The organism is Bradyrhizobium sp. UFLA05-89 (genome assembly GCF_059803475.1).
This window is the reverse complement of record NZ_JBANBA010000028.1, coordinates 1-57671: the sequence shown is the minus strand read 5'-3', so window position 1 is coordinate 57671 and position 57671 is coordinate 1. Positions and strand designations below refer to the sequence as shown.

General features: G+C 58.6%; 40 protein-coding genes and 4 pseudogenes (1 of these 44 running past the window's edge). 28 read left to right on the top strand and 16 right to left on the bottom strand.

Annotation, left to right across the window (positions count from 1 at the left end):
• The 7 genes from phnG (SO139_RS17025) to phnL all read left to right on the top strand — a co-directional run.
• Positions 1-47, top strand: partial view of a phosphonate C-P lyase system protein PhnG gene (gene phnG, locus SO139_RS17025; protein ID WP_498540268.1) — the 3' end only. Its footprint begins 412 nt before the window's first position; the window shows 47 of its 459 coding nt (coding positions 413-459); its start codon lies off the left edge, out of view; it ends in the stop codon at positions 45-47.
• Positions 47-649 (top strand): phosphonate C-P lyase system protein PhnH, encoded by a 603-nt coding sequence (gene phnH / locus SO139_RS17020; protein ID WP_498540267.1) that lies wholly within the window; start codon positions 47-49, stop codon positions 647-649. The genes phnG (SO139_RS17025) and phnH overlap by 1 nt, the downstream gene beginning before the upstream one ends.
• A 3-nt stretch (positions 650-652) precedes the next feature.
• Entirely contained in the window at positions 653-1735 is a 1083-nt protein-coding gene (locus SO139_RS17015; RefSeq protein WP_498540266.1) for a carbon-phosphorus lyase complex subunit, read from the top strand.
• A complete protein-coding gene (locus SO139_RS17010; protein ID WP_498540265.1) occupies positions 1732-2658 on the top strand; it encodes an alpha-D-ribose 1-methylphosphonate 5-phosphate C-P-lyase PhnJ in 927 nt (308 codons plus the stop codon). The genes SO139_RS17015 and SO139_RS17010 overlap by 4 nt, the downstream gene beginning before the upstream one ends.
• Positions 2658-3827 carry an alpha-D-ribose 1-methylphosphonate 5-triphosphate diphosphatase gene (locus SO139_RS17005; RefSeq protein WP_498540264.1) on the top strand — a complete coding sequence of 390 codons (1170 nt, stop codon included), beginning with the start codon at positions 2658-2660 and terminating at the stop codon, positions 3825-3827. The genes SO139_RS17010 and SO139_RS17005 overlap by 1 nt, the downstream gene beginning before the upstream one ends.
• 117 nt (positions 3828-3944) lie before the next feature.
• Complete coding sequence (gene phnK, locus SO139_RS17000; RefSeq protein ID WP_498540294.1) at positions 3945-4757, top strand: phosphonate C-P lyase system protein PhnK; 813 nt, start codon at positions 3945-3947, stop codon at positions 4755-4757.
• A gap of 24 nt (positions 4758-4781) precedes the next feature.
• Positions 4782-5525, top strand: a complete 744-nt coding sequence (phnL, locus tag SO139_RS16995; RefSeq protein WP_498540263.1) for a phosphonate C-P lyase system protein PhnL — start codon at positions 4782-4784, stop codon at positions 5523-5525.
• A gap of 277 nt (positions 5526-5802) precedes the next feature.
• Here phnL and SO139_RS16990 read toward each other — a convergent pair.
• The 3 genes and pseudogenes from SO139_RS16990 to phnG (SO139_RS16980) all read right to left on the bottom strand — a co-directional run.
• Positions 5803-6078: pseudogene (locus SO139_RS16990) on the bottom strand (IS21 family transposase); the annotation flags it as partial.
• 240 nt (positions 6079-6318) lie between these two features.
• A complete protein-coding gene (gene phnF / locus SO139_RS16985; protein ID WP_498540293.1) occupies positions 6319-7077 on the bottom strand; it encodes a phosphonate metabolism transcriptional regulator PhnF in 759 nt (252 codons plus the stop codon).
• A gap of 5 nt (positions 7078-7082) precedes the next feature.
• Positions 7083-7643: a phosphonate C-P lyase system protein PhnG gene (gene phnG / locus SO139_RS16980; protein WP_498540262.1), complete on the bottom strand. Its 561-nt coding sequence runs from the start codon at positions 7641-7643 to the stop codon at positions 7083-7085.
• 1153 nt (positions 7644-8796) lie between these two features.
• On the opposite strand from phnG (SO139_RS16980), the pseudogene istA reads away from it, so the two are divergent.
• From istA to SO139_RS16965, 3 genes and pseudogenes are all read left to right on the top strand, one after another.
• Positions 8797-10319 (top strand): annotated as a pseudogene (gene istA / locus SO139_RS16975) (IS21 family transposase).
• Between the two features lie 9 nt (positions 10320-10328).
• Entirely contained in the window at positions 10329-11069 is a 741-nt protein-coding gene (gene istB, locus SO139_RS16970; protein WP_498540261.1) for an IS21-like element helper ATPase IstB, read from the top strand.
• 555 nt (positions 11070-11624) lie between these two features.
• A pseudogene (locus SO139_RS16965) lies at positions 11625-12050 on the top strand (IS3 family transposase); the annotation flags it as partial.
• A 390-nt stretch (positions 12051-12440) separates the two neighbouring features.
• On the opposite strand, the gene SO139_RS16960 reads toward SO139_RS16965, so the two are convergent.
• From SO139_RS16960 to aepX, 5 genes are all read right to left on the bottom strand, one after another.
• Positions 12441-13262, bottom strand: a complete 822-nt coding sequence (locus SO139_RS16960; RefSeq protein ID WP_498540260.1) for a class I SAM-dependent methyltransferase — start codon at positions 13260-13262, stop codon at positions 12441-12443.
• Between the two features lie 29 nt (positions 13263-13291).
• Positions 13292-14419 (bottom strand): aminotransferase-like domain-containing protein, encoded by a 1128-nt coding sequence (locus SO139_RS16955; protein WP_498540259.1) that lies wholly within the window; start codon positions 14417-14419, stop codon positions 13292-13294.
• A gap of 694 nt (positions 14420-15113) precedes the next feature.
• Positions 15114-15923 (bottom strand): phosphocholine cytidylyltransferase family protein, encoded by an 810-nt coding sequence (locus tag SO139_RS16950; RefSeq protein ID WP_498540258.1) that lies wholly within the window; start codon positions 15921-15923, stop codon positions 15114-15116.
• A gap of 39 nt (positions 15924-15962) precedes the next feature.
• Positions 15963-17153: an aminotransferase class I/II-fold pyridoxal phosphate-dependent enzyme gene (locus SO139_RS16945; RefSeq protein ID WP_498540257.1), complete on the bottom strand. Its 1191-nt coding sequence runs from the start codon at positions 17151-17153 to the stop codon at positions 15963-15965.
• Positions 17154-17496: 343 nt separating this feature from the next.
• A complete protein-coding gene (gene aepX / locus SO139_RS16940) occupies positions 17497-18354 on the bottom strand; it encodes a phosphoenolpyruvate mutase (RefSeq protein WP_498540292.1) in 858 nt (285 codons plus the stop codon).
• A gap of 850 nt (positions 18355-19204) precedes the next feature.
• Here aepX and tssA point away from each other — a divergent pair.
• The 18 genes from tssA to SO139_RS16850 all read left to right on the top strand — a co-directional run bounded on the left by tssA (position 19205) and on the right by SO139_RS16850 (position 43590).
• Positions 19205-20809 (top strand): type VI secretion system protein TssA, encoded by a 1605-nt coding sequence (tssA, locus tag SO139_RS16935; protein ID WP_498540256.1) that lies wholly within the window; start codon positions 19205-19207, stop codon positions 20807-20809.
• A gap of 34 nt (positions 20810-20843) precedes the next feature.
• Positions 20844-21335 (top strand): type VI secretion system contractile sheath small subunit, encoded by a 492-nt coding sequence (tssB, locus tag SO139_RS16930; protein ID WP_498540255.1) that lies wholly within the window; start codon positions 20844-20846, stop codon positions 21333-21335.
• Between the two features lie 5 nt (positions 21336-21340).
• Positions 21341-22840, top strand: coding sequence for a type VI secretion system contractile sheath large subunit (tssC, locus tag SO139_RS16925; RefSeq protein ID WP_498540254.1), 1500 nt, complete (start codon positions 21341-21343; stop codon positions 22838-22840).
• Positions 22841-22855: 15 nt separating this feature from the next.
• Complete coding sequence (gene tssE / locus SO139_RS16920; RefSeq protein WP_498540253.1) at positions 22856-23272, top strand: type VI secretion system baseplate subunit TssE; 417 nt, start codon at positions 22856-22858, stop codon at positions 23270-23272.
• A 1-nt stretch (position 23273) separates the two neighbouring features.
• On the top strand, positions 23274-25028 hold the full coding sequence (gene tssF, locus SO139_RS16915) for a type VI secretion system baseplate subunit TssF (protein ID WP_498540252.1): 1755 nt from the start codon (positions 23274-23276) through the stop codon (positions 25026-25028).
• The gene (gene tssG, locus SO139_RS16910; RefSeq protein ID WP_498540251.1) at positions 24992-25975 is read left to right on the top strand and encodes a type VI secretion system baseplate subunit TssG; all 984 of its coding nucleotides are present in this window, start codon (positions 24992-24994) and stop codon (positions 25973-25975) included. Before tssF ends, tssG begins: the two co-directional genes overlap by 37 nt.
• A 659-nt stretch (positions 25976-26634) precedes the next feature.
• A complete protein-coding gene (locus SO139_RS16905) occupies positions 26635-28332 on the top strand; it encodes a type VI secretion system-associated FHA domain protein (protein ID WP_498540250.1) in 1698 nt (565 codons plus the stop codon).
• Positions 28329-28835: a type VI secretion system lipoprotein TssJ gene (tssJ, locus tag SO139_RS16900; RefSeq protein WP_498540249.1), complete on the top strand. Its 507-nt coding sequence runs from the start codon at positions 28329-28331 to the stop codon at positions 28833-28835. The genes SO139_RS16905 and tssJ overlap by 4 nt, the downstream gene beginning before the upstream one ends.
• A gap of 71 nt (positions 28836-28906) precedes the next feature.
• Positions 28907-30271: a type VI secretion system baseplate subunit TssK gene (tssK, locus tag SO139_RS16895; protein ID WP_498540248.1), complete on the top strand. Its 1365-nt coding sequence runs from the start codon at positions 28907-28909 to the stop codon at positions 30269-30271.
• On the top strand, positions 30264-31136 hold the full coding sequence (gene icmH, locus SO139_RS16890; protein WP_498540247.1) for a type IVB secretion system protein IcmH/DotU: 873 nt from the start codon (positions 30264-30266) through the stop codon (positions 31134-31136). The genes tssK and icmH overlap by 8 nt, the downstream gene beginning before the upstream one ends.
• Positions 31137-31146: 10 nt before the next feature.
• A complete protein-coding gene (gene tssM / locus SO139_RS16885) occupies positions 31147-34761 on the top strand; it encodes a type VI secretion system membrane subunit TssM (RefSeq protein WP_498540246.1) in 3615 nt (1204 codons plus the stop codon).
• A gap of 262 nt (positions 34762-35023) precedes the next feature.
• Positions 35024-35938, top strand: a complete 915-nt coding sequence (locus SO139_RS16880; RefSeq protein ID WP_498540245.1) for a serine/threonine-protein kinase — start codon at positions 35024-35026, stop codon at positions 35936-35938.
• A 128-nt stretch (positions 35939-36066) separates the two neighbouring features.
• Entirely contained in the window at positions 36067-37548 is a 1482-nt protein-coding gene (locus SO139_RS16875; protein WP_498540244.1) for a type VI secretion system Vgr family protein, read from the top strand.
• A 572-nt stretch (positions 37549-38120) separates the two neighbouring features.
• Positions 38121-38630 carry an Hcp family type VI secretion system effector gene (locus SO139_RS16870; protein WP_498540243.1) on the top strand — a complete coding sequence of 170 codons (510 nt, stop codon included), beginning with the start codon at positions 38121-38123 and terminating at the stop codon, positions 38628-38630.
• Positions 38631-39449: 819 nt separating this feature from the next.
• Positions 39450-40337 (top strand): hypothetical protein, encoded by an 888-nt coding sequence (locus SO139_RS16865; RefSeq protein ID WP_498540242.1) that lies wholly within the window; start codon positions 39450-39452, stop codon positions 40335-40337.
• A gap of 123 nt (positions 40338-40460) precedes the next feature.
• Positions 40461-40835, top strand: a complete 375-nt coding sequence (locus SO139_RS16860) for a hypothetical protein (RefSeq protein WP_498540241.1) — start codon at positions 40461-40463, stop codon at positions 40833-40835.
• A 633-nt stretch (positions 40836-41468) separates the two neighbouring features.
• Positions 41469-42362 (top strand): type III polyketide synthase, encoded by an 894-nt coding sequence (locus SO139_RS16855; RefSeq protein WP_498540240.1) that lies wholly within the window; start codon positions 41469-41471, stop codon positions 42360-42362.
• 388 nt (positions 42363-42750) lie between these two features.
• Positions 42751-43590, top strand: coding sequence for a radical SAM family protein (locus SO139_RS16850; RefSeq protein WP_498540239.1), 840 nt, complete (start codon positions 42751-42753; stop codon positions 43588-43590).
• A 185-nt stretch (positions 43591-43775) separates the two neighbouring features.
• On the opposite strand, the pseudogene SO139_RS16845 reads toward SO139_RS16850, so the two are convergent.
• The 8 genes and pseudogenes from SO139_RS16845 to SO139_RS16810 all read right to left on the bottom strand — a co-directional run bounded on the left by SO139_RS16845 (position 43776) and on the right by SO139_RS16810 (position 55994).
• Positions 43776-45082: pseudogene (locus SO139_RS16845) on the bottom strand (IS701 family transposase).
• A 709-nt stretch (positions 45083-45791) separates the two neighbouring features.
• Positions 45792-47567 carry a tetratricopeptide repeat protein gene (locus SO139_RS16840; RefSeq protein WP_498540238.1) on the bottom strand — a complete coding sequence of 592 codons (1776 nt, stop codon included), beginning with the start codon at positions 47565-47567 and terminating at the stop codon, positions 45792-45794.
• A gap of 5 nt (positions 47568-47572) precedes the next feature.
• The gene (locus tag SO139_RS16835; RefSeq protein ID WP_498540237.1) at positions 47573-48223 is read right to left on the bottom strand and encodes a DUF3540 domain-containing protein; all 651 of its coding nucleotides are present in this window, start codon (positions 48221-48223) and stop codon (positions 47573-47575) included.
• A gap of 23 nt (positions 48224-48246) precedes the next feature.
• Positions 48247-49191 carry a hypothetical protein gene (locus tag SO139_RS16830; protein WP_498540236.1) on the bottom strand — a complete coding sequence of 315 codons (945 nt, stop codon included), beginning with the start codon at positions 49189-49191 and terminating at the stop codon, positions 48247-48249.
• A gap of 30 nt (positions 49192-49221) precedes the next feature.
• Complete coding sequence (locus SO139_RS16825; protein ID WP_498540235.1) at positions 49222-49629, bottom strand: DUF4150 domain-containing protein; 408 nt, start codon at positions 49627-49629, stop codon at positions 49222-49224.
• Between the two features lie 3 nt (positions 49630-49632).
• Positions 49633-50709, bottom strand: a complete 1077-nt coding sequence (locus SO139_RS16820) for a pentapeptide repeat-containing protein (RefSeq protein ID WP_498540234.1) — start codon at positions 50707-50709, stop codon at positions 49633-49635.
• Entirely contained in the window at positions 50699-53851 is a 3153-nt protein-coding gene (locus SO139_RS16815; RefSeq protein ID WP_498540233.1) for a DUF2169 family type VI secretion system accessory protein, read from the bottom strand. Before SO139_RS16815 ends, SO139_RS16820 begins: the two co-directional genes overlap by 11 nt.
• Positions 53852-54923: 1072 nt before the next feature.
• The gene (locus SO139_RS16810; RefSeq protein ID WP_498540232.1) at positions 54924-55994 is read right to left on the bottom strand and encodes a Gfo/Idh/MocA family protein; all 1071 of its coding nucleotides are present in this window, start codon (positions 55992-55994) and stop codon (positions 54924-54926) included.
• Positions 55995-57671 lie beyond the last annotated feature (1677 nt).

The following is a 57671-nucleotide window of genomic DNA, read 5'->3' as shown; positions in this document are numbered from 1 at the left end:
ACGCCAGTTCTGTCAATTTCTTCATGCAGCTGCAGGAGCAGCCATAATGGGCTTCAGGTCAGTCCCTGCAATTGCTGAAACTAACGCGTCTTCAGCTACCCATACTGAGGCGCAGGCCTTTCGCCGCATCCTGCGGGTCATGAGCAGGCCAGGAAGCATCACAGCCGTGGATGATGCAACAAGTGATCAAGCTACGCTTCCTCCCGCCATCGCATCGGTGGCGCGCTGCCTGTTCGACATTCAAACGCCGATATGGCTCGATGCGGCATTCAACACCGAATCGGTTCGGCGATTTTTTGAACTTCACAGCGGCGCGCCGATCGTGAGTGAGACCGAACGGTCATACTTTGCGCTAATAGGAGCGGCTACAATCATGCCGCCGCTAGAAGCGTTTCGTCGTGGTGAGCAGGATTATCCCGATCGTTCGACGACGCTTCTAGTTCAGCTTCCAAGTCTCACCAGCGGGCCGCCGATTCTTGTCGCCGGTCCCGGAATCGAATTCCGGACGATACTCAAGCCGAATGGCTTGCCGTCCTGGTTCTGGTCTTCATGGGATGCGAACGTCGAGCGCTACCCGCTCGGAATCGATATCATGTTCACGGATGGGCGCCATCTCGTCGGTTTACCACGCACCACAAAGCGGGTCTGAGGAATGTACTTCAAGATTCGTGGAGGCGAGAGAGCCATTGCGGCTTCTCACAAGCTGCTTGCGGTAAAACGCAGGGGCGACCCGGCAGTACCAGAGCTCTCGATAGACCAAATCATTGAACAGATGGCTCTTGCCGTTGACCGCGTCATGATGGAGGGGGCGCTTTACGACCGCACGCTCGCCGCTTTGGCAATCAAGCAGGCGCAAGGAGATCTTGTGGAAGCCTGCTTTCTCGTGCGTGCGGCTCGCGCAACTCTGGAACGATTCGCGGTAAGCGAACCGGTCAATCCTGCCCGGATGACCGTGAGACGCCGCATCTCGACAACTCACAAGGACGTTCCTGGAGGTCAGATCCTCGGGCCTACGTACGATTACACCCACCGCCTCGTCGATTTTGGTTTGCATTCGACTACTAATTCGATGGAAGAGCTGGAAGAAGCGACGGTTCCTAGTGACGCATCTGAAGCCCTCAGTCGTGACCTTGCTTCCCTAACGGAAGCCGAACTGATTGAACTCGAGGCTGACCCATTAAATGAAGAGTTCGCAAGCGGTGAGCGTTGCGAGAGCTTACAAGCTCTCGCTCGCGGGGACGAGGGATTTCTTCTTGGGCTCGCTTATTCGAGCATGCGCGGCCGTGGCGATACGGAGCCGCTCGCCGGCGAAATCCGGTTCGGCGAAGTGGTCGTGGAGATGAGGATTCCGGAACTTGGCATCACTGTTGGAATTGGTGAGGTCGCTGTGACAGAGTGTCAGACACTCCATCCCTTCATGGGCAGCGAACAGAAGGCACCACAATTCTCGCGCGGCTATGGCCTTGTCTTCGGTCAGTCGGAGCGCAAGGCTATCTCAATGGCGGTTATTGATCGTGCGCTTCGGGCGGAAGAATTCGGAGAGGAGCAAAAGCATCCGATACAAGACAAAGAGTTCGTCGTGCCTCATGCAGATAATGTGAAGGCGTCCGGTTTTGTCCAGGTGCTGAAGCTTCCCCACTACGTGCACTTTCAAGGACAAGTGCAGTTGCTGCGAAAGCTTCGTTCTGAATTCGGGGCCAAGTACGGCAACGCCGGTAGAGGGGAGAAATCATGAGCATGGATCCGCTCGAGACCTTCGCGGAAGAAGAGCCTACTTACAACTTTGCCTTTCTCGACGGCCAGACAAAGAGGAGCATCCGGCGCGCGATTCTAAAAGCAGTGGCCATCCCTGGGTATCAGGTACCGTTTGAGAGCCGTGAAATGCCCATGCCGCCTGGATGGGGCACCGGCGGACTGCAAGTCACCGCGAGTTTACTTACGTCTGACGACGTGCTGAAGGTGATCGACCAGGGTGCAGATGATGCGACAAACGCGATCACAATCCGCTCCTTCTTTTCTAAAGTAGCCGGCATCTCGACGACCGAGCGCACGAGCCGTGCAACGATCATCCAGACCCGTCACCGGATCCCTGAAACGCCCTTGACAGAGGGCCAGATACTCGTCCTGCAAGTGCCGCAGCCAGAGCCGTTTCGACGCCTAATCCCGAGAGAAAGTGAGACGCGAAAGGTCCACGGTCTAGCCGACTACGGCCTAATGTCGCTGTTGCTTTACGAGAATATCGCCAGGATCGGCCGCATTGCGATCGCCTATGATTATCCGATCCGGGTTCATGATCGCTATATAGCTTCGCCATCGCCAATCCCCACATTCGACAACCCGAAGCTCCACAGCAATAGGGCTCTCGCCATTTTTGGAGCCGGACGCGAAAAGCGTATTTATGCCATTCCGCCCTATACCAAAGTCGAAAGCCTCGATTTTGACGACCATCAATTCGCTGTCCAGACTTGGGCTGGCCATTGCTCGATCTGCGGAGCCACACACAGCTATTTCGATGAGCTAGGACGAGGCGAGGACGGCCAAGTGCTCTACGCCTGTTCAGATACCGATTATTGTGCCAGCCGCACCGAGGCGGACGGTATCCTTCCGCACACGGCAATGCATGCCGAGCAGCCGAACGAAAGAGAGAGAAACGACTGATGTGGACTGATACGAGGAGCGGCGCGGTCGCGCTTGTCCCAAAACCACTGGTGTTCACAAACGCGCGCATCGTCACTGAGACCGAGATCGTCACAGCAGCCCTTCGGGTTGAAGGTGGCCTCATTAGCTCGATTGGAGAGGAAAGTGACAAGGCTGTCTTGGAGGTCGACTGCGCAGGAGACCTTTTGCTACCCGGATTCATCGACGTACATACCGACCATCTTGAAAAGCACGCAATGCCACGTGCGCGCGTATTCTGGCCGACGGCCTCGGCGGCTCTCATTTATGACTCCGTCATTGCAGCTGCCGGCATTACCACGGTCTTCGACTCACTGTGCATCGGCGCTGCTGGAAAGCCCTATCGAAAAAAACTTCTTCCGAGGATGATCGAGGGCATCCAGGCGGCCAGAGCAGCAGGCCTTCTCCGAGCCGAGCATTTGCTACATCTGCGTTGCGATATCCTCGATCCTGATCTGGAACAGGACCTGAAGCTGTACATCGACGAGCCAACGCTGCGATTCATAACGATACTGGACGACAGCGCAGCGCGACACTCGGATGACTATTATCGCCGAGTACAACGCGAGCGAGGCGCTGTCAGCGAGCAGGAGGTGGAAGAGCGATTTAGGACTAGCCTCGCAAACGACTCCATCATCGCGGCGCGTACACGGCGATGGGTCGTACAAATGGCTCAAAGCCTCGGCATTCCCGTGGCCAATCACGATGACAGCCGCGCCGCCCACATCGATGAAGCAGTACAACTCGGCATGTCTATTCTCGAGTTTGCCATTACCAGCGAAGCCGCCGAGGCCGCACATACCGCAGGCATAACGCTCATCGCGGGCGCACCTAATGTCGTCAATGGCGGCTCGCATTTCGGTAATGTGTCGGCTGCCGATCTTGTCCAGCGGGGAATGGCCACGATTCTTTGCTCCGACTATGTGCCCGCAAGTCTTGTCCAGGCTGCCTTCACGCTCGCCCAACGTGAGGGTGGACCGTCGTTGCCGAAGGCTGTTGCAACCATCTCAGCAAACCCTGCCCGGGCCTTTGGCCTGTTCGACCGAGGAGTTCTCGCTCCCGGAAAACGAGCGGACATCGTTCGCGTCTCCCTAATCGACCAAGTCCCGGTCGTGAAGGCGGTTTGGCGCCAAGGGCAACGGGTCATATAGCGTGACTCGTAGGACAGCGGTGCGGATTTAGGCATGTCAGAACAAGTCTCTAGTATGCGTAAGGCAGATCAAAACGCCGGAAGGGCCAGCCAATCCGTGCAACCATGTCCGCTCCGGATATCGGGGGGGCGTGCCGCTAGTTTCCCGGAGGACCGGTGCAGTAGACCACTTCTCGACGTTTCCGGCGTCTCGAAGTTCTACGGCGGCCGGGTCGGCTGTATGCATGTGTCGTTCGCGCTATATCCCGGCGAGGTGTTGGGTATTGTCGGCGAGAGCGGGTCGGGAAAGTCAACGCTGCTGGCCTGCCTATCGGGACGACTGTCTCCCGATGCCGGCTCGATTATCTACGACGTAAAAGAACGTGGGCCGGTCGACATCATGGCGCTATCGGAACTCGAGCGTCGGCAGCTTACACGCACTGATTGGGGTATCATTCAACAGAACGCGCGTGACGGACTCAGGATGGATGTCACCGCCGGCGGGAATATCGGCGAGCGGCTAATGGCGATCGGTGCACGTCACTACGGCAACATCCGCGCAGAGGCCCAGGAATGGCTGCAAAAGGTTGAGATCGACGTGTCACGTACTGACGACAAGCCCAGAACATTCTCCGGTGGCATGCAGCAGCGGCTACAGATCGCCCGCAACCTAGTGACCAAGCCGCGCTTGGTGTTCATGGATGAACCGACCGGAGGACTGGATGTGTCGGTGCAGGCCAAACTGCTCGACCTGTTGCGTGGGCTCGTACGTGAACTCGGTATCGCCGTCATCATCGTCACCCACGACCTCGCCGTCGTGCGCCTGCTCGCCGACCGCTTGATGGTCATGCAGCGCGGCCTAGTCATCGAAGACGGGCTGACCGATCAGGTGCTCGACGACCCGCGCCACCCCTATACCCAATTGCTCATCTCGTCGGTCCTCCAGGTTTGAGGCATTAAGGAACGCCAGCCAAAAATGACCGCGAGAAACATTCGTCTTCATGCCAGCGGCCTTTCCAAGTCCTTCGTCCTTCACGTGCAGGGCGGGGCGAAGATTCCTGTCTTCAACGATATCGAGCTCACAGTCGCTTCAGGCGAGTGTGTCTGCCTTCATGGACCATCCGGCGCCGGCAAGTCGACGCTGCTGCGCTCGCTCTACGCCAACTACAAGCCTGATGCCGGTAACATCCTGGTCCACCATGACGGTGGTATGATTGACCTGCTCGCGGCAGAGCCACGGGAGGTGATCGAGATCCGGCGTCGCACAATCGGCTATGTCAGCCAGTTCCTGCGAGTCATCCCAAGAGTGCCAACGCTCGAGATCGTCGCCGAGCCAGTCATCGTCAACGGCGTTCCCTCAGAGCAGGCGTGCGCCGCCGCCCGCACTTTGCTGTCCAAGCTACGCATCCCGGAACGGCTATGGTCTCTTTCGCCAGCGACTTTCTCGGGCGGCGAGCAGCAGCGTGTCAATATCGCGCGCGGCTTCATCGCCAACTATCCGGTGCTGCTGCTCGATGAGCCGACCGCCTCGCTAGACGCCGCCAACCGGCAGTCAGTCGTCGAGTTGATCAATGAGGCCAAGGCACGGGGAGCCGCCATCGTCGGCATCTTTCACGACGAGGAAGTGCGTAATGCGGTCGCTAGTCGCCTATTCGACGTCGGCAAGCAGTCGGTCCGCAAGCCCCTGCTCGGTCCCACAGCTACGGAGGCGGTTGGCTGAGTAGGGCTGTCCTCTGCCCCTCCGGTATCTGACCATCTGAACATCCGCAACTTCTTCCAGCCGTCCTTTCAAGCTGAAAGGTAGACGACGAGAGGGCCCGAAAATGACCAATCGCTATCATGTTCGGCCACGCCCTATGTGCGCGCTGTGGCGCATCCGAAATTGAGCAAAGGCGTCAATCGGAGTTTTCGAGAGCTCATAGCACGCTCGATCCCGTGGCCTTGCTGGCCGAGATGAGGAACGCCCAGACGGAACTCGGCACGCGTCGTCGCCCGGTGGCGCGATCCTCGTCCCATAGCGGCCGGCGGGCACGTCGCCGCGTCGGCGCAGCTCATTATCGACATAGCTCCAGTCGGGAACGGGCCGCTCGGGCCTCTGCGGCGCAAGCTTCGGGCGCAGGGAAGAGCAGCAGCTCCGGGTCCTCATCGGTCATCCTGGTCGGCGACGACCAGTTCAGCCCGGCCGCCCCCGCTCAAGGCAGATATCTATGCACTGCACCGTTGCTGATGCCCAAGGGGTGTGCGACGTCCCGTTTCGGCATGCCTTGAACAATGTTTAGGCGGAGAACCTATTTGGTCCGGCGCATCGACGACTTCTGGGTGGGCATCGGCCTTCGTCGTTCACTGACGAGGCGGTTCCTGAGCCCGTTGACTTGTCGGCCGAAGCGCGCTGAGCCGCTGAAAAAGTTGCTCACGATCCCGCAAATCCGGGCTCACGATCACACTAACATGCACGGCGGATCATTTTTGTCGATCGGGGTGGCCCGCGATTAAAAGAACGGACGTTGGATCAGTCAAAACCGGACTACTAGCTCAATCCAACGGGTTGAGAGGCATGAATGGCTGTATGCAATCGGAGTTCCGCGATCGTCAACGTCGAGGCTCCAAACCGTCAAAACCGGTTGTGTGCGAGATTGATCTAGGAGCTCCGCCTCCCAACGCGACGGCAGGCGTGCGCTGACACGAGTCTCTCGACGCTGATACTTCTTCACGCCGAATGCGGAAAGCGAACTGGTGATGGAGCCTGTCTTATCAATATGTTTTTCAATCCCACTGAAACGAGGAAGCGGGAAGTACATCTCTGAAAGGGTAACTGGGACACCGTCTATTCCGCTAAGCAGGTCAACCCGCCGAACAGGCTGTCCAGCCCTTATAAGAAGTGCCTTTGCGATTGTGTGATCTGCGCACGCTTTTTTTGTCGCAAGCATGCGGCGATCATTCGTGCGGCTGAGCTGATGCAGCGTCGCGCTCAGGCGGCCGTCGGGCGACAGGGAGTAGGGAACAGTCCTTTCGCGGACATAGATGCCGTGCCCATGCTCCACCCTGACGAGCTGTTTCTCGCGCAAAGTGTCCACGGCGCGCCGGATCGTATGCCTATGGACATTGAAACGTGTCGAAAGTTCCAGCTCGGTTGGAAGGCGAGCGCCGGGTGCCACAACTCCGGTCAGGATCTCTCGTTCGAGCTCTGCTTGGACTTGGCGCCATAAGGCCATCGCGCGACTGCGCTTGATTGCTCCGGCAGCAGCCGAAGACACCATCTCTCGATAGAGCATCAGCGTCACTTCCTCGCTGAACGAACAGGGCGTGACCGATCAGGTGCTACCTGGTCCGCGCCATCCAAATCTGCAATTGCGTCAGGCGGTATCTGGTGCAGGCCACACCAGTCGGCGGATGCGAGGCGCCCGCGCGCCTGTTCCCAAATCCCCAGTCTGCTGATCATGCGTAGGATATACCCGAGTTTCCGCCCTCTGGATCGGAAGGCCGTGAGCATCGCCCGACGAGCATCAAGACGGGCGCGGATGTCCACGAGCAGCGCCTCTGTGCGCTTTCTCATCTTACCGCTGCTTCGGAAAAGCGCGTCAATGATCGCAGCGATTGCTGCATGGCGCTTTTTGTGCTCGGCGACCGTGGCGTAACCAAGGGTGCCTTCGTCGATCTCAACGGAACAACATGTTACCGTCATCTCTCCCATCAATAAGTTGCCGGTTCGGCTGGCGCGTGTGCGAACGACGATAGCTCCGATCTTGGGCTTCTTGATCCATGTAAACGCCGGACACCGGTCGAAATCTGTCCAACGTCTCTCAAGGTCGCCTGCCTGGGATAAGTCCAGCACCGTCATCCACTCGCCTGGGGTAGTATCGCTCTAAAGACCGATTGGTTCGGTTGATTTGTCGCGAACATAACACGGTTGTCGCGGACCTGACACTGTCCTGCCACATCGAATGCAGCACTAAAGTGACAAATTGCAGATCTCGGCTACCGTTGTCTAAACCAGACTTGCCCATCACTCCGGGTGGGCGGCGTGGGCCTCGAGCCGCAAAGGTGCTCAGCTTATCAAGCCGATCGGTCAGCCCCATAGCAGGTGTTTGGAAGTTCATCCGCGTGCGATGACCGAAGTCTCTGACGGGGAGAGCTGACACTTCCATCCATCCTCCCCATTGCTGCCAGGCCGAACAGGCGCAAGCCCGCTTGATTGCTTGATCCAGCCAAGCGTCAAGACCGGCATCATTTAGCTGCAAGCCCGGGCAAGCCGCCTTCGCGACAGCCGACGGTTGATCACAAATCTTGCATACACATGCCGCGGTATGCGGCCGAATAGACAAGTCGACAGCTCCTCCAATGAGGCACATCAGTACAGTGCTGCCGTTGGGGCGCGATCCCGGCAGTATTGACGCGCATCAAGATGGGTAAGCGCCTGAGTAAACACTGATCCGATGAACATGACCACGACGTCTCGCCGAGTTGTGGCGCATATCGTCGACCCCGATAACCGCCGCTGGGCAATGTGCTTTAGCCGGCCCGATCATTCGCGAGGGACATCAAACCAGGGTATTCATCTGAGGAGGGCCGCGTGATCGTCACGCGCACGCGTCGCGGTGATGTGGTATAATTGGGTTGATGGAGATTCCGGCCTGGGCGTCCATATCTTCGAGCGTGCTGCTTCCTTGTCATGGCAGGAGCTCATGCAGACGAGATTTTGGCGATGCGCCCGAAGACGTTAGCGAGCCAGGCAGGATGCCCTTGAAGCGAATCCATCCGAGCTTAGCTGCGACCGCGGATCACCGATTGCCGATTCCGAGATCATCGCGCGCACCGTACCGATTTGATGGCGCGCGGGGTTCCGAAATGATCGCGCGCAGCATTCCGAGCATTATCCGCGCAGGATTCCGACTTGATCGCGCGCAGTTTCGCATGGTGTGAAGCCTGATCGTTGAGCCATTTCTCCGGCTGGAAACAGCTGGGAGAATTGGATGCCGACGAGGAGGGTTATCATGCGCCAGGTGCGCGAGATTGTGAGGTTGAGCCTTGAGGCCGGGCTCTCGACGCGCGTGGTTGGCGAGCGTATCGGCGTCGGGCCGACGACGGTACGTGACACGCTGAAGCGGTTTGCGGGCGCGGGTCTGGCATGGCCAGTCCCGGAAGCGATAAGCGACGCCGAGCTGGAGCAACTGCTGTACGGGGTGCCTGGCGTGAAGCCTGGTCGCCGCAAGGTGGCCGAACCTGACTGGTCCATGATTGCCCGCGAGCTCAAGCGCAAGCATGTGACCTTGCAGGTGCTGTGGGACGAGTACATTGCAGAGCATCCGGACGGGTACCGATATAGCCGCTTCTGTGACTTGTTCCGCAACTGGGAAGGCCGGCTGCCGCTGGTGATGCGCCAGCACCACGGCGGGGGCGAGAAATTGTTTGTCGACTATGCCGGCGACACGGTGCCGGTGGTTGACCGCAAGACCGGCGAGGTGCGCGACGCGCACATCTTCGTCGCGGTCATGGGCGCATCCAGCTTGTCGTTCGCGCTGGCGACGTGGACCGAGCAACTCGGCGACTGGATCGCGGGACACAACGCGGCCTACAGCTTTTTTGGCGGCGCGACGCAACTCCTGGTGCCCGACAACGCCAAGATCGCGGTGATCAAGGCCTGCCTCTATGACCCTATGGTCAACCGCAGCTACAGCGATATGGCGCAGCATTACGGCACGGCAATTTTGCCGGCACGGCCGCGTCGCCCGAGAGATAAGGCGAAGGTTGAGGCCTGCGTCGGAATCATCGAGCGTTGGCTGCTGGGGCGGCTGCGCAACCGAACTTTTTACAGCCTGGCCGAACTTAACCGTGCGATCGCCGAGTGGCTGGCTAAGCTCAATGACGGACGGGTTTTGCGTCAGATGGCCGCACACGGCGCCAGCTGTTCGAGGAAATTGATGCGCCAAATCTTAAACCGCTTCCCAGCGAGCCGTGGGTCCATGCCGAATGGCGCCGATGCCGGGTCGGGCTCGACTATCACGTCGAGATCGAACGACACTACTACTCGGTGCCCTATCGCTTCGCCCGTCGAGAGGTAGAAGCGCGGATCAGCGCACGAACGGTTGAAATCTTCCTGGGAGGCGAGCGTATCGCCGCGCACATGCGCGGCAGTGGCAACGGGCGGCACACGACGACCAGCGCCCACATGCCTTCGAGCCACCGGCGCTATGGCGAGTGGACGCCGGCAAAGATCCGCAGCGAGGCAAGCCGGATCGGCCCGATGCTGCGCGTGCTGGTCGACCGGATCATCGAGGATCGGCCGCATCCTGAACAGGGCTATCGTTCGTGCCTGGGTATCCTCCGGCTTGAGAAGCGCTTTGGCGCCGAGCGCCTCGAGGCGGCCGCGCTGCGCGCGATCGAGATCCAGGCTCGCAACTACCCAAGCGTCAAATCGATCCTCGAGAAGGGCCTCGATCGCGTCCCAACGCCTGCGTCCCCCGAGCGCGAGCCGATCATCCACACCAACATCCGAGGTTCGGATTATTACCACTAAGGGAAGAAAATGCTGACACACCCCACACTCGACTTGCTCACCCGACTCGGCCTTACCGGCATGGCCGAGGCCTTCACGAGCCTCACCGACAACGAGGAGGTCCAGGGTCTTGCTCACGCTGAATGGCTGGCGTTGCTGCTGGACCATGAGGCGACTTGGCGTAACAACCGGCGCCTGGCGCTTCGTCTTCGCAAGGCAAAGCTGCGTCATCATGCCGTGCCCGAGGATATCGACTACCGCGCTCCCCGTGGGCTCGACCGCCGCTTGTTCGACATGCTGCTCAAGGGAGCCTGGATCAGGAACCATGAGAATTGCGCCATTGTCGGGCCAACCGGCGTCGGGAAAAGCTGGCTTGGTTGTGCACTCGGCCACAAGGCCTGCCGGGACAACCAATCTGTACTTTATACCCGCCTGCCGCGATTGATCGAAGAACTGGATCTTGCCCGGGGCGATGGCCGACTTGCCTCGCGCATGAAGAGCATCGCCGCCGTCGACCTCCTCATTTTGGACGATTGGGGCCTCCAAGCCATCGACGCCAATGCCCGTCACTATCTGCTCGAAATCCTCGAAGACCGCTACGGCCGTCGGTCAACACTCGTCACCAGCCAGCTTCCAATTGCCAAATGGCATGAGCTCATAAATGACCCGACTTACGCTGATGCCATACTTGATCGCCTGCTTCACAATGCTCACAGGCTCGAACTGAACGGTGAATCCATGCGTCGACCGCCTGTCCTTCCTCGGCCTTGATCACATCGTCGGCCGATGAAGACCGAGACTGCAGCCCGCGAAGCTGACCGGCCGCTACGGCACTGTTGGGGGTGCGCGTCCGCTCAGCTTCACTCCGTCGAGCGACCATCATCAAACTTCAGACATGATCTCTTCGGTGGCCGCTTGACCACGGGCTAACGATAAGCCAATTACGCCTAACGATCGGGTGCTTCACCTGCGCGCGATCAGATCAGAACGCTGCGCGGCATCAGATTGGAATAACTGCGCGCGATCATTGGAATCCGCAACCGATCTCACCACTTAAAGCGTTCGGTCGTTCTTTATAGATGAGCTCCATCAAGTTTTCGCTGACAAGTCGGGGAACGCCATGATGTCGTCGTTCACCAGCCCGAACCCCGAGATGAGGCCGTCCTCTGGATCCATTCCGTTTGGTCGACGAGGCAGCGCGCGAAGTCATTCTCACGATCTATTGGCGCGGCGGTCAGCACTCAGAGCTCCGCGTCCGGAAACCGAGCGCTTAGAGCCGGCACCGGAAATCCGCGATAGAGTTTCTGCCTGACGGCGAGCAAGATTATCCTTAAGAGGGGCAATGACGAGAGAGCACGCCGGAACCACACCGGCTTTCAAGGCGAAGGCGGCGCTTGCCGCGGCAAGGGCCACCGTACATTGGCTCAGCTGGCTGAGCAATTCGACGTCCATCCCAATCACCCCCCCTCGTGGAAAGCGCAACTTGAGGACAAGGCCGCCGATGTGTTCGGTTCGGGGGCGGCAGTGCAGCCGCGGCGTTACCCGCCATAGATGCAAAATCACTGCACGACAAGATCGGAGAGCCGATGCCGGAGAACGAGTTTTAGGAAAGTGCGCTCACCAAGGCGAGGGATTGCTGAGCGCACGACCGTGAGCACGATCTTTCGATCACCAGTCAGGCGGAAGCTTTGAAGATCAGCCGCAGCAACGTCTATTACCTGGCCGCGTCCGGTGTCGCCCGACGATCTCGCGACACCGGGCCAAGCCTACTTCAATTCGCTGCCAGTCCGGATGGCAGCCTGACTCCGGCAGATGCTCGACTTATCGACGCGGAGACTCTGTTCTTTCCCCGATGCTATCCGTGGCGCGCCGATGGTCGGACCCAGGACATCGCTGCTAAATCGGATCGGCATGCCGACCGGTCAGGGTAAGACATGGACCCGCACCGTGAGCTCCGTCCTGTCGTCGGTCGGTCTTGCTAAAGCACGATGGTCACCGAGGGCATCAGGAGCGGTTTGGCCTCAGCGGGTCGGTGACGTGACCGAACGCTCGGCAGGGCCGCCGTACAAATTGCTTCGAATTTCAATTCCCAGTTCGGGCCATATGCATCTTCACAACAACTCGCGTTCCGGAGAGTAGAGGTCAGTGCTTTGTCGCGAATGTCACCTCGGTCACGTGAGGTTGACGCAGTACGCCCTCCTGTGAATAGCGCTCAAATATTTTGGTCAGCTTTTCCGTAACCGCTCTCTCGCCAACCGCCGAGGCGGAACGTTGAATGAGACCGGAAGAGAAACTCAGTGCCAGGAAGTGTGAAAGGTTCGTATCGAAATCCCAGTGCCAATTTCGAACGTTCACATCCCGGAATCGGCGGTCGAAGCCGAGCTCGCTGCAAAAATTGATGGTTGAGTAGGTTCCAGCCCGCGTGGTGAAAGTGCCCCTGCGGTACTCTGGAACGCATTGTTCGACCAGCTCATGATATTCGGCGAGCGCGGGACTGTCCCAGTAGCGGTGCCGGTTGTGAACGAGCGCCAAGATGCCGCCTGGGATCAATGTGCGCGCAACCTCGTCGTAAAACGCCTGCCTGTCGAATCTATGGGCCGCGGTGGCCGCCGCAATGGCAGATATGGACCTGTCCGGAAATGGCAACTGCTCCGCTGGTGCAACGCGAAACTCAATCTGGAGGTCGCGAGGGGCTGACTTGGTCGCAATCTGAGCCATATCGGCGTTGGGCTCTATACCAATTACCGAAAATCTTCCTTGCGCTTCCGCGGCTAGCACACGCGTAAAAATTCCTGTCCCGCTGCCCACGTCAATAATAGCGCCATCCAGACATTTGTTAGTAGCGTGATCAATAACTACCCTTGCGATTTCGCTGGGGTAGCTTGGCCGATAACGGTCATAGTGTTCCCCCGCGCCGGTGAATTCGGACCAAGGAGTCTCAAAGCCGGGAAACGTGGTTCTCATGGTAGCGCTCTCAAGCAATCTTCACAAAGTTAAGCTTTGATAAGTTCGCTGATGATCGATAAACCGCGACGAAGTTGGTCGTGATCGGGTGGGACCCCGAGGCCTAACCGGATTCTCGTGTCGCCGAGAGATGAGTCAACCGCGAAGGAGTCTCCGGCCCCAATAACGACACCTCGTTGCTTGGTTGCTTTGACAAAATCAGCGAGGTTGAGTCCGTCGGGCAGCCGGATCCAGAGGTGGTAACTTGCTGGGTCGATCTCGAATGACATGCCCAACGCATCCTGCGCGATGGAACGTCGGGTTTCCGTTTCGACGCGAACCGAACTTAGAATCCCTTCTGCTAGCCCTGTCGTTAGCCAATGCGTGGCGATTTCCGCGATGAGCGGTGCAACCATCCAATTCGTTGTTCTGACGCCCGGCCAAAATACGTTTTGCATGGCCGATGAGCTTGGACCCGCAACGTAGGCGATCCGAAGCTGACAGGCCAAAGACTTATTTAGACCCAAGATGTACCAGCTCCGTTCGGGCGCATACGAGGAGAGGGGACGAGGAGCCTTTGGCGACAGAATACCATAAACGTCGTCTTCAAAAATCCAAAGATCGTGATTGCGCGCGATATTCGCGATTTCCCGGCGCCTCGTGTCGGTCATGATAGCTGAGGTTGGATTATGAAGAGTCGGCATGCAGTATAAGGCGCGTGCGCTCCTGTCGACGCTATTGCACGCTTGATCAAGGCTTGCAGGCTCGATCCCCTCCGCATCAATTGGGACCGCGCGCAACTGTACTCCAAACAGCTGGGACAGCGGTTTGATCGCGGGATAGGTAAGCGCCTCCGTAAGGAGCACACCGCCTGGCTTAACATAGTAAGCTATCAACATAGCGAGGATGCTCTGCGAGCCGTTTGCGAGCACTATTCGGTCCGGATCCGGCGCTGCCTCAAATCGCTGCGCAAGCCAACGCGCGCCGGCCTCGCGATCCTTCTCAGTCCCAGTGAACCGAGGAAATCGAATAGCCTCTGCAACATTCGCTTTGGCGAGATGGGTAAAGGTCTCCCAGATAGCGTTCCGGACGATCGAACACGGAGGTGGAAAATTGCGAGCGAAGTCGATCAGCGCGGAAGCTTGCGAAACCTCATTGACGTTCGAAGGAAGGTTCATTGTCGCTCCCAGGCGTCGATTCTCAACAAGTTCAGTCCGCTCAGCTGCGGCCGCATCTGACGCCGATTGCGCACGAGAAGGCCGGATCCTGACGAATGGCCAAATGGCGTGCTCCGGCTACTGATAGCAGTGTTCATCCGAAACCGGAGGTCATGGGCGTTGTGTGGTACCGTAAACTTGGCGCGTCACCAGGATCCGAAGCCCAGCTGGCCAGCGAGCGTATCATGCGCTTCCATGAAGGATGGGGCGCGATTGGGTGCGGGCGGGGAGGCGTAGGATGTTTCGTGCGCATTCCTTCTGTCGAGAAACATATTGCAGTGCAGGCTACATACTGAGTCCTTGCACGTGGACTGTGTGTCGCCCTACGTCTGATCAATCGATAACTAGCGGATTTCTGTCAGCGGACCAATCGCCAACGTTGGTAGTTGACTCGACTTTGCTGCATCCCGCTACAGGATTGATGGTCGGACCTTCTGCGATCGAGGCTGCCCCAAGCAAGAAGGCGTTCGCTCTCCTATGGAGCTTGGCGGTGCCAAGATTTTCGCAATGTGGAGCAGCACACGGCGGCCATGCAGCTTACACAATATATTGGCAACGGTGCATTCAGCGAGTCGCAAATCTCACGAACAACCGATGTCGTCGCAGAGCAGATCGGCGCGCGTATGGCATGGTATATTGAGCTGCTTGATCATGATCACACCCCGTTTGACGTCGCTGCGGCACGATTGGGCGCGCCAGTGAGGCGCGGCCGCTGGCTGCGGAAGATCCGCTCGGCTACACGGAGGTCTGCCGTGCTGTCGATTTCAAACCATCTCAGGTCATCGCAGAGCGCACCTTTGATTCTCAGCTCACCGTCCGCGACCAAGCAGGCAAGAACCTGTTCGACATAGGCCTTGTCGTCACCGCCGGAGACAAAGAGGGCGTCTAGTCGCGGAAGGAGATGCTCCCTCAGTGTGTGCCTTCCGAAGCGGAAGATATTGATGGTCTTGTAGAGCGATTCCGTCGAAAGGTCGGTACTGCTTTGGTTCAAACGGAATTCACGTACGTAGCCATCCTCGGAGAGGATCACGGCGGAGCCGGACATCATTTCGTCGAAGATGTCGATCGCCGCGACATCACCTTCATGATCGAGTAGGTGGGACAGCACAGAACTTTCGAAAATGACATCACCTTCCAACAGGAATATGTCGCCGTTTATCATGGTTTCGCGCGCGAGCCAGAGCGAATACGCGCTTCCGGTGCTTTCGAATACCAAAGATTCAACGTAGGTTATTTTCATGCTGCCGTATGCGTCGCCGCAGGACGCCATGATGTCGTCCTTTCGATAGCCAACGACAATGGTCGTTTCGGAAACGCCAAGAGCGGCAAGATTGCCGAGTGCGATGTGCAAAATCGGCCTTCCATGTACTTCGATTAGTGGCTTTGGCCGTGTCTCGGTTAGAGGCCGCAGGCGCGAGCCGAGCCCCGCTGCGAGAATGACGGCCTGCCTGGGAATGTCTGGCATGATGTTAACTGTCCTCGATTACAGGCAGTTGGGCCTCATTTAGTTCCACATGTTCAGAGTTGCGGTCAGACGCTGCAAGCCTTTATCGAGTAATTCGAGATCGATGCCGTAGGAGAGCCGAAGCCCGGCGGGGTCGCCAAAGGCGGTCCCGGAAACAGTTGCGACACCAGCATTCAGCAGCAGGGCGTTAACAATGTCATCGGCATTGGATTCGCGACCATTATATTTGGTACGCCGGAGCAATTCCGTAAGATCAAGATAGAAGTAAAACCCGCCTTGCGCAGCGGGCGAGGGCACCGATGTCAGCGCTGAAAGGATCGACAGCCCGCGCGCTCGCGCGTTGGCGACGTGGTTCTGCAACTGCAGTTGGAACGCGGGATCACCACGCGTCAGGAAATGGAGCAGCGCATGCTGTGCAATAACATTGGGATTTGACGTTGTATGGCTTTGTAGCGCCTTAGCCGCACTAATAACCGCCTTGGGGCCGGCGAGATAACCAATCCGCCAGCCGGTAAGGGCCAATGACTTGGAAAACGAATTGACAATCAAAGTACGATCGCGTGCCTGGGGGGCGACAGAAACGATCGGATGATGGGTATGTGGGGCTTGGGCGAAAGCTCCGTAGCATTCATCGAAAATGATCCAGAGATGCCGGTCGATGGCGAGTTCGGCAATACCAGCAAGAATGTCGCGGTCGTAGATCGCCCCGGTCGGATTATTCGGCGTGTTGACTACGATCGCCTTAGTCTTTGCTGTAAGAGCCGCCACGAGGTCCGTAAGCCTCGGGACAAATTTATTATGTCGGGTCTCGACAAAGATCGGCTTTCCGCCGGCAACGACGATCTGGGCCGGGAACGTAGTCCAGTAGGGGGCCGGGATGAGCACTTCGTCTCCGGGATTCAGAAGAGCCATGGCCGCATTGAAGAGGGCCTGTTTGGCGCCACTCGTCACTGCGATCTCGTCTGCCGACCAGGCCTGAGTAGTTTCGGCGGAAATCTTGTAAGCTAGCGCTTGGCGCAATTCCATGAGACCGATCGTGTCGGTATAGCGGTTGAGGTTGCGGCCGATCGCGGCGATTGCTCCCTCGCGCACCGATGGTGCTATATCGGCCCAGATCTCTCCGGCAGTTAAGTCGATAATTTCCTCGCCCTTCGCGGCAGCTGCTTTGGCCGTGGCCCTCGCCGCGGCGGTGCCCGACGGTTTGAGCAAGGCTGTCCGTTGCGCCAACATGCCGTTTCCTTCGATCCAAAATGCCGCTGCTTACCGCGGTGGCGTAAAGTCTGTCGGCGAAAAGCGCCCTAACGACTCAAACGAAAGAACTTATGCCCCGCGTCGATTGTTTTCGGAGAGAAAACAATCCTCTGGATAAGTAAGCTGATCGAACCAACCCGTGGAGATGCATAGAGCGGCTACCTGAGAGGTGTGACGCCGTGTTATGATATCTCCAGCATCGGGAAGGCAAACAAAGGAGTTGTGCGAGGCTGCGGTGGAGCGTAGCGATCGGGCAGTCGGCTGCATGGCAGCATTCGCTAACGAGTATGTTGTCGTGTGCATGAGAACTGACTGCCGTAGGTTATCGAGGAGTCAGATATCGCGCTTCCGCACGGGCGAGTTCGTCGTACCCCAACAGTGCGAAGACCTCGTCGAGTGTTGCGATACGTGGCTCAACGCCGGCAACGCTTTCCTCGGCCATGATCTCATCGCAGACTTTCCGCATTGCGGCCGTTGCGGCTCGCATGGAGTGGTTCGCCCAGATCACCGTCGAGATATCTGCATCGCGATACGCAGAGACCGGTGTTCGGAAATACTTCGTGGGAACGATGACGACCGGCAGCCGGTTCTGCCAGGCGCTCGCAAACGAAAGGATTTCATCCGCGCTGCTCTTTCGTGAGTGGATAAGAATCGCATCGGCTCCCGCGTCAGCGTAAGCGTGAGCGCGCAAAAGTGCTTCGTCCATTCCACGGCCGCCGATCAGGGCTTCGATCCGAGCAACAAGGACCAGCTTGTCCGCGACTGTATCCTTCACCGCCCGCAGACGGCCGGAGAATTCATTGATGTCAGCGAGGGGGTGCTGCTCGCCAACAAATGAGTTTATCTTCGGAAAACAACTGTCCTCGAGCGCGACGCCGGCTGCGCCACGCTGACGGAGGTTGCGCGCCAAGAGGCGTGCATTATTGAAGTTCCCAAAGCCGCCATCGCCGTCAACGAGCACAGGAAGCTCGGTCGAGTCCACGATGCGCTCGACCACGTCGACGAACTGGCTCCATGAAGCTTCGTTGGCATCGCGGTAGCCGAGAGAGGTGGCAATCGACAGGCCCGACGCCCAGAGCCCTTTGAATCCTGCACGCTTGGCGATCGCGGCGGAGAGTCCGTCATGCGCTTCCATGAGGAACGAGAGCTCGTTATTGGAGCAGACCAGAGCGCGCAGCATTTCTACGGACGACGAAACAGCCCATCGGTGGGGGCCGTTATCGAGAACATATTGTGGTTGATGTTGCATGCCGAAATCCTTGCAGGTCGCGTTCGACCTGCCGACGTTCATCAGCCGAGAGGTGACATGTTTCTGTCACGTAGATCAATTGCTAGCGTTGGTAGTTGACTCCGGCGTAAAACTGTTATGTTGCAGGCGAATTGATGCAGGGCGTCGCGGCTGCCGCCTGACAATTGTGAGGCGTGCGATCGTTGGTGGACAGAAAGACACGCGTTCGATCGGTATCAATTGGCCCATCGAGTCTGGTGTCGCTGCATCAATGTTGAATCGTGGCAGTCTTCGCGTTGTTGAGGCCCCGCGCGGTGTGCCAAGTTCCTAGGTTCATTGTATTGAACCTTCGGGTTGCTAATGCCGTTCGACTGGTCGAATTAACGCGATGAGGCTGTCGTCGTCGACCCGAATCACGAATTCACTTGAAGTTGCACAATAGCTGCAGCGGATCAGCATTTCAGTAGCATACCAGAAGCTAGGGATTCTCTACGGAGCTCACTAGCCGCTCTGGGCAAGCACTGCGATATGGAGATCAAGCGGCTCTGATGCCGACTGTCGAAGTTGCGACAGGCTGTCGGGGCAGACACGTCAGCCTGAGCAAATGTTCTTAGAAAGCAAGCCGCTCGCAATTGGCACAAGCCTTGAAAGACGGATGTCTTCCAGCATCGCCTAACTAACGAGTCGGAGTGATGGCTTACAAGATTGGCGCCTCTCAGTTCAATGGATGCGGCGGGTCTGAATTCGACCGATCCAAGGCCGCTACGCGCCTCGATGCGCGTCCGCGGACGAGTGTTTCACCGTGATCGAACATACGGGCATAGCAGCTCGTGGAGCCGCCGATGCGCGCGCGCTCTACGGCGCCGCGCCTGTGCCGGGCGCCGTGCCTGCCGGTGCTGACGTCCGTGATGCGGCCGATTTTGAACAGCTCGAAGCCCAGGTGCGGCGTATGGATGCTGACGGACCAGCCGCGGTTGATTGGCGGAAAGTCAGTAAGCTGTCGCTTCATATCCTGGCGAACCAGTCGAAAGACATTCTGATTGCCTGTTGGGCTGTCTATGGTCTCTTTCGCATCGAGGGATATCGGGGTCTTGCCGTGGGATTAGCAATCTTGCGCGGCATGATGGACGTACACTGGGATGGGCTATATCCCCCGATCAAGCGGGAACGTGCACGGGTTGGAGCGGTCGATTGGCTCGTTGGTCGCCTTGGGCCGGCTGTCGCCGAAACTGCGGCGACTGAAGCCGATTATCCGGCGGTGCTTGCCGCCTGTGAAGCGCTTGATGATCTGGAGCGCCAGTTCGGCGAGAAACTGGTCAACGAGCACGTTGCCTTGGGCGAGCTTTTCCGGGCGCTGAAGCCGCAGTACGAGAAAGCCAAACGCGCGACCGCCGAGGCGGCGGATCGTGTGGGTGACGGGGCCTGTGCTGTCGAAGAGACCTCGGCCGCGCCAGCGGAAGCCTCACCGCCGGCTGGCGGGGCTCAACAGGCGGCGCCAGATATGGCCTTACAGGCCGGCGTTGATAGCTGGGCCGACTTTGCGGAGCGTTTACCGGATATGCTCTGGCAGGCAGCTGCCGCCATGCGCCTCGCCTCGCCGGCAAACCCGAAGGCCTATCTGCTCAATCGAGTCGGCTCGTGGATGCGTTTTGACGCGCTCCCGCCCGATTCGGGTGGCCGCACCGAGGTATTTCCGCCCGCCGATAGCATCGCAGCGTTAGAGGCAAAAGTGGTGGCCGGTCAGCAGGCCGATGTCGTGAATTTGGCCGAAGAGATCGCCTGGACGGGACCGTTCTGGCTCGACGCTCACCGGCATGCAGCCGAGGCGCTGGAGCAAATGGGGCCGTCATTTGAGATGGCTGCCACAGTGGTACGCGGGGCCGTGACCATGCTTGTTACATGCTATCCGCGGATCTTGGAGTTTCATTTCAACAACGGCAGGCCGTTTGCAGATGACGAAACGCGTGCCTGGGCCGGCGCGGTGATAGACGCGACGACCAGCCCTGACCTCGCGGAGGAAGCGGTCGCTGAGGCATACAAGCTCATCGGCGGCGGGCAACCGCAGGCGGCTCTGGAGAGGCTGTCGCGTGCGCTGGATGGCGCGATCGGCGAACGTGCGCGTTTCGTCGGCCAGCTGGCGCAAGCACGTTTCTGCGTCGAGACCGGATTCGTCACGACCGCCGTCCCGCTGCTCGAGCACATTGAGGGGGTTGTCGCTAAGCGCGACCTTGAAAGTTGGGAGCCCGCGCTTGCGCTTGAGGCTGCCGAACTGCGCTTTCGCGCCATGACCCATTCCGAGTCGCAACAGATGATCGACGAGCCTCGCCGTCGCCGCGCGCTGGAGCAGATCCGAACTCGAGCAGCGCGGATCGACATCGCGCGGGCGAGCCGCCTCGGTCGCCGCTGAATTCATCAAGGCCAAAGGGTCAACGGGAGCTCGCATGGCACAGGAAAGCTCGGTCGCTCCGAAGGAGCGCGTTAATATTCGCTTCAAGCCGGCAACTGGCAACCTCAAGGAGGATGTCGAGCTGCCGCTCAAGCTGATGGTTTTGGGCGACTTCACCGGACGGGTCGATGACTGTCCCATTGAGGACCGAGAACTCGTCGATATCAACAAGGACAACTTTAACGAGGTCGTTAAAGGGAAGGAACTGAGCCTCGACATCTTGGCCGAGAACAAGCTCGACGAATCGCCTGGGGCCGGCAAGCTGTCAGTAACGCTGAAGTTTGAGAGCCTGAAAGATTTCGAGCCCGAGCGTGTCGTGCAACAAATTTCAGAAGTTCGAGCTTTGACCGAATTGCGCGCGGCCCTGATTGCTTTGAAAAGCCCGCTTGGCAACATGCCTAACTTCCGCAAAGCCATCCAGAACTTGCTCGAAGACGACGGTGCGCGGCCGCAGCTCGTCAGCGAACTCACCAGTAAGCCGGAGTGAGTGGTATGAGTGGCGGTGTTATGGCCGATGCAAGCGCGCAGCAACCTGCCGAAGTCGCCACTACGACTACTGAGCTTTCGCTGCTTGATCAGGTTCTCGTCGAAACCAAAATCACACCGCGCGACGAGGGGTACGACCTCGTCCGTCGGGGTGTCGCGGCTTTCCTTGCCGAGCTAGTCAAACCGGAGCGGGCCGATGGGATGGTCAACAACGCGCTCATCGATCAGATGATCGCAGAAATCGATCGCAAGATCTCGGCTCAGCTGGACGCGGTGCTGCATACCGATGAGTTCCAAAAGCTTGAGTCAGCTTGGCGCGGCCTCAAATTCTTGGTCGACCGAACCGATTTCCGTCAGAACATCAAGGTAGAACTACTCAGCGTCAGCAAGGATGAGCTGCTCACCGATTTCGAAGACAGCCCGGAGATCGTCAAGTCCGGTCTGTATAAGCTCATCTACTCAGCCGAGTTTGGCCAGTTTGGCGGCCAGCCCGTCGCAGCCATGATATCGGCCTATGAATTTGGCAGTTCGAGTCAAGATGTTAAGCTCATGCGCTACATGAGCGCGGTGGGCGCCATGTCACATTCGCCTGTCATCGCATCGGCCGGGCCTGAAATGTTCGGCGTCGAACGCCACGAGGAGATCGCTAATCTCAAGGACTTGCAATCGATTTTCGAGGGGCCGAAATATACCAAGTGGAATTCGTTCCGCGAAAGCGAGGACGCTCGCTACTTCGGCTTGACGCTTCCGCGTTTCCTGCTGCGCTTGCCCTATGGACCGGGGACAATTCCGGTAAGGAGTTTCAATTATCAGGAAGCTTCGGATGGCGAGACAGTTAACTATCTGTGGGGTAACAGCGCCTTTGCTTTCGCAACCCGCCTAACCGAAAGCTTCGCCAAGTATCGCTGGTGCCCAAACATCATCGGCCCACAGTCAGGTGGGGCGGTGGACGACCTCAATCTGCACACCTATGAGTCGATGGGGCAGTTGCAAAGTAAAGTACCTACGGAGGTGCTGATCTCGGATCGGCGCGAGTTCGAACTCGCCCAACAGGGCTTCATTGCATTGACCATGCGCAAGGGCTCGGACAACGCTGCCTTCTTCTCGGCCAATTCCGTGCAGAAACCGAAGTATTTCGGCAACTCCCAGGAAGGGAAGGAAGCCGAGCTCAACTACAAGCTTGGTACCCAGCTGCCCTATATGTTCATAATCAATCGATTTGCACACTATATCAAGGTGCTGCAGCGTGAAAACATCGGCTCGTGGAAGAGCAGGGAAGAGCTGCAGAGCGAGCTCAACAACTGGATGCGCCAGTATGTTTCCGACCAGCAGAATCCGTCGGCCGATATCCGCTCGCGCCGTCCCTTGCGCAAGGCGGAGATCGCCGTTGAAGATGTCGAAGGTGAACCGGGCTGGTATCGCGTCGGTATATCCGTCGTCCCACACTTGAAGTACATGGGCGCGGATTTTGCTTTGACACTAAAGGGCAGGCTCGACAAGCAATAAAGGCGTGGGCAGTCGATGTTCGACCACAGTCTTATTGAGCGCTTGGAAGTAGCAGCCGTGACCATGGTCCCGTCGCAGAATCATTTTTCGTTCGATCGCCTCCAGGCGAGTATCCTGGAAAATCTGTGTCAGATCTTGAACTCGCGCCAGGGCTGTTGCGAGACGCGGCCCGACTATGGCATGCCCGATCTAAACGATGCGATCGGGCATGGTGCCGATGCGGTTCGCGCGGTCGCTCGTGTGCTCAAGCAGGAGATCGAAACGTTCGAACCCCGATTGAGGAATGTTTCGATCCGGTTTCATGCCGATCCCGACAAGCCGTTACAGCTGACCTTCAACGTAATCGCAATGGTGAACTATAACGACCAGGTCGAGCATGTCTCGTTCGATACGATCCTGAGCGACGACAGGCGCGTCCTCTTGCGGGGCTGAAGTGGTGGCCCTCAACCCGTATTACGAAGATGAACTGTCTTATTTGCGCGAGCTTGGCCGCGACTTTGCAGAGGCCAATCCGGAGCTCGCTCCCTTTCTCGGGCGTGATGCGACCGATCCAGACGTAGAGCGGCTCTTGGAAGGCTTTGCCTTCCTCGTGGCACGGCTGCGCCAGAAGCTCGACGACGAGTTTCCAGAATTCGTCCATGACCTGTTGCGGATGGTATGGCCACAATATCTTCAACCCCTGCCGCCCATCACGACGCTGGCATTTGCCGTGAAGCCGTCAGTGAGCGCCGGAAGTGTGAACTTGCCTGCCGGCACGAGCATCCGCTCGCGTCCAATCGAGGGAACGAATTGCGCGTTTGTCACCTGCTACCCAATTGACGTGCTGCCGCTGGAGATCGATGACGTCGAGCTCGAGAACCGGACGAGTTCGGCTCGCCTTACCCTGGCGATCAAGGCAACCGGTCGACAAAACCTGTCATGTCTTCGAAAGGGCCGGATCCGTCTCTTCTTTTCGACCGAACGAGAGCCACAAGTCGGTCGCTGTCTATTGACCTGGCTGTGCCGTTACGTCACGGCAGCGAGGGTTACCGTGGGGGATGAACAGGTTGTTGCCGCCATTGGGCCAACACAAATCGCGCCAGTCGGTTTTGGCCATGATGAGGCAGTTTTACCCTGGCCACCGAACGGATTCTCAGGATTCCGGATCATTCAAGAATATCTGACTTATCCCTCGAAATTCCTCTACGTCGAATTGTCCGGTCTCGAGTCGGCCGGGATTCAGACGGAAAGCGAGTGCAAGCTCAGTTTCGAGTGTCATCGTCCGTTCCCCGTGCAATTGCGTGTAAGCAACGATCAGATTCGCTTGAACTGCACGCCAGCCATCAATGTTTTCAGTCACGAGGCGTCGCCGATCCGCCTGGATCGGAAGAAAACGGAATACCGCGTGCTTTCCTCCGGGGGACCGAACTTCAGCATCCGCTCTATCGATCGCGTGACCGGCCACGTGCAAGGACACCACGAACGTATCGAGTTCGAACCATTCGGTCTGTTGCGCCACGATCTGCCTGGCGAGGGTCGCAACCGGGCTTACTTTCGCGAGCGCATTCGCCCCGCAGTAGTCGGCCGAGGCATCGATCACTATGTGAGTTTCGTTGATCGGCTCGACATCGCCCAACATCCGCCGATCGATGTCGTCTCGCTTCGATTGACCTGTTCCAACGGACCTATCGCCGAGCGGCTGCCGGTTGGTGCGGTGGACCAGCCTTCCTCCGACACGCCTCGTTCCGTCACCTTTTCCAACATTACCGGTGTCGTTGCAGAGGTGCCACCACCGATCAATGCCGGCCTGTTGCGGCGCCTGACGGCCAATCTGGCGCGCAACTACGGCTCCATGGTCAATATCGATGCCTTGCGGACTGTTATTTCCAGCTACGATTTTCGAGCGGTGTACGACCGTCAGGCGCGCCGTCGCCTGGAGCTGTTACTCGAGGGCCTCGACCGGGTCGTGACCACCGATACCGATCATGTGGTGCGCGGCGCCCCGATCCGGATGCGCAACATCGAATTGGCCGTCGCCGACAGCAAGATCGGCAGTGAGGGCGAATTATTCCTATTGGGCTCGGTACTCGACGGCTTCCTCGCCGCCTTCGCCGGCATCAACATGCTGCACGGGTTTTCGATCCATGGCACGGAGAGCAACGCGCACTACACATGGCCAGCGAGAATCGGACAGATCACGCCGTTCTGACCGCGCCCGACGATGTCAAGGAGCTCGCGACTTACGGATTTTTCTCTCTCGCAGCCCTTCTTGAACGGCGCTTCAGCGATGCTCCACCAATCGGATCCACCGATGATCCCGGGCGCGAGGCCGTGCGCTTCCGCGCGGCGCCAATGCTCGGCTTTCCCGCCGAAGAGATCGCGGAGATCAGCCAAGTCAAGGCCGGCAAGCGGCTGGAGGTGTTTGTCAATTTCCTGGGGCTGCACGGCCCATCCTCGCCGTTGCCTCCCTTTTTTACCGAACGCGTCATGCATGGGGACGGCACTGGAGCGCTCGGCCAGTTTTTCGACTTTTTCAATCACCGTCTGATCAGCCTGCTGCTGCGAATTTGGAGGTACTATCGCCACCATTTGCGTTTCGAGGAGGGAGCAACTGATGCGATCTCGGTGCTGGTCGGTGCGCTTTTTGGGCTCATGCCCGCGGAAAACACAGCTGATGACCGGGAATGGCGGGCCCGGTTGCTGCCTCATGCAGGTCAGCTTGCCTTGAACAGTCGATCGGCACCGCTCGTAGCCGGCGTCATTTCCAACCATTTGGGCATTCCGACTCGGATTGAGGAATTCATTTGGCGTGAAATCGAGATTCCGCCGGAAGCGCAGTGGCGTCTGGGTAGTCCCGGTATTCAGCTCGGCTTTCATACTCTTGCTGGCGAAACGTTGCCGGACATTATGGGGAAATTTCGGCTTCGCCTCGGTCCGCTCAGCAAGCAGCAATTTTTGTCGCTGCAGCCCGCTCGCGAGACCCACGCCATCCTTTGCCGTCTTATGAGTGCCGTCTTGCGCGAGCCGCTGGCCTGGGATCTCAAGCTGGAACTGGCGGCGGGAGAGATGCCGGAATGGGTTCTGGGTGAAGGAGAATTGGGCTGGACGACGTTGATAGAACCTCTCGAGGCGACAGAAAGCTCAGTTCTGTTGTGATTGTCGTCGCAAGTTCATTCGGCAGGTTCGATGTATTGAAGTCCGGCGCGCTTGCTTCTGGCAAGCCTTCGTCTTTGACACACAGAAAGGACGAACCAAGGCCGCAGGCATCCAGCGGCCGTCGAAGTGGCCGTTGCCGAGCCCGCAAGGATCGGCGAAGCCGGCGATGAAGTAAAGGCGTCATATCGGAGCGAGGCCCCAGGTTGACCCCTGTCCAGTATCTGACAGCCATAGCGCCTCTGTCACGTTCAGAACAACAGCCGTGATCTGCGGCGTCCTAGTTTTCAAGGCCCAATCAATAGTTTGGCTCGCGAGAGCCGTTGGCACAGCGGTTGCTAACAGGATGCCGAAAGACTGAGAGAGAGTTTGTGCGGCAGAACACGCAGGACGAGTGATGCTCTTATCTTGCACCGGTGTGGCGCGCTTCTGAGAGGAAAATCAGTGCGTCCTTCACCATGCCCCAGAGCGAATGAGCGCGCGAAACGGTCGATCGACCTCACAACATGGTGGAAGGGAGGTAGCTACGTTGGCGCCTCGCACTAGTCTGGTCCGGCGGGCGCATAGGCAGCGGCGCTGAAAAGCGAAGTCGAACAAGGCATGGGATGCATCTCATACTCGCAATTATCGGAGAGAACGCGCAAGCCCTAGGCCGAAACGCAATGCATACGTTCGGACCGGAAGGTGGCGTCATCGGGCGGGGACTTGGCTGCAGCTGGCAGCTTCCGGATCCAACCAATACTCTTTCGGCACGCCATGCGCGGATCGCATTTAACGGTCTCGGATTCTCCGTCACGGACACCAGCACTAACGGCGTCTACGTCAACACCATCGACGCGCCGTTGGGACGCGGCAACGCGGCGCCGTTGGCCGATGGCGATACATTATATATGGCAAGCTACATCATCTCGGTGATGATCGAGTACGATCCTGACGAGAAACGTCAGCAGCTCGGGCTAACAGGTTCGAACGCCGTGCGCATCGGTGGCGCTGCGCCGGCCGTGCCGTCGCCTTCAGTCGCGCAGGAGCTGGCCGATGTGCCCCTTACGGCTCCCGGGCTGTTGGGCAGAGATACAGATCTTCCGCTCGATCCGTCAACCGCGATCGACGGGTGCCGGTCGTCCTCTCATCCAGCTGCGCAAGAGAGGCTACAGGCGGTCGTTTCACCACAAGTGCGCGATCTATTGTGTCTCCTTGAAGACGAGGTTCCCGCCAAGGACGCGGGATCAGCCGAGCCAGATCTGCTCGCAGACTTGCCTCGGATGGCGCAAGTGTCGAGCATGGCCGACACGGAGATGCCCTCCTTGCATGCGCGGCTGCGCGAACCTCCTTCGCATCCGTTGCCACAGGCTGAGACCTCATTTGTCGAGCCATTGCATCGACCGCCTACACTACTCAAGGAAAGCTGGACTGCACCGGCGAATGGCCGTCCTGCACCGATTATTCCAGAGGACCTTGACATTGGCGATCTATTGCCGGAAGGGGGCTCATTCAGAGGGCCGCCGCCTGCGCCGGCATTGGAGGCAAATTCGCGCCTCGACGCACCAAGCGCCCCGCTTCAGGTCGCGTCCAATCCGATCAATTCCGCTTCTGCCGATCGTGGACCACTGAGCGCTCCCGGTGCATCGGATGACCGTCCCGAAGAGCGCAGGCTTGATGCGTCGGCAGTCATAAACGAGCAAGTTGCTGGAAGGCTGATCGACGCTCCAGAGGTTCACGACACAACGTGTTTTGCAGCCTCACTTTCCCCCGCGTCATCGCCGGCAGAATCGGATGAACTGCAGGAGCTCTGGAACGCATTGGGGGTCGATCCGGGGTGTCTGCCGTTGGCACAGCGCCAGGAGCTCCTTGCTGAACTCGGCCGCGCGATCGCCGAAACGGCCAACGGTCTGCAATCGACTCTGGCTGCGTGGACTAAAATCAAGAACGAACTTCACATTGAGGCGGCACGAGGACGCGCTGGCAACAACAATGCATTCAAATGCATGAAGAGCGGTCATAGCGCACTGCGCGAGGCGCTTGCGAAGGATCATGCTTTACTCCCGCTTTCCCAATCAGTCCGTGAAGGGTTCTGCGAAATCAAGGCCCACGAGGTCGCAGCCATAGCGGCGATGCGAGGGGCGGTCAGCAATGTCTTGACGCATATGAGTCCACAACGGATCGAGAGTGATGGCGCCAATAGAGGTCTCTTCGGCACCCGCATCAACAAGGCCAAGCTGTGGGACCGGTTTGTTGCGCTGCACGCATTCATGGTCAATGACATTGATCGGATTGCGCGCGCCTATATCGCAGAAGAGTTTGCCCGAACCTACAACACGCGGCTCTCGGCACTTGGCTCAAGCGAACGGAAGGCGTCATGATAGTGCCGCCGACAAAACGTCAGCGGTTGTCTCTCGTTAGCGGAGCATTCCTGGCGGCCGCCGCGGTAGCCAGCTGCTCGATCGATAAGGCCTTGAAGACAACGCCACTCAAATTCGTCATCCACAGCGATCCGCTCGTTAATCAGAACGCGCGCGGTGAGCCGTCGCCTGTTGTCGTGCGCATTTATGAGCTGAAGTCGACGACTAATTTCGACCGGGCGCAGTTCTTCGAACTGTTCGATAGCGACGCCAAACGCCTCGGGCCTGATCTGGTCGCTAAGCGCGAGACTGAACTCAAGCCTGGGGAGAAATACGATTTCGAGCGCAATACGCCCATTGAAACTCGCTATATCGGCGTGATCGCCGGTTTCCGACTGGGTAACGAAGCGCAATGGCGATCAACGACCGAAATCAAACCTGACCGAGACAACACGATTTTGGTGAAATTGACGGCGCATGCGATCAGCGTTGAAGCCAGCCAAAACTGGTGGAAGATCTTCTGATCGCCTCTGTCGTTATCGAGGCGAGGCTCTGAGCAGATGCCGGCTGTTGGAGTTCACAAGGCGATATGGCGATGTCTGGGGCGAGTAAACCGATCTGGTCAGAAGGCATGTTGGTGCGGCCGCAGCACCTGCAGCAATACGACCGCTGGGTCGAGCAACTGCTCGAGAATCGTATCGCCGGTCTGATCGGTCACGGTTGGGGTGTTCGGAGGATCGCCTTCGATCGTGGCTGCCTCGCGCTCGGGCAGGTCGTCCTTACCGAATTCGAAGGCATTATGCCCGACGGTACTGCGCTTCGCTTGCCTGAGCACGGTCAGCTTCCACCTGGACGAATACCTCCAGCCGCGGCGAAGAACTTGCCGGTCAAGATCGCTGTGGCGCGGCGCCGGCACGCCGGCAATGAACTCTCTCCCGGGGACGTACCTTTGAGCCGTCATCGTCAAGAGGTCCTTCAGGTCCGGAATGCGACTGCGCCTGAGAAGCCTCCCGTCGATATCGATGTTGCAGCGCTGACAACGCATCTTGTGTTCGACGCTGAGGAGCAGGGCGAGCTGATTACGATGCCTATTGGTCGAATCCACGAGATCGATTCGGCCGGCGCCATTACGTTGACCAAGACCTACCTCCCGCCGGCCCTCGATATCCATGCGGTCCACCCCCTGATTGCGCTGTTGAACGAGGTCAGGTCGCTGCTTCGGACCCGCGCTGAGGCTCTTGCTGCGCGCGCCGATCCATCCCGCGTGAGGGCAGATGGCGCGGGGCTGATCGATCTTGTCACGTTATCCATCGTGAACAGCGCCGAAGCCGTTTTTGACCATTTCGCAGCAACACGCGGGCATCATCCCGAAACCCTCTTTCGCGCGCTGCTCGGCCTCGCGGGACAGCTCTCGAGTTTTGCCGGTGACCGCCGTATACCCGCAGATATGCCTGGCTATTGCCACGAGGATCTCGAACCCGGCTTCACAGCTCTGGTACGTATTCTGCGCGAGCTGTTGTCCGTCGTAATCCAAGGCGCCGCGATCTCACTCCCGCTACAGGATCGCGGTTATGGCATACGGATCGCTATCATTGCTGATCGCGCCATATTTCAGGATGCTCGCTTCGTTCTTATAGCAGTGGCGAGTGTAGCGACCGAGACGCTGCGCATCCAGCTTCCCGCTCAAATGAAGGTAGGCTCGGTCGAGCAGATTCGAGATCTCGTCAATCTTCAGCTTCCGGGCATTCCTGTTCGCGCGCTGCCCGTGGCACCGCGCCAGATACCCTACATCCAGAACGCCGTCTATTTCGAGCTCGATCAATCAGTAGAGCTGTGGCGCACCATGCCGCGCTCGGCGGCCTTTGCTTTCCACGTCAGCGGTGACTACCCGGATCTGCATCTCGAGTTCTGGGCCGTCCGCGGAGAACGTGTGGCTCACCAGGCTGAAACACATGGATGAGCCGACAGTCATTGGACGCAGACCGCTCGGTCCGACCCGTCATATTCAACGCGAGCAATCGTCCCTTCGCGTTCCGTCCAAGGACGCCGCAGCAGCCTTCCCCGTCACGCCATCACCAGCACCTGGCGAAGTGCGGATCGCCAACCATGCTGAAATTGTCGCACAAAGTCTGTTCGAGCCAACGGCGCCGGAAGACGCTTTGGTTGCGGCCGCGACACCGATCTTTTTGATTGTCGCACAGCTTCGCATGGTCGAGACCGCAGATATAGCGGCGATGCGTCGTGGAACTGTCGAGCAAATTCGCCGCTTCGAAGAGTGGGCCGTCAAGAACCAGGCCAGTCGCAGCGATGTGAGCGCTGCGCGTTACGTCATCTGCGCGCTGGTCGACGAAGCGGTGATGACCACGCCATGGGGCAGTGAAAGCGCCTGGAGCGACAATAGCCTGCTCAACCAGTTCCACAACGAGACGTGGGGCGGCGAAAAGGTCTTCCAGATCGTCGAGCGCGTCCAGGCCGAGCCCACCAAATACCTCGCACTGCTTAAACTCATCAATCTCTGCTTGCTGATGGGCTTTGAAGGCAAATATCGCGTCATGGATGGAGGGCGCGAGCGGCTTGAAGACCTGCGTTCGGAGGTCCGTCGCCTTTTGGGGAAATACACCACCGCGCCGCCGGCAGAACTGTCCGGCGAATGGCGTGGCGTCAAAGCCCGCACCGGGCTGCGCACTTACGGGTCCTTGTGGACCGTTTTCGCCATTGCCGCTTTTGTGATGCTCATCGGCTACATCGTTTTCCGGTGGCGCCTCGGAAACCAAACCGCGGATGTCGAGCAGTTGCTCGAGTCGATCGGCCGTTCAGGGCTTTAGGGAGGCGCAGGTGTTCGGCCCACATTTGGCGGCACTCTTCTCGGTTCGAGGTATCATCACGCTCATCTGCTTGCTTGCGATCAGCCTGCTCATCTGGTTCGGCGGTCCTCATCTCGTCGTGTTCGATCAGGGTCTGCTCGACCAGCCAACCGTTCGCGCCGGCGCGATCGCGAGTCTCTTGCTCGTAGTCGTGCTCGTCACGCTTGCTCGTTACTGGCTGGCGCGCCGCACTAACCGCCGCATCATCAAGTCACTCATGGAGAGCGAAGGCCTGATCGGACCTGCCGGCAATAGCAGCAAGGAGGAAGTCGAATTAATTCGTAGGCGCTTCGAGGATGCACTGAAGGTCCTGCGTGATACGGTATTCGCGGGCAAGCGCGGACCAAGTTATCTGTTCGAACTGCCCTGGTACATCATCATTGGCCCACCGGGCGCGGGCAAAACGACGATTTTGCGCAGCTCTGGGCTCGAGTTTCCGCTCTCCCGGCAGCTTGGAGTCGAGCCGGTCGCCGGCATTGGCGGTACACGAAACTGCGACTGGTGGTTCACAGATGAAGCAGTCTTGATCGATACGGCAAGCCGTTACACGACGCAGGACGTCGATACCGAGGTCGATCGTGCGGCCTGGCGCGGCTTCCTCGATCTTCTCGTGACACATCGGCGCCGGCGGCCCATCAACGGTATCCTGGTTGCGGTCAGCTTGGCCGATTTTTTATCGCGGGACGAGCCGGTGAGGCGGCAGCACATCCAGGCCATTCGCTCGCGGATACAGGAGCTGCTGAAGACCTTTCGCATACGCATTCCGGTTTATGTGCTGGTTACCAAATGCGATATGGTGCCTGGCTTTACAGAATATTTCGACGATCTCGACAATCAAGGCCGTGCCCAAGTCTGGGGCAAGACCTTTCCTCTTGGGCCATGCGATCGTATCGGCGACGCCGTGGGCTTGGAGATGCAGGAGCTTGCGGAGCGTCTTGAGGCCAGACTGCCCCTTCGCATGCACGACGAACGCGATCTCAGCCGGCGGGGACTCATGTATGCGTTTCCGAAGGAGTTCTGGGGTGTCCGGAGCGAAATCGCTAGCTTCCTTGGTGAGGTCTTCCGATCGCATCGCTTCGATGTAGAGCCGATGCTGCGTGGCGTCTACTTCACCAGCGGCACACAGGAGGGAAAGCCAATCGATCGCGTGATCGATGCGATTGGCCGAAACTTCGGTCTGCACTTGACCCCGCGCATGCCGACGCTCGAGCCGGGGAGGGGGTTCTTTATCAAGCAGTTGCTGACCGAAGTGATCTTCGCTGAGCAGGGATTAGTCGGCCGAAATTCGAAACTTGAGCGCCGGCTCGCTCTGGTCCATGGCGGTGGGCATATCGTAGCAATGGTGCTAACGGTGGCTGCGTTCATTCTGTGGTATAGCGCCTTCACCCGCAACGAGGCGCGTATCGAACAAACCAGAGTGGCCGCGCAGACTACAGAGGCGCGTCTTTTGGAAAGCCGCGGACCGCTCGACCTTAAGGCCATCCTGCCGACACTCAATGCCGCGCGCCGGCTACGTCTAGTGGCTGGGGAAGACGGCTGGTTTGCCTGGCTTGATGATCTCGGCATCTCGGCGCCCCCCGTGCTTGCGCCAGCTGCTCAAGATGTCTACGACCGCATCCTGCTCAATCGCCTGCTGCCGGTTTTCGCGGGCAGGCTCGCCGTCCGCATCGATGCCCTGTTGCGCGCCGGCAATGATGCTTTGCTGGACCAGGTCAAGGAGGTGTTCCGCACCTATCGGATGCTGAGCGATCCGGGCCATTTTGACCGTGGCGAAGTCGAACAGGCGGCGCGCAATGAAATCGCGCGCACATTTGCGCTCGATCCGACGTCGGCTGGCGAGCTGAACCAGCATTTTACGCGGCTTATCGAGTTGCTGCCGAAACCCATCAGTGTCGACCAGCAATTCGTGGGAGCGGTGCGGTCCCGGCTAAACAAGCGTCCTATCGTCGAGCAGGTCTATGCCCGCCTCCTACGCGAAGGCGCGCAGAACTCGCGCCTGCGGCCGGTCGATTTTATTCGTCTGCTGGGTTCCGGGCAGCTTGAGATCACCCAAATGCGCACCTTCCAAATTGGCCTTCCCGCCATTGACGAGCAGGAACAGGTTTATGCGAATGGTGGTGCCATGATCCCCGGCATCTTCACGCGCGAGGGTTTTCTCAATTTCGTGCTGCCGAACCTTCCGCTCATCGTCCGAGCAGAGCAGAGCGCCGACTGGCTACTCTCCGGCGCCTCGTTCGACGCGGCAGATATTCAACCGATCGCCCTCAAAGTCATGGATCGGTATGTTAACGATTATATCCGCGTTTGGACAAATGTCCTGAGCAGTATCCACGTTGTCAAGTTTGACGATTTGCAACGCGGCTCAGCGATCATGCGCGCCTTGGCCGGCTCGGAAAGCACGCTGCAGCAGATCGTTTCTCTAGTGCACGACAATTCGAATCTGCTGCCGTTAGGAGAGCAGACCCTGGTCAAGGCCGGAGATGCAGGCTCCGCCGGCGGCCCTTCCTCGGTCGCCGTCCATCAAGCCGCGGGTGCTCTGTTCCATGCTGCGTTCGGCGATGCGCCTTGGCCGGGAACGCGGATCACCGAAGCGTTCCGGCCTCTGGCCCAACTGGCCACAGGCGGGGCTTCTGGACAACCGACGGGCATGGATCATATCCGTGGTCTCTTCGGCGGTCTCTATGTGGCGATGGCCAACATCGCGACAGCGCCGGATCCGAACCAGGCCGCGTTTCAGCTCGTTCAGCGACGCGCCAAGGATCCGAACAACGATGCTTTCGGTGCCCTGCGCGCCGACTCGGCGCTGCGACCGGAGCCGATCCGCACCATCATGAACGAGATCGCGCCTCAGACATGGAGCATCTTGCTCAAGCGGGCGCATGACCATGTCGATGCGGTTTGGACGCGCGAAGTGGTCCCGGTCTGCCAGGGTATCATTTTCCAGCGCTATCCAGTTTTCGAATTGGCGAGCGAGGACATGACGCTCAAGGACTTCGGCGATTTCTTTCGTCCCGGCGGCATCGTCGATGACTTTTCTGAGAAATACCTTTCGCCGCTGGTCGTCGACCGTCGGACCGGCCTTGCACCGGCGATCATCGACGGTGCAGAGGCACCAATCCGCGCGGATGCATTGATGCAATTTCAGCGCGCGCGGGAGATCCGCAATGCGTTCTTCAGCAGCCCCGGTTCGGCACCGGCAGTGAAGTTCAGCATCAAGCCAGTCTATCTCAGCCCCAAACTGATGGGCGCGACGTTTGTCTTGGACGGCAAGGAAATCACCTATCGTCACGAGGCGCCGCGTGCCTACGAGCTCGAATGGCCGACCCGAACCGATGCAAGTATTGCCGCCATTACGCTCACCGCGGCGGACAAAACCGAGGAGAGGATCGAACGGTCAGGCCCTTGGGCACTGTTCCGGCTGCTCGACGCGTCACAACTGGCCTCAGGCGGCGCTTCGGATCGGTTTGCCGTGACGATCGGTAAGCCGGACGGGACCAACGTGACCTACGAACTGCGCGCAGCAAGTGTCAGCAATCCGTTCAGCCTGAGCGTCCTTCGCTCGTTCCGGTGCCCGGATAGCCTATGAACAGCGGGCGTCGGAGTTCTCTTTTGTATCTGCTGGAGGAGTCTGGCCGTTGGTGCCTCGTCGGGTCGAGGCATCAGCGGCTGAACGAGCCCTTGGCGGCATCGTACCTGGCGCAAGGCGATCCCTGGCCGTCGGGCTACTGCTCGCCATTGCGATTTGGAATCGATACCGCGACCTCGGCGTTCTTCCTGCTCTGGGACGGCGGGCGTGGAATAACCAGTGATGTCCGGGCGATCGCCGTCTGCTTGAGCGAGGATGCACTTTGAACCCATCTTCGGTGGGGTCGGTCGCGCCCTTGGGATACGTACTCGGCGGCCGTTTCGACCTGGTGGAGGTGATCGGCGTCGGCGGCATCAGCACCGTTTATCGCGCGACAGATCGGATTGGTCTGTGGGCGCGCGAACCAAACCCCGACGTGGCAGTGAAGGTTATCCGACCGCATCCGAGGATGCGCCAGGAATTGATCGGGCTGCTGCATCGCGAGGCGCGTCTTTTGCGTATGGTCGTGCACCGGAATTTGGTGCGTATTTATGATTCCGATTACGACGGCAAGTACCATTACCTAGTCATGGAGTTTCTTAAGGGCCGGTCGCTGGCGCAGATCCTGATTGAAAATCAGGGACGTCCGCTCTCACCCGCTGTTTCCTTTCGTATCATCCGCGCTGCGGGGCAGGGGCTCGCCCATATACACCGTTTCGGACTTGTCCATGGCGACCTGAAACCGGGCAACATCTTTATGACGTCAGACGGCGCAATCAAAATTCTGGACTTTGGCGCGGTGCTGACGCTTGAGGCTGCGCCGCGAACCGAAAGGGGTGATCAGATCGCTCTCATGACCCCGGCCTATGCTTCGCCGGAGATGCTGATGGGTGAGCCGCGGGCGGAAAGCGATGATGTCTATTCTCTCGCTGTGGTCGCCTATCTGCTCCTGACCGGCATGCATCCCTATGCGCATCGGCCGGCCGATGAGGCGCTCTACGATAATCTGACACCGGCACCGCCTTCGACCATTTCCACAGCGCAATGGCGGGCACTCGCCTCCGGTCTTGCCCTCAACCGCCGTGACCGCATCCAGACGGTCAGTGAGTTCGTCCAGAGTCTCACCCAACCGCCTTGGTTTTACCGCTTGTGGGGCGGTGCTCGCCATCCGGCTGTCGTAAAGCGTGTAAGGAAATAAGATACTATTTGAACATTCCCATGCTTGGGAATTGCGGGCACACGCTTGTCGTCTCTGACGTTAGCTCGCTCCGGGGCAACTGAGAAAAGCTGCTTGGCTCTACGGACGTTCGACGTGGTATGGTACCGATGACCGACTACAATCTCAGCATGAGTCTGGACATTCTCCGTCAGCCAGAGCTCAAGCTCGACGTGCAAGGCTTCGAAGGCACAGAGTGCATTTCCCTGCCGTTCAGCTACCTGGTTTATGCCACGTCATCGAGCGATGCTGATATCGGCTCAATGATTGGTGAACGCGCCAGGCTGACGGTCAAAACCGCATGCGGGCGATGGATTGCATCGGGCCTCTGCGCCCAGGTAGAAGAACTGGACCCGACGGTAACTGACCTGCGGGTGCTTCAGTTTGTTCTACGCCCGCGCTTCTCGGTTACCGAACTATCCATAGCGAGCCGCGTTTATGGCCCTGGCCAACCAGTCAGCGTGGATGACATCGTCAAAGAAGAGCTGAACAGGGCAGCCATTAGCATTCCGGCCGAGTACAATCTGGATAGCTATCCAAAGCGAAATTATGTCGCGCAGTACAATGAAAGTGATTTCAATTTCATTTCGCGCCTTTGCGAACGGAACGGAATTTTCTATTTTTTCAAACAGGAAGACGACGGTGAGACCGTTGTCTTTGGCGACAAGAACCTGGCATTTCCCAAGATCAAGTTCGGCAGCGGCGCGGCTATCCTCTATTCGCACCAACGCGACCGCCGCGCATCCCGCCGCGTCGACGAAAGCGCAATTCTGTCTGTCCGGGAACGCTGCGTTCTCTCGACAAAGACGATCGGGCTCCGCGATTACAACGAAACGGTGCCGTCCGTCATATCCGCGGATAAAGAGGTCGGACAAGGCAATGGCTATTTGGGAAAAGCCGAACGGTTCGGCGGACATTTTGCTTCCGAAGGAGAAGCGATCACGCTCGCCAAGATCCGTGCGGAGCAAATCGGCGCCAGTCAGACGATGTACATCGCCCATAGCGACGCGCCGCAGCTCCGCGCAGGGGGCATTTTCGAACTCCAGGGCCATCCACGGTTCGATGGCGAATATCTCGTCGTCGCCGCGGATCACTCGGCCTATAGGCCGGCCCCGACCGGGTTCAACGCCTTGCCCCGGAACGGGCGGGCCTACTACAACATGGTCCACTGCATCCGGTCGGACGTACCTTACCGTCCAGTCGCGATGACGCCTGTGCCGCCGGGCGTCGGCCTCTACAGTGCCAGGATCGACGGAGAAGCATGGAACGAGCGGGCGGAAATCGACGACCAGGGCCGCTACAAGCTACAATTTACGTTCGCCGACGAAGCAGCGCCAAAAGGGCGTGGTAGCGACTACGTGAGGAAGCTCGAGCCTTATGTTGGCCCGAGTGAAACCGGGCTCCATTTTCCCCTGGTCGCCGGGACGGAAGTTTTGGTTGGCTACATGAACGGCGATATTGACCGGCCGGTGGTGGTCGGCGCAGTGCACAATCCTGACATGAAGGGCGTGGTGACCTCCGAAACGCACTTGTTCAATCGCATCAAGTCGCAATCTGGTACCTTTTTCGAGATCTACGATGGGCCTGCCTGAGTTACTCATCTCCTAGCGCTTTATGACCGTCTGGCGACCCGCGACCCGCGAGATCGACCCGTTGGTGGAAGCGGTCGCCAATGTAGCGCGCGCAACCATCCTGCCAACACCGACGATTAACGTGCCAGCGCCATCGTCCGATGGCATACGTTCGCTATTGCTTCGCGACGGACGTGAATTACGTCTGCGGCTATCTACCCAGCATCTGGAACAGCGACAACGCGGCCCTCGTACGGTGGTCGTCTACGCAATTCGGGGCAATGCCCTGGTTGACAATCGCGCCGGCTACCGAGTGTCGGGGCAGGCTGTGCTCGACCTTGCCACGCGTGCGTTTCTGGATGTCGAGTGCCGGCTGGAGTCAGTAGGCGGCTCTGTTATGCCGTGAAAGATCGCTGGACTTGCGCAGACGACTTCCCTTGACGGGGCTGTGCGCGGACATCTGCCAGCGTTGTGTGAGCCATCATCCAGGCCGGCAGTAAAAACGATCCCTTTGCCGACGCCCTTTGGCACGGATGTTGCGATGTCCGCCGTATCAGCTCGGTCGGGAGCATGCCAGACAATGGAGGCGAAAAGTGTCCCTTGAAGCTTATATAACGATCAAAGGCAAGAAGCAGGGCGACATCTCCCAAGATGCGTCCAAGCCGGATAGCATCGGGCAGGTCGCCAAGCACTCCGACAACCAGTCAAAGATCACCGTTGTTGCGTTCAGCAGTGGAATCACTGTTCCGCGCGATATGACGAGCGGTGTCGCCACCGGCACGCGCAATTATCAGCCGGTGGTCTTCACCAAGTTTTTCGATCGTGCCTCGCCGCTGCTCTGGCAGGCACTGGCAACAAACGAGGTGCTTGAAGAGGTCGTGTGCGAGTTCTACCGCGCCGATCCAGCGGGGATGCCGAAGCCGCAAAACTTCTTCAAAACGACCTGGAAGGACGCGACCTTGATCGAAGGCAAGGCCTTTGTGCCACTGACGATCAATCCGCAGAATAACTTCTTTCAGAACATGGAGGACTGGTCGTTCACCTACAAGGAAGTGAAATGGGAGCACATTCCCGGCAGTACCACAGGCGAAGACAAGTGGTGAACGGCTTCCGCCAGCGCCGCGCTGCGGCGGCGATAGCTGTTCCAGCTCGGCTCGGGCTCCGCCCTTTTGGGGGCGCCTTGCCCGTGCCAGGGCTGAGGACGGTAAAAGACGAGCGCGGCGATGGTTGCGGTCGGGCTCAAGTCGTTGGTCGCGCGGCCTTAACGTTTGTAGCCAGGGGTAGCGTCGCTTCGGGGCTTTTGCGTTTGGTTCGGCAAGTGATTTCGAACTGGTCGTGCAGCACGCATGGCAAGCCTCGACGGGCGATTTCATCAATGCCGACGAACACGCCTCGTTCGTTTACGGCCATCTGCATTCTCTTCAATCCAGACTGAACGGTTTTGATTGAGGTTAGTTCAGTTCCGTTTTCGGCAGTTGATGCGGCTAGCGCGCAGAACTGAAACTGTTCGCGCGCGAACGACAGCTGAACGTGTGCTGCTTCTGACGGTGGTGCAAGGCATGTCGGAGTTAAACACCGGAGACCGGTTGTCGCGTGCGAACCTTCAAGCTTGAGAATTTGCGTTGATTCCGTTGGCGCGGCGCTTGCTTTTGAGATGCTCCAACAGGGGTAGGGTGCGGAGTACATTCTGGCTCGGAGATGAACCATGACGGATAGTCCGCCACACAAAAAAGCAAAGGCATGGCTCGCAAGACAGGCCCTCTGACCAACATGAGACGCTCGACTTCGACATCGACGAGGCACTTATTTCCCGCTTCGAAACGGAAGCCAAAAGGAGTGACCTCGCCGGGAATTACGTGCGATGGACGGCAAACGCGGCGCGAAGGTTTAGCGGATGGCTTCGCAAGTCCGGAAGGCCGCCAATGGCCAATCGGCTTAACCAACTGAATGCCGATGTGCAGGCCTATACAAGGGAGCTACGACTTTTTGAGGAGGAGGTCCTTACGCTCGAAAGAGCGCTGACGCGCCTTCGAGAGGTCGTTGCTGGAACACCGGTGGGTCGCCGCACCGCCAAGTCCGGCGATCATCTCAAAGCAAAGTGTGCCGAGGACGAGAGCCTTATTTCGTACTTGAGGAGGAGGGCACCCTCGCCTCTGCAGCCGACCACTGTCAGCGATTACGCGTCAGTTCTTCGCGGGTTCAGTGATTGGCTCCAAGAGCGCAAAATGGAGCCAATGGCTGGCCGCCTTCACGACGATACGTTGACGCAGGATGTTAAAGAGTACAGGGCTTATGCCCCCAAGATCATGTCCGCGTTGAGGTACCTTCGAGAGGCATACCGCGAACGCGAGGACCCGAGCGCCGGGGCACGCACTCACGTCACTACTGCGTCGTATGCGTCCGCGACGTCAGAGCCGCGTGAGGATGGTCAAGGTGCGCCTGTGGCGGATGTCTTTGGGCCATTGTCGGCTGCGAGGCCTGGGGAGTCGGCCTCCGGGTACGGCGGTTCGGCGGTGCCCGGTGTGTCGCCCGAGGTCGCGGGGTCGCCAGAGGCCTTCGTCTTGAGGGAGGAGGACTATGAACTGGTGAGGCCATTTCTGGAAAGCATGGCAACCCCTTCACAGCATGGCGCATCGCCGGCACTTCCTCAATCTGGCGGACACGTTGATGTTGCGGTGCCGCCGTGGCCTCCCCCCGCCGGACCATCGTCATCTGCCGCTGCTGCGGAGGCGTCCTCGAGCTTCGGCGGTCGCCGGCTAGTTGAGGATTTCGGACATATCGTCGGTTTGAGCTGGCAGCACGGTACCTAAACGGCCCCGGGCGTGCTGATCCGCGCACTTGATAGAGACAGGCTCCTGCCGAGGCCATTCCAGCCGACAAATTTCTGCATCCACGGTCTGCCCTATACCGCGCACTGGGCAGGAAGACGCGAGGTGGTGACACCAACTAATCCGCTAGGTATTGAAATTATTCTGATTCCGCAGCCTGAACACCATGGATCAGTGCAGGTGCGCCTCGAACCGGTCCCGCGATCTGTGGGAGCGGCATCGTCCGCAGCTAGGGCATCGTCTTCCGCGCATGGCGGTTTGGCAGGGCAGCACGACCTGCCAGACTTCGGATACGCCGTTGCGTTGGATTTTCAGGATGGTGACCAACTCGTTCCCGATGGTCTCTATATTGAACTGCGCCAATGGCAACTCGTGCCGAACGATTCTGCGTCAACGACAAGGTTTGCCATTAGGGGCGAGCTCTACACGGCGCAGTGGATTGGCGATGACCTTTATCTTATCCATCACCCTCGTCCCTGAGCAGCGCAACTGCCGGCAATTTATTGGTTCGCGAGTTCAGCGTTGACAGGCTCTGCAGCCCGGTTCGCTGAAAGGCCTGCCCGCCCTACCAATGGACTTTCGGCGGGTCTCCGACGGCGCAAAGAGTCTCAAGCCGATGGAGCTATCCCGTAGCTACAAAGAGAGCTTGAAATTGCCCGGACGCTGGCCGGGCCGAATAATCCAAACGTGCTAGGTGCCAACGCCGGATGCCAACTCCTCAAGCAAAGCGTTGCGACTTGAGTCCACTACCAGCCTTGGCAGTTGATGGAGAGATGCACACGTGGCAACCGTGATCGGCACACCGGCACGAAAGCCAAATTCAACACTGGCTCAGAAAAGAATGAAAGTTCCCGCTGAACAGATCGCCCGCATCGCGCTGATTCCATCGCGTCCTCTTTCCCGTTCCGCCCGGACATCCTGACTCGAACCCATCGCCGATCACCAAGGGGAACTGATGTCTAGGATTTTGGCTGTTGGGACGGCGTTACCGCCATTTCGCCTCTCGCAGAGCGAGGCCAAGAGACTAGCTGGCCGACACTTCCGATCTAAGACAGATACGCTGGGAAAATATCTCACAGTCTTCGATCATACGCTTGTCGATGAGCGGTTCGTGTGCGTCACGCCCGAATGGTTTCTGAGCGAGATCGCATAGGTGAGACAAACGAAGCATATCTGGCGTGGGCCAAAGAGCTCGCATGTGAAGCGACCGCTCGCTGTCTCGAACGTGCAGACGTCAAGCCAGAAGAGGTCGATCGGATCGTTTTCGTTTCTACGACAGGGATAGCAACCCCTAGCATCGACGTGGATCTGATCTCAAAATTGGGTTTGCGAAGAGATGTGAAACGGACGCCGGTCTTTGGCCTGGGATGTGCGGGTGGGGCATCGGGAATCGGTTTGGCAGGAGCAATTTGTCGGGCAACAAAGGGACGTATTCTAGTCGTTACGGTAGAGCTGACGTCGCTGACGTTTCAGCCGAATGATCTCACCCCTAAGAACGTCGTCGCTACGAGCCTTTTTGGTGATGGCGCTGCCACGCTTCTCGTCGCCCCAGCTGAAAGCTGTGCAGGTAAATTGGAAATCGTCAAAAGCAGCAGTCTGCTTTACCCTGACTCGACTTCTCTAATGGGCTGGCAGTTCGGCGATTCTGGATTTGAGATCGTCGTCTCAGAACGGATACCATCAATGGTGCGGGAACTGATGCCGCATGCGCTGGCATCGTTGCTAGCGGAGGATAAAATTCATCTTAGTCAGGTGAAGAGCTTGGTCTTCCATCCGGGCGGAAGAAAAATATTGGAGGTTTTCGAGCAAGGCCTTGGGAGGCCATCCAAGGACTTCTTTTCCAGCTACGAAACTCTTCGACGTTATGGAAACATGTCCAGCGCAACTGTATTGTTCGTGCTAGACTACGTGCTTGGGCACGAGCCCCAGGCTTCAGGATCGTACGGGATCTTGGCTGCGTTCGGACCAGGATTCTCGGCTGAAATGTCGCTGTTGAAATGGACATAAGCGACGGTGTTACCGAGGCGCAATCGCGCCAATCGGATCAGCCTTTTAAGTGTGGAGCGCAAGCGCTGAATCAAGAGCTTTCAGCGCGTTTTGCCTTGAGCCGGAAATCATTGCGCTCTGTGCCTAGTCCGGAACCATCGTGTCAACTGCACAGCGAAAGTTGTTAACTTGATTATTTCCGCCACCATGCAGCTTGTCCGCGCCATCCTACTTTCAATCGTGCCTCCCCCACACGACCTGTGCGTATCATGACGAATGACGGGGCGGGCTCCAACACAACGAGTGGAGAGAGGCGTTTGTAGGCTCTTCTGGCTAGGCAACTACAAGAATTCGCAGGTGACGGAAAGTCGGCTACGCAGCTTATCTCGAACATCGACGGGAGCGGAACATGTTACACCGACCGCATGAACGGCCCTTTGACGTGCGGGACCGGCGGATAATGGTTTCGTTGGGTCCGCTGACTCAACGTCGATATTGTGTCTATCGGTGCCCGTTTTGCTATGTCGAGGCCGGCTTCCTGAAGTACGCTGCCCTGAAGATCCCCGAGATCATCGAATGGATCAAGTCGGTTCGTGAGCCGTACGATATTATCTACATAAGCGGCGACACCGATTCGTTTTGCCCTCCGCGAGCGGAGATGGGACTAGCTTTGCTTCGAGCTCTTCTCCAATTCGGCGTCGATCTCCTCTTTACGACCCGGGCTCCCTTCAATGAGGACCATCTGCGCGAACTAAAAGACATAAGTGACCGCTGCAGATCGAAAGGCCGGCGAGTCTTCGGCTACGTGAGTGTTGCACAGCTTCATCATCCGCATCTTGAACCGCGTCCTATCCCATCTCCATATGAACGGATTGCGCAATTGGGCCGCTTCAAAGCCAACGGACTTATTAGCGTACTGGCTCTGCGCCCATTTCTTCCAAACGTACCGGTCGAGGAGTACCTCGAGATAGTCAAGCTCGTGCAAACACGTGCGGACATTGTTGTTGGAGAAGTCTGGTACGCGGACCAAGCCGGGAAGCTGGATAAACGCGTGTTCCGGGATGCGTCTGCAAACTATCCCTTCACACTGAAAAAGATGGACTTTGACGAAAACGAAAAGGTTTGGAAGGTGTTTGAAGCTAAAGAGGTTGAAGCGAGCGTGTCACAATTGTGCGCCGACCTGAACCTTCCATTCTTCATGCGCAGTAGGCCGGCGATCGAATGGGCTCGCCTCAGTCTCGCGAAATAGGTTTCCTAGTCGGGCAACTTCCCAGGTTGCGGAAGAAAAATGCCCTAGTCTTACTGCGTCATAAATTTCGATAGCTGCTTTGACTTGAGACTGCCCTGATGCAACAAGGGCATCGAGATAGTGTGGACGCGAGAGCGGCGCTCAATCTTCGCCGAACGGTCGCGATCGAATTTGGAACGTGTCGTTCAGGCCGCAATGGCGGCCCCCCTCGGGCGATAAGTTTCGGGAATTGTAATTTCTTCGAAAAGCCCCACGGAACGTGTTGGTGAGGGGGAAATCGTCTCCCGCTCGGAGACCAGGAATCCGTAGGCCGCGATGCACAGCGTTGCGTGATGGTGGAAGCCACGCCAGCCTCGCCCCTCGAAGTAGCCAAGGCCGATCTCCTGTTTGAGTTCGTGGTAATCGCGCTCAATGCGCCAGCGCAGCTTGGCAGTGTCGACCAGCTGACGGAATCCAATGTTCGCCGGAAGCGTCGAGAACCAATATTTGGTCGGTGCTTCCTCGCCCTCCGGCCACTCGATCAGCAGCCATTCCTCCGGCCGGCTTTCGGCGAGGCAGTAATCTCGATGTGCCGCACGGATGCGCACACGGGCAAAGCGCGAGGATAAGCGTTCTGCCGTCCCCTCACGCCACGTGATCTTGCGCCAAGCATCGATTGGCAGGCCAATCGCAAGCTTCTTAACTGAGATCGGTTGATGCTTGCCATCGCGTCGCAGCAACTTCGGAGGTCGCCCGCTCCCCGACCACTTCTTCGGCGCCCGCGGCCCAGTGCCAGGGCGCCATACGGACGTTTGTGGCTGGATGCCGGCCACATAGTTCAAGCCGAGATCTGTGATACTCGTACGCAGATCGGTATCAGCGCCATAGCCGGCGTCCATCAGCACTACGCCTCGCGGCAAGCCCCCTGCACAGGCCCAGTGCAATTGCTCAAGCGCGATGGCCGGCTTGGTTTTGAAGGTGATCTCCTTGGGCACACCGGCTTTGCGCCGACGCGGACGGTCGGTCGCCCACTCCGTCGGTAGATAAAGGCGATACGCTACCGGCAGGCTCGCATGATGGTTGGCAATCGAAAGGGTCACGGCGACTTGACAATTGTCTTGCTTGCCCAGTTGGCCGCAATATTGCCGTGCAACCCCGACCGAATGTGCCGCCCCTTCTTTGGAAAGCCCGTATCATCGATGATCCAAGCTTCGATCTCTCCGTGGCGTTCGATGCTCGGCAGCACCAACTCACGGACCTTGGCCAACACTTGCTGGTCCGACCAGTCGCCTTGACCGACAAAATGCAACAACGACTGGTGTTGCGCTGCTGTCCGCTCAGGAGCCGTGATCGCCGCCATCGGCTCGACGCTCTTGCGATCGCAAGGCATCATCAGACCGGTGCAGTAATCGCGAAGCGGTTTGGCTCGGTCCGCGCGCCCGATCCCACTCGTAAGACCCTCAACATACGCCGAAAACCGCGACGCTACGTCCCCCGATTTTGCTAGACCCATCTCAGCCTCTCCCATGCTGAAAAGATGAGTCTTCTCAAATATATGATCCTTCTCGGCAGCGGCCGCGGCACTCTGACTCAGTAAGACTAGTTCCCGTCTTGCCAGTTGTCGTGGGGAAAGACACTGCTTCGCTCGCCTTCGAAAGAGCGGCAAAGATTGCCCGCTTGTCGGCCTTGAGCATATTCAGCCAATGCGCCATACCGCGCATGATCGGCACAGCTCAGCTCTCAAACCGAAAGCAGAGGTCACCTTTTGTGTCTTGTAAACACCAATCCGCAAGCGCGTAACTCCGATATGAGAGCCTGCGTAGACAGACTGGCCCGGCAGAAGGTTCGCTAATGGGCTCTCACCCATCACTGCGGAACGGCGGGTCGCGACCGGCGTCTGTCTTTTTTGCTGAGTGCCAGCTGATCACGGGTTCGCCCAGAAGAAAGAGGTCAAGGCCAAGTCATTCACTTTGGAGTGCGAATGCGGCAGCGAGCATAATCCGGAACCGAAGGGCCGCGTTAGGTCAAGGTGTGGAGCGGTTTCCCTCGCGACAAACGCGGAACGTTTGTGCGCGGAGATCATGCAAACAACAGCCTAAAGCGCGAGGACGGGTTCTCCTAATCTCAACGCGCTTCAGGCGCGAGGCTGGGCAGTTCGGAAGCAACCGATCGTGCTGGGCCCAGATCCAGACTTTAGATTCTCGGGCATCCGCGCAAGCCGTTCAATCGATGGCGGCCGCGTTCAGTAGCGCGGCGAGCCGGCGCCGACCTTCATCGATCGCTCCCGACCAATTCCCGAGCCCTTCCTGCACAACTACTTCGAATAATGGGTACCAGAGCGGCGTTCCGTTGTCCTGGGCCCAGTACCAAGGGTAGCCGTTTGGCACGAAGACGACGCCGGGAATCCCGAGCGCCCCCGCAATGTGGACCGCGAAGCTGTCGGGTCCGACCACCGCGTCGAGATTAGCGATCGCTGCGATTAATTCGGCTGGGCTGTCAACGTGCGCACCAGCATCGATGGGGCGACACCATCGCTTCATGTCGTGCCGTTCCGCGTCGGTCATCAAACTGACCGGCGTGATTGAGGCGGGGAGCGTAGCGGCGATCTGTTCCATGGATAGACCGAGAACACCACCGTCCCAGACGATGCCGACCAACGGTCGTGCAAACCCGGCCAGAGCGTTGCGCCATTTGGCAAAAAGCTCTGAATCCGGTCGCAGATAAGGGATGTCATCGGCAATGTTGCGAGCATCGACCGCCAGTATGCGCATCAACGATTGAAGCGGGGTGGTGGAGAGCCCAGACTTTGGCTCCTCTAAAATGACCTGCTCAGCTAGGCTAGCAAGAATTGCCTGATAATGTGGCTCCGCGATGACTCGTACAACTTGCTGGCTTGCCAGTAGTCGCAAAAGACGAGCGAGCGCCACGAATTCGAGTACGCAAGTTGTCGGCGGCACAAAAACCGGCGTCGCAAGAGGCAAGGCGATCGGCTCGGGCGTCGGGAAGCGACCGAGCGTCAGTTCAAGGGTCGTCTTGAGGCACATTGCCGTTTCATCGTCGGGGCGCGTGCGCGCGACGTGGCTGGCAAGCGTGAGGGCGTCGCCAAACCGGCCGACAAGCTGCAGGGTGCGCGCCAGAACAATGGCGGCGGAAAGATCGGATTTGCGGGTGCGTACGAACTGCGTGAGCTCTGCAATGCCCCGATCCACCTCGCCGTTGGCGATCGTGGCACGGGCCAGGATTTCGCGTGCGCCAAGATGCGTCGGCGCATAGGCAAGCAACTTCCGGCAAGCGACCTCTGCTTGCGGCCAGAGTCCGGCCGCGGCCCGGCAATAGGCCAGATGCAGAAGCCCGGCCGTATCGAGCGGGGCTCGTAAATGCGCGCGTTCCGCAAAATTCATCGCTTCGTCGAAGCGGCTCCGTTCAAGCATGAGTACCGACAAGTTGCGCAGCGTATCGGGATCGTCCGGGGCAAGTTCCAGGGCACGAAGAAAGGCAGTCTCAGCCGACGCGCAGTCACGCAAGGCGAGATCGATGGCTCCAAGTTGGAGGAAGGCCCGCGCATTGGCAGGCTCGCGTTTTAGAGTCGCCTGCGTGATCACGCGCGCTTGCGCAATGTCGCCTCGGCACAGCAGAGCATGAGCGAGGGCGAGCTTGATGTCTTCGTTGTACGGGACGAGCGCCGCCGCGCGTTCCAGACAGATCACTGCCTCGTCGAAGCGACCGAGCAATTCATGAGCGGTGCCGAGATTAGTAACGAGCCCAGCGTGCTCAGGATAGAGAGTTGCCGCTTCCGCCAGCATCTCGAACGCAAGCTCGATCCGGCGACGCGCGAGCGCCAGTGTTGCCTTTGCATTGAGCACATCCGGATCGTTCGTTATGATACTGACATCGTTCAGCAGCGCCTCCGCATCATCGAGACGGTTGGCGGCAATGAACTCCTGCGCCGCTCTAAGGCGGTCTTGCCCAGTCGGCGCCGGAAAGCTACTGGTCAGCATGCTCGCTATGCGACCGTCACCCGTTTGCCGTCGAGGCGGAGATCCTCGGTCACGGTAATGACCTTGCTGTGCGCCGTCTCGGAGGCAATGCCGGTCACGTTAACTGCCTGGGTTTCGGTCTGCAGCGAGTCGATACGGTCGATGATGGCGATCCGTTCGCCTGCTTTTACCGTAAGCGAATCGGCGCTCGCATCCTGGATGCGTGTCACGCTGCGGAAACGATCCGCAATCAAACTAAAGAGCCTGCCAATCCAGGTGGCCTTGTCCGCAAGCACGGCAAACAGTTCAGTCTGCAGATCGATAGTGTCGGCGCGCAGGGACATTCGCTGACGCCCGGCGATGGCGATGGTGTTGCCCTCGATCGATATATTGCCTCCAGAAGGCAAAGCAATGATTCCGCAACTTGACGTCCTCCGCTCGAGCACGGCCAGAACGAAGACTTGCCCCGCATCGCTGAAAACCAACACGAGGTCCTGAGTAATCGGCCGAACTAGGCAGCCGAAAGCCATCGTCGCCGTATGACGGGCGCCGGCGACTTCCACCTCCAAGGCTACGCCATTTTCATCGACTGCCACGACGCGGGCAGTGTGATGGCCCGAGCCAAGCAGGCGCTCGGTTGTTGCCAAGAGGTCAGCGTTTGCGGAGCGGAAGGCCATTGTAATTTTCCAACTCCTGCTGGCTAAAGGTACAGCATCGTACGCCAGTTTTGAGTCTTATACCCGCCGGTCGCGCTCTCGACATCGCACACTCTGTTGACAACCTGGTGCTCATCGGAGCTCAATTCGCTACGTTGCACTTGTGCGTCTGCGACCTGCACGCGCGTTTCGCACCACGTGCCGTCGAGCTTGACCTTTTTCACGTCAGCATCGTCCACCACCTTGAGATAGGTCTCCTTGACGTAGCGGATATCAGAATCAGTGACCTGCACGTTGTATCCACCGATGATCCTGGTAACATTTCCAGTGACTTTGTTGAATTCGTTGCCGACCGTGAGCGTATTTGCAAAGAGGAATCTGATCGAGCAGTTGCCGCCACGGCTGATTGAAAGGTTGTAGCCATGCCGGATTGAGATCGCGGCGCCGAGAAACCCTGCTACGCTGAGGCCCATAGCCGCGGTAACGCACGCGCCCGCCACGCAGGTGACTTTGGCGCCCCCATAGATTTCCATAGCCGAGCCGCGCGTGATCCGTTTCGAGTTGCCATGAGTGATCTCCGAGGAGTCGCCCTTGGCGGTCTGCTTGTAGTTCAACGCCGTCGTGCTGATGTCGCCTGCGCTGCCGTCGCCACCGGCGCTGATCGATACGTCGTTCTGCGCCGAAATGTCATAGTTGCCGTTTGAGACCGTATATTTGGCGTCGCCGTTCCTGACCTCGGTCGTGTGACCGCGACCAATTTTCATGAGTGCAGCGCCATCAGCGGTTACCTGGAAGTCCTTCTTGGTGAAGGCAAGTATACCAGCGTGGTCGGTTTCGTGTGTGGTTGAAGTTTTGTCGCTAGTCGTGGTGAGATCGGTGACAATCTCCTCCTCGCCGACCGAATATGCGCCGAGGCGCAGATAGCTCGAGCTCGTCAGGGGAGAGTTTGGTGTTTCGGGGACGAAAAATCGGGCGTAGGCATCCGGCATAGTATCCTCCATTATTCCGCTATCTGCGCTTTAGCGCAGCGCCATGAATCGTGTTTGGGACGGAGATATCGACAGTCCGAATGTGTTTGGGTTGGAACCATTCTGCTTGGTTGGCATCGCCATCTTGGTTGCCGGCGGGCCACCGATAAACAAGTTAGTAGATCCCTTCATGGCGCGGCCTGGACCCATGACGGTGCCAGACATGACGCCGAGGGCCACACCCGCGTTGTCGCCCGTGGATGATGCTCGCACCGTCGTCATGTTGTGCGCCGGCATACACATGAGCAGGCAACGAGATTGGGTGGGCATGCCCAACGTGTTCAGATTGATATTTGGATAGGGGCTCGGCGCGACGGCGGGACCGACCGGTGTGTTGCATACGTCAGGAAAGCCGAGATCTTGCGCTGACATCGGACCGTTGGCATTGACGAAGGACATGGTTCAGAACTCTCTATTGAAGGGAATCACGGAGCTGGCGTCGTACAGTTCGGCGACGGCGCGTTCAGGTATCGTTGGCAGGGCGCTACCACGCGTGCCCACGAACAGGCTGCCTTCCGTCGATGCACAGTGAAAATCGGTGCGTAGAAACCGTGTGCCGGAAAAGTCGCTGCCGTCGACCTTGGCATGTTGCATTAGCGCATAGGGCATGTCGGCACCGCGGAATGAGACGGCCTTGGCGGACGCACGCGTGAATACGGCCATCTCCAGTGTTGTCTTCGTGAGATCGCAGCCGTCAAGGCGCGCTTCCAGAAAGATGCATTGCTTCAAATTGGCGCTTCGCAAGTTGGCCGCTCGCAAGTCGGCCTTGTCAAACAGTGTATTAGAGGCGTTGGCGCCCGAGAGATCTGCACCGACGAGGATGGCGCCTGGCAGTATCGAGCCGGAGAGGTCTACACCGGACAAATTGGCGTCGTTCAGCTTGGCGCCGCTCAAGTTCGCGCGCGTCAGCGTGAGGCCTGTGAGGTCCCGCTCGGAGAGATCGCATTCCGCAAACAGGATGGTGTCGCATCGCATGCCGGTGAGACTTGCACTGCGCAGATCGGCCTGGGTAATGGCTGCGTTCGTGAGGGTCGCGCCGTCGAGCACGAGGGTGGCCAGGTCGCAGTCCATGATGGCGCTTTGTGACAGGGTAGCGTCACGCAGGACGGCGCAGGCCAGGACGCAGCGCATGGCTGTCGTTTGGGTGAAGCGCGTCTTGCTGAAGTCGCTACGGCTGAGATCCGAAGACATGAACGTCGACTGGACCAAAGTCGCCCGTCGCCAATTGGAATGGCCCGCGCAACAACTGATAAACGTGCATTTGTCTAAGCAAGTGTCGGTGAACGAGGCGCCGCTGAAGTCGCAGTCCTGAAACGTCATGCCAGTCAGGGAAGTGCTACTGAAGTTGCTGTTGCGAAAGGAGGAGCTCAGCACCACGCCCTCGTTCAGGGACAGCCCAGATAGCGCCTCGCCATCAAGATTGACTTGGCGTACCGGGACGCGGTGGGCGATTGATTGCAGCAGCAGATCAATTGACATGGCGAGGGACTATAAGGACGGTGCGATCGATATTGGCATTGCTCAGATCCGCTGCGACCAATGTCGAATCCATCAGGTCGGCACCGTAGAGATTTGCACTGCGCAAACTGGCGCCGGCCAGATCAGCCTGATTGAGATGTGCCTCGAGCAGGTTGGCGGCATAGAAGTCGCAGCCGCGCAGGTCGTTACCGGTGAAGACCGCCCCTTTCAGCGAGGTCATTCGGAAGGTCGCGTGCAACAGAGTGGACTTGCCAAAATAGACACCGTTAAGCCGCGCCATGCTGAATTGGGCGCCGGCGATGTCGGCGTCCTGAAACGAAAGCCTGTCCCCGCTGCTGCGGTCGAAGCGGGCATTGCGCAGGTTGATCTCGCCGATGAAGCTGACCTGGTCGAATTCCGAGGCGCTGAGATCGAGTTGCGGCGCTGCCACTTTTAGAAAGCAGGTTTGCGCGAGGCGGGCGCCGGAAAAAGCCCCACCAGACAGCGACAAGTCCAAGAACTGGGTTTGCTGGAGGAGAGCACCCTGCCATATGCTATTGTCCAGGGCGGATTGAATGAAACCGCATTGCTGCAACTTTGCAGAGCGGAACGTTGCCCCGATCATTGGCACCTGCAACAGTTGAAGATTGGTGAGATGCGCCTGGTCGAAGGACGCGCCCACCATTCGTGCACCGAGAACGTTCGTACGAACAAGCCGGCCACTTGCGAAACGCGTCCCGCGGCAGTCAGCTTGACCAAGATTGGCGTCGGTGAGGTCGGTCGCGCTTAAATCGGCGTTGATGAGCACCGCGCCGGCAAGTGTGGCCTTCATCAGTTTGGCGCCGGCGAGGTTGGTTCCGTTCAGCTTGGCGCGTTCGAGAAAGGCGCCAGAAAGATCCGCTTTTACGAATTGCCTGCCAGAGAGGTCGGCGCCGGCAAGATCGCGGCCGGCTAGCGAACGGACGCGGCTGAATTCTTCCTCAACGACGTCGCCCAGCGCGCGCGCCACAGCTGGAGCCAACACCGATTGAGGTTCGAGCGGCTTGGGTGAGGCCAGCCTGACTGCTGCCATGGCGGTTGTCAGCTGACCTTCGCCTTTGTCGATCTCAGTCCGAAGGTCTCTCACCGCTTCCTTTGTTTCCACGATAGCCATGTCCAGCGCCGCGTCGGGCGTATCGGCGAGCGGCGGCTGATCGGTCCCGATCAAGGCCTCGAACGGTGCGCGACCATCGCTGGCTAACGCTGGGAGCGCATTGCTGAGCGCCGCCTCGGCATCGGCGAAGGCCGTAAATAGAGGCTGCACGGTTTCAGCGGGTAGGCCGCGGTTCTCGATCTGCGCCGCGATCTCATCAATGGTGGGTCGCGGTGGCGGCTCGGATCTGACGTGGGCTTCCTCTGGCAGCGCAAGGGAGGGGATGTCGGGTGGTGAAAAAGCATCGTCCGACAACGCGGTTCGCATCGACTCAAGCGGTCTTCCAGCTGGCAGGCCAAAGAAGCGAGCATGCGCAAGTTCGAGTTGTTTGTGCTCGTCGACCGACGGTGCTACGGCGCCAACAATCTCACCACGCCAATCCGTCGCCCCCGCGAGCGTAATGTCGAGCTCGTGCAGGAGGGGCAGATCGATCTCCGCCGGCAATGCAGCCAATGACGGGATTTGCTCAAAGCTTGTGTCCATCGCGTGTGCAGCGTCCATGCTGCCGATCGCGGCAAGCAGTGCGTCGATATCGGTCGATGCGGCATTGCCGCTCGAAAGCCTTTCATAAGCTCCGCGCACGGGCTCGCATTGAGCCGCGAGCTTGTCGATGTCGGAGCTGGCCTTGTCGTAGACAGTCTCCACCGCGTCGAGGATCTCGGCCAAGTCGATTTCGCCGCTTTCGAGTTCCTCGGGCAACAATTCGGGAATACTTGATGGTTCAATGGACGGTGTCTCGATTGTAGGACGCAGCACAGGAGGAAGGTCGACACGGGCGAGTTCCTGATCGAGCGCCCAGCGCCTGGAGGCCTGCTGCTGCGCTGCACGCTGTTCGGCCAATTCTTCTCGCTGCGCTGCGCGACGCTCCCGTTCAGCAGACGAAAGCTCGGGCTTGAGTTGATGTTCCGCAAAGGCGTAGCGCGCGGCGGTTCTCGGATCGAGACGCAGCCGTCTGACATTCAGATAATGGTCTGTCGACCGCGCAGGGTCGCTCTTCCGCTCGTAGGCGAGCATAATGTCGGCAACGTCGCTGCCGTCATTCTCCTGCACGGCAATCGCGGCGCGGTAGATCATGATGCCACGGCGGGCTCCGGCGAACAGCCACAGCGTGTCGATGCGCGTCTGAAGTTCGCTGACGGCGCGCGCCGGATCGCTCCAGCCGATGAAGCAGCGCACGCGAAACGCCGGTAGATGGCCTTGGATCAACGGCTGTTCAGACGAGAAGTTTTGCAGCCCGTATGGCTCTCCGCCGCAAAGAAAGCCGCTTAGGCGCTGGTCTGGCGGTGCGAACAGGAAGAGGCGCGGATCGACATCAAGCGCTAACGCCGGAGCGACCGATTTCAGCCAGGCGGTGTCGTAAGTGCCGGCGTATCGCAGGCGCTCCTTACAGTCGAGTGCCATTGGTCCGAACGCCGCGGGCTCCGCCGCTGTTTCGATGAACTGGACCGCGTGCTCGGGATCCTCCACATTGGGTAGCGCCACCAGCTCGCCAGCCATGCTGCGGCCAAAAGCGTCGTGGCCGATGCCGGTCGGGTTCGAGGGATGTCCGACCCCGCCGAAGGCGCGCTGCCGCGTTAGCGGCATCTGCTGGAAAGGTTTGGCAGCTGTTGGTCGCCAGCCGGAGGTCGTCATCTGCCAATAACGATCGCCAGTCACTAAAAGGCGTTTCTGCATCGGTCCGAGCGACCATCCTAACATCATGCGCTGGGTCGGCCGTCCCTTGGGCGCCGCCGCATGTCCACCGATGAGTACTTCCGCTTGTGGTTTGGGCATCCCGATGTCAAGCGGGCTGCCGGGCGGCAGCTCTTTCGAGCCCATTACCCAAAGCTCCTGCTCGCCTTCCAGACGGTCAGCGCTTGGGTTGGCTAGGTCGAACATTGCGTAGACGGAAATGATGAGGCTTGCCCCGCGAGCGCGGCGCTCGCATTTGGTCAGCAGACCGAGCGTTCGGGGCTTTATAAGAATGGGCATGAGAGCGCCCCGCTAAATGTCCCACCGCAACCTTAGTTCTCCGGCGTGACAGAGTTACGAATTGATCTGTCGCCAAGGCGCGGTCAATTGACGCGCATGGCAGCCGTCCGCCCGGAGAGAGCATCGTGCGATTGCGTGCAACAATTTTCTTCCAACGTTTGCCGCGATAATCGCGGGAAACGAAGTCGTTTCGCGGGCACGGCCACTTGTCTGTGTCCCGTTTCTGACGGACGCACAACGGCCTGTCGTGTTCGAGACAGCAATCGTGGTCTGTCGCGCGTCTTCGATCAAACTGGGATCGGAGCCTCAGTCGCCTTCTGAAGGGAAATATCTTGCCTGCGCATTGTAGCAACGACTGACTGGCAGCGTTTCAAGCAACGTTTACACTTGCTCTCTTCGCGCGTTCAGTGGCTGGCTTGGTGTCCACAGCAAACAGTCCACGCTGGCGGTATCCCGCGACAGATTGAGATTAAGTGCTTGTGAGTAGCGGCCTACAACGGGCCACGAAAATATCATGGCAGCGCCCGACACACTTCGTGCAGTAAAAACGTCCGCAGGCCGGATAGGGGACCTCGGTCTCTCACCACTACGCTGGGCGCAATAAATAGTTCACGCGTTTCAATGTATGAGTAACGTGCACCTCGCGCGAGCGGGGGTGAATACAGCAGAACGACAAATGCCGCGCTCTTGGGCTCTCCGACGGGTCAATTAAGACAGTGGCAAACGCTATAGCAGCGCCAGCTCCATGCTGCGCTGCGAGTGCGGGGACGTGGCGACGGCCGTGGCCCGGATCGAACACCTGATTCATCGGCACGGCATCCGCGCTCTTATGGCACCGCTGCGCTCATCATGGCCTGCTGATCGCAGAAGCTCACCATCGCAACTCTGCCGGCCGCCGCGGTGAACCGAATCTAACTCGTCGATATCACGTACATTCCGACTGCGAGGAGGTTGGGTGTACCCTGGTCGTGATCGTGGACCTCTTCAGCCGGAAGATCGTCGGTTGCGCGAGGCTGCTTCACAAGCTGGTCGAACTCGTCCCGCCCGCATAGCGGAGCAGGCAGAAGTCTCCTCAGAGAGCCAGTCGTCGATCGGTCGAAGGGGTAAATCGCACCATGTCTGGCGTTGGATGCCGGGCACGCGGAGGGGATGAGATGGTTTGCGGCTGTCCGGTCAGGGCGGCCTTTTCGATTGCGATTAGTGCGCGCAAGTCTGCCAATCCCTCGTCGCCATCAGCCTCGGGCGGCGTACCAGCCTCGATGCAAGCTGAAAAGTACTCCACCTGCGCACCAAAATGGTCGATTTGCGGGAAGTGAGTTTCGCCGACCTCGCCGCCACGGCGCAGGCGCAATCTTGTTGCCGTCTCGAACCTAAAGCCTGGGTCGAGTTCGAGATCGCCCGTTGTTCCGACGACCCGATAATTGTCGACGACGGCCGCCCCGAAACTGGCGACGAATTGCGCGAAACCGCCGGAGGGAAAACGCAGCGTGGCTGCGACGGACGCTTCCACCTCGCGAAAACGCGGATCATCAGTCGGTCTGTGCGACATCGCCATGGCCTCTATCGGCTCTTCTGCAAAGATGTGACGAGCGGCATTGACGCAATAAACACCCACGTCTTGCAGTGGTCCACCCCAACTCGCGGCCTTTAGTCTGTGGTTCCCTGCCGCCGTCTGGAAACTGAAAACCGATTGAAAGAAAAGTGGCCGGCCGATCGCGCCGTTGCGGATATGTTGGAGGATCGCGACGGTTCCAGGTTCATTGTGAAGCCTGTACGCGGTCATCAGAAACGCACCAGCTTCGCGCGCAGCGGCGATCATGGCGAGAGCATCTTCTTCGCTGGTAGCTAGCGGCTTCTCCACCAGGACGTGCTTGCCGGCGCGAGCGGCGCGAATTGCGTAGTCCGCATGCAAGTGGTTGGGTAGAGCGATGTACACAGCGTCGACGTCAGTGCTCTTCAAAAGGGCATCGTATCCGCCATAGTTGACGATCTGGCCAATATCATAGAAATCCGCCAACTTGGCGGCCTTATCCCGATCGCCGGTCACGATCGCGGTAACCCTTGAGTTCGCGGACTGTCCAACACCTGGTAGAAAGGCTTGTTGCGAGATCGCGCCCGCGCCGACAACTGCATAGTTGATCATCGTTTCCTTTCACATGGCTCGCATCGAATTGCGTGCGAGACCGATAGAATTCCGTTCGGCGTCTTCACCCTCTATCTGTCAGTCATACGGCGACGTGGTCCAATTAGGAGATACCACGCCATTTCCGGCGCGAGGCTCGGCGAGTTTCTCTGCGACGGCCGAGGCGACAAAGGTGTCCCATACGTTCGCCCGACCGGAAGTGCCGGCTTTTGCTGCGTTGATCCATTCAGCCATCTGCCTGCGGTAAATGTCCCCAAATCTCCGCAGCACCCATTTGTCTGAATACAAAAGATCGCCGAGGCTGTCTCTGTTGAAGAGCCGAAGCGATGCGGCAGCCAGCGACTACCGTGCCTTGCCGACCGATCAATTCGACATGAACATGATGCCGCAGCTGGCGTTTATGAAAACCTCAGCCGATCTCGTTCTCGTCGGTTTACATCGAGTCGCGAGGGGGTCACCGCTGGGCCTACCGTCCACTCCGCAGAAACCATCTTCGATTCCAAAAGCCCACCGCTGATGTTGATCGCGTGGACCCACGAATTCGTGAAGGCCGCCCGACCGATAGACCACTTCGGCCACCAGCGTTTCGGAGCGCCGAAAGGCGAATGCTCCATAGGGAGCCTCCTGCGCGCGAGCTGCATCGGCGTCCAAAACCCCCGCAAGGTAAACACCGGGATTTATCTGCGGGAGTATCGGAGTATGTTTGGCCCGCATTACCTCCGTCCTGAGAGCTCCTATTTTGACGCTCATTTCAGCTCCCCTCCGAACGTCCCACCAGATGACTGATCCGGTGGATTAACTGTTAGACTGCGGCCAGATCGAGTCGGGCCTGCCAATTGCGCCTGACTTTGCGGATGCATTGTCGCGGCTGGCTCTCTGTTGCGGCAATGATTGCCAAGTCGCAAGAACATCAGAACCAAAGGTTGGCAGGGACCGACGTCCACGTTCCAGCAATTGCCGTGCCACCAAAGACCTCGTGCAAACCTTGTTTGAAGGAGGCGACGCATACTGAGCCGACGTCAGGCTTTAGGCGCAAATCTCGCGAGCCCAGCACCCACCTGCCTCAGTGGGGCAATGCATGACACTGGGTCCAAAGACTCCTTCGATGTCCTGCACTTTGCGGCAACTGCGGTCGTAACTGCCGACCAACCCAAATGCGCTCCAGCGCCAGCACTTATAAAGTGTCTGATGTTCAGCCGCGTTCAAGCCGAGGAACTAGAGTAATGATGTGGCCTTGCGCATTGTTCGGGGTTGCCTCCCGTCGTCCGGCGTCCAATCGCGCCGTGTAAGGCCAACCGCGGATGTACAGATTTGTCGGCTGGAACAGCCTCGGCAGGACGCCCATTCTGTTCAATGCGCCGATCAGCGCGTCGGGGGCCGGTTGCTTGCCATGGTCCCAGCTCCCACGGACGACACGTCCGAAATCCCACATTGACCACAGACCACTGATCTCGAGCGCGATTTCGAATCCTCAGTAGTTGAGAACGTCGAGACTTCCATCTCCGGCCAAGTCTTTTCTGGATCGTGCTCCTGTTCGGGGAGGACCACAGCGCCTATCTCGCCGGGAAGGCCCAGAAGACGTTCACCTAAACTTCTAACCTTACTTGTGTCAAACAGAACGACCTCGCAGGAGCTCTCATATTCCGTTTTCACTCCGTCCAAGCCATGCTTCTGCGC

Coding starts and splice junctions, on each gene's coding strand:
- phnH (WP_498540267.1), top strand. CDS start 47: ATGGGCTTCAGGTCAGTCCCTGCAATTGCTGAAACTAACGCGTCTTCA.
- SO139_RS17015 (WP_498540266.1), top strand. CDS start 653: ATGTACTTCAAGATTCGTGGAGGCGAGAGAGCCATTGCGGCTTCTCAC.
- SO139_RS17010 (WP_498540265.1), top strand. CDS start 1,732: ATGAGCATGGATCCGCTCGAGACCTTCGCGGAAGAAGAGCCTACTTAC.
- SO139_RS17005 (WP_498540264.1), top strand. CDS start 2,658: ATGTGGACTGATACGAGGAGCGGCGCGGTCGCGCTTGTCCCAAAACCA.
- phnL (WP_498540263.1), top strand. CDS start 4,782: ATGACCGCGAGAAACATTCGTCTTCATGCCAGCGGCCTTTCCAAGTCC.
- phnF (WP_498540293.1), bottom strand. CDS start 7,077: ATGCTCTATCGAGAGATGGTGTCTTCGGCTGCTGCCGGAGCAATCAAG.
- phnG (WP_498540262.1), bottom strand. CDS start 7,643: ATGACGGTGCTGGACTTATCCCAGGCAGGCGACCTTGAGAGACGTTGG.
- istB (WP_498540261.1), top strand. CDS start 10,329: ATGCTGACACACCCCACACTCGACTTGCTCACCCGACTCGGCCTTACC.
- SO139_RS16960 (WP_498540260.1), bottom strand. CDS start 13,262: ATGAGAACCACGTTTCCCGGCTTTGAGACTCCTTGGTCCGAATTCACC.
- SO139_RS16955 (WP_498540259.1), bottom strand. CDS start 14,419: ATGAACCTTCCTTCGAACGTCAATGAGGTTTCGCAAGCTTCCGCGCTG.
- SO139_RS16950 (WP_498540258.1), bottom strand. CDS start 15,923: ATGCCAGACATTCCCAGGCAGGCCGTCATTCTCGCAGCGGGGCTCGGC.
- SO139_RS16945 (WP_498540257.1), bottom strand. CDS start 17,153: ATGTTGGCGCAACGGACAGCCTTGCTCAAACCGTCGGGCACCGCCGCG.
- aepX (WP_498540292.1), bottom strand. CDS start 18,354: ATGCTGCGCGCTCTGGTCTGCTCCAATAACGAGCTCTCGTTCCTCATG.
- tssB (WP_498540255.1), top strand. CDS start 20,844: ATGGCACAGGAAAGCTCGGTCGCTCCGAAGGAGCGCGTTAATATTCGC.
- tssC (WP_498540254.1), top strand. CDS start 21,341: ATGAGTGGCGGTGTTATGGCCGATGCAAGCGCGCAGCAACCTGCCGAA.
- tssE (WP_498540253.1), top strand. CDS start 22,856: ATGTTCGACCACAGTCTTATTGAGCGCTTGGAAGTAGCAGCCGTGACC.
- tssG (WP_498540251.1), top strand. CDS start 24,992: ATGGCCAGCGAGAATCGGACAGATCACGCCGTTCTGACCGCGCCCGAC.
- SO139_RS16905 (WP_498540250.1), top strand. CDS start 26,635: ATGCATACGTTCGGACCGGAAGGTGGCGTCATCGGGCGGGGACTTGGC.
- tssJ (WP_498540249.1), top strand. CDS start 28,329: ATGATAGTGCCGCCGACAAAACGTCAGCGGTTGTCTCTCGTTAGCGGA.
- tssK (WP_498540248.1), top strand. CDS start 28,907: ATGTCTGGGGCGAGTAAACCGATCTGGTCAGAAGGCATGTTGGTGCGG.
- icmH (WP_498540247.1), top strand. CDS start 30,264: ATGGATGAGCCGACAGTCATTGGACGCAGACCGCTCGGTCCGACCCGT.
- SO139_RS16875 (WP_498540244.1), top strand. CDS start 36,067: ATGACCGACTACAATCTCAGCATGAGTCTGGACATTCTCCGTCAGCCA.
- SO139_RS16865 (WP_498540242.1), top strand. CDS start 39,450: ATGGCCAATCGGCTTAACCAACTGAATGCCGATGTGCAGGCCTATACA.
- SO139_RS16850 (WP_498540239.1), top strand. CDS start 42,751: ATGTTACACCGACCGCATGAACGGCCCTTTGACGTGCGGGACCGGCGG.
- SO139_RS16840 (WP_498540238.1), bottom strand. CDS start 47,567: ATGCTGACCAGTAGCTTTCCGGCGCCGACTGGGCAAGACCGCCTTAGA.
- SO139_RS16835 (WP_498540237.1), bottom strand. CDS start 48,223: ATGGCCTTCCGCTCCGCAAACGCTGACCTCTTGGCAACAACCGAGCGC.
- SO139_RS16830 (WP_498540236.1), bottom strand. CDS start 49,191: ATGCCGGATGCCTACGCCCGATTTTTCGTCCCCGAAACACCAAACTCT.
- SO139_RS16825 (WP_498540235.1), bottom strand. CDS start 49,629: ATGTCCTTCGTCAATGCCAACGGTCCGATGTCAGCGCAAGATCTCGGC.
- SO139_RS16820 (WP_498540234.1), bottom strand. CDS start 50,709: ATGTCAATTGATCTGCTGCTGCAATCAATCGCCCACCGCGTCCCGGTA.
- SO139_RS16815 (WP_498540233.1), bottom strand. CDS start 53,851: ATGCCCATTCTTATAAAGCCCCGAACGCTCGGTCTGCTGACCAAATGC.
- SO139_RS16810 (WP_498540232.1), bottom strand. CDS start 55,994: ATGATCAACTATGCAGTTGTCGGCGCGGGCGCGATCTCGCAACAAGCC.